Genomic DNA, 57671 nt, shown 5'->3' on the forward strand with positions numbered 1-57671 from the left:
CTTTCTGAAGGATTCATCAAACACTCGTCTGCCCATATAATCAAATTTAAAAGTTTCTTTCTAAATCTGACGACTAAATCCCTCTAGTCAAATGTAGCAACTCCAAAACACTCCGGGGGGGGTAAGAGCCTTAATGTTTAAATTCTGACTGAAACTGTGATAGCCAATTCTGGCTATTGCTGACAAAATCCTTCATAAGGATACTTTTGCTTTGTGAAATGCGCTGTTTGCCAAGCGTATCATCTGCTTTTTTTTTTAAAAAAAATTACGTTGATCTAAATGGACCTGGTTTCAAAACCCACGCATTATCATTGCTTTTAAAGCGTATTGGTCTTTTTTCATATTATTAAAAGTCAATTAATTAGCATTTATTTGAGTGCTGGTTTACATCTTTTTTAGGTAATTAACGGACTGCTTTGTTTTTTGAAAACATAAATATTCCACATTTTCTTAAAGCTTATGGAGCCCAGGTAATTTCTAACCAAAAATCTTATACAATGAGAAAACAAAAAATCAAATCAGCTTCCATACTGATGCTGTTGATGCTGAACTTCATTTACGCGGGTTGCAGTAAGGATCAGCTAAAAAAGGAAACCGCAGCGCAAAAGATAGAAATTCTCCCCAAAGCCGCAGCTCCGGCAGTTGGATTCGCCGCATCCTTCGTACATCCGGGAATTCTCAACACAAAACAGAGCCTGGATATCATTGCCTCCCAGGCTAATGCAAATGATCAGGCGAGACTTTCCGCATACCAGAACGTACTGAATTATTGCAACCAGCATACACCAAGTAACAATTACAAAGCGAATGTGGGGGTAGCAGGAGGAGTGATTACCGCAGATGAAACAAGTTTTAAAGGCGATGCCTTACTTGCCTATACCCTTGCGCTTCGATGGGCAAAAACAGGAACCCCGTCTTACGCAAATACGGCCAAACAGATCCTCAATGGCTGGGCCAGCGCATTCAGAACAATTTATGTGCAAAGTGGAACCGAGGGCCGTCAGCCAGCACTGGAGGCAGCCTGGGCGGCGCCGACCTTTGCAGCGGCCGCGGAGATTTTAAAATATTATACGCCCGTCAATGGACAACCTGCATCCTGGAGTGCCTCTGAAAACACGCAGTTTGTCACGTTTTTGAATCGTTTAAAAAATCAATACATTAATAATATTCCGGGTTATAATATCAATAATAACTGGACCGTTTCCGCCGGGTATGCTAAAATGGCGATCGGGATTTTTATCGATGATCAGTCCGTATATCTCGAGGGTATGAATATTATCAAAAATGTATTGCCTATACTCATTGAGACTGATGGAGCGATGCCGAGGGAAATTTGCGGCGGGGGTCACAAAGACTGTGTGCATTTTCAATACGCGCTCACCGGATTTAGTTATGCCGCAAATCTCGCGGCCATACAGGGAGACATTTCTATATATACCGCATCTTCAAGCCGCTTATCGACGGGTTACAACTACCAGTACAAATTCTATAACAGTACATTACCCAATCCTCCCTCATGTGTAACTTGTTCAGTGGGCAGTAAAATCTGGCCGGGAATTGAAATTGCCAACAGACGGTACAATACAACCGAAACCAATTTCCTCCATACCAGATACAACCCCGATGCAGATGGCTTACCGGGTGGGGACATTAGCTTTTTAAGTTGGACGAACTACACCCATAACAACGTTTTTCCCTGAAAATAAACGCGTTGAGCATCAGGAGGATATTTTATGCATACCGCGGAAACTGTAAACTTCTCGGCGGTATGCAGATGTGCTTATTTCAATGCAATGAGAGCTGTGCTATTTTATAAGATTCTCAATTTCTTTACATAATTCATTCGCCGCTTCCTGGTCCGTTTGTCCCGGTCTGAAGCCAATCGATTTAGCGCGGATAATACCTTTTTTATCAATGAATATTTTAGTAGGTATACCTATTAAACCACTTTTGAGATAATATTTATTCATTTTACCATCTTCTGAGAATTCATCAAATAACACTTCAAAGTTATACCCATTCTCTTTAAGGAATTTTTCCGCCAGATTTTTGTAGTCAGCGCTGGTTTCCCTGGTATCTATAAAAAGAAATTGGACCTCTTTACTATCTTTATATGTTTCCATTGCCAGTTTGACGGCAGGAAATGATTGCCTGCACGGGATGCACCAGCTAGCCCAAAAATCAAGTATCACGACTTTACCTCTAAAATCTGTTAGTGATACTGACTTACCTGAAATGTCCTTCAAAGTGAAATCTGGTGCTGGTTTGTTGCTCGTGCTGTCTGGATCAGCTAAGGGCGCTCCAGGATCTTTTTTTTCCATTCTGGAAACTTGCGTCAATTTGGGCTTGATCGGTAATGGAAAGGAAGTAATGGGCAAGATAGTCGTAAATCCACAAAACAGAATTAATTTGATAGTTGTATTCATATTTATTGCTTTTGTTAAAATTCTTATATTCTTTAAAAGTTGCTGCTGGGTTTGGTAAATTTGATTTCCTAACCTCTCAAGTCGATTCTGATAACTTTTATAGTTTTAATCCAGACGCAGTTTTATTGATGATGTTGCACCTTTACTTCATCTGCGAGATCGTTCTTTCTGTAAGCATCTGTAAATCAGTTTGAAAATAATTCATTGGTTTGTGAAGCGCTTTCAGGAATGTAAGCTTTAGGTTTACTCTTTGCTATTTGTGATGTATTTAATTTTAATTGGATGCAACATTTTAATCAATTTTACATCTCTTTTTCAATAACTCAGATAAATGGGTTTCGACTGACCCCGTCTCAACAGAAATGAGGTCGGGGTAATGTCCTCTCGTCTGTATCTTAAAAATTGTAGGGGAGGGACAAGTAAACTAATTTTTTTACTGTGTTAGAATTTTAGATGTTTTCTGTATTTTTTCATCTTCATTTCAGCCTCATTGGCCAATTCATGCTGCGTCTTTAATTTAGCACCCTGTGCCCAGTCCCTAAGTTCAGATTTTACAAAGTATAGTCTTCTTCCGGGTTTGTTCGCTGGTATTTCTCTTCTACTCACCTTCGTGTAAATCGCGGGAACAGTCAGTTTTAAATACTGGGCAGCTTCCTGTACATTCATCAATTCTAAGTCTTTGCTTTCGCCAGGAGTAAGTTCTTCCAGTAAACTTTCTATACGTTCAATTTTTTGGTAAATCTCCTGCAAGAGTACGGGCATGTTTTCAAAACTAATATCTGCCATCATTGTCCGGTTTGTAATTCATTTCACAAGAATAATTCATTAAATAATTGACTTATCGTCCTCCCTTTAGGGATGCCATTCGTTAATTTTCTGCTAAATTGAACTTATTATTTCCCGGTGACTGAGATTTCAAAATTGCTTCCAAAATGATTCCATTATCAATATAAGATACTATTTATTTTAAAGCTTTATTTGCAATGAGTTTCTTATAATAAACTCTTGAAGAGGAGCAGCCGGTAGATGAATCAATGCACCTATCATACCACTTTTCAAATCTTTTCGAACAATTTCAAATCCGCTAATTAAAAAATGGCCTTAAAAAATATATGCTGAGATCATTGAATGTGGGTATTTCAGGTGTTGATAACTCGTTAATGTATTGCTAATATTTTTAGTATTTTTGTTAAAATATTTCTACGTTATGATTAGAGAACTTGAACTGCCAAAGAATGACTTATTGGAAACCCTGGATAACCCGGGCCGGGTATCAGGATTCATTTCACCCGCTGAAGATTATAAACAGCGCAGGTTGCATATCGCACAAAGAATTGTAAATGACCCGACAAATACTTTTTATTTCGAATCTGATGATGATCAGATGCGCTATTTTGGGATCAGGAAAGGCACGATCATCATCGTTGATAAATCAATTCCGGTGTCTTCAGGAATGTTAATCGTTTGTTGCGTAGACGGGGAGTGGCTGACCCGAAAACTCTTGATTAAAGCAGATCAGACTTTTCTCTGCATCAATGATGGCATGGAAGCATGTCTGACCATTACCGGGAAAAACCTGGATGTCTTTGGCGCAGTGACCTGGACCTGTCTACCTCATTCAAAGCAAAAAATCAATGTTCGCGCTGGCCGACTGCAATAACTTTTACGCCAGCTGTCACCGTCTGTTTGAGCCACAGTATAAGGGCATGCCCTTGGTGGTACTGAGCAATAATGACGGATGCGTAATTGCCAGAAGCAATGAAGCGAAGGCGTTGGGCATACCTATGGGAGCACCATATTACAAGATAAAAGCAGAAATCACTAAAAATCAGGTTGCTGTTTTCAGTTCTCACTACACCCTGTATGGAGATATCAGTGCAAGGGTAATGACCAATCTGGCCCGTTTTACGCCAAATGTTGAAGTATACAGCGTTGATGAGTGTTTTTTGGAGCTTTCTGGTTTTGCAGAATTAAAAACGTATGGTAAACTGATCCGGGATACTGTTATTAACAATACTGGAATTCCCATCAGTGTGGGCATTGCGCCAACAAAAGTGCTGGCCAAAGTGGCCAATAAAACTTCCAAAAAGCACGAAGGGGTGATGGTGCTGCAAACAGATGAAGAAATCACCGTAGCACTCGAGCATTATCCTGTAGAAGATCTTTGGGGTGTAGGCAGGCAATTTAGCCATAAATTAATCAAGGCTGGAATAGAAACAGCAGCCCAGTTCAGGCAGTTGCCCATAGACTGGGTACAGGCACAGATGACAATCGTGGGGGTAAGGCTTTGGCGGGAGCTGTGGGGAGAAAGCTGCATGCCGCTGAAAACTTCGCTCGATCCTAAAAAAGGAATGTGCACTTCCCGGGCGTTTGGAAAACTGACAACAGATTATAATGAGCTCAAAGAAGCCACAGCTGCTTATGCGGCCAGGCTCGGTACCAAACTCCGCAGGGAAGGTCTTTGTGCCACTGTACTTTCGGTGAGGCTGCTAACCAATAAATTTGTTTCTGAAACTGCTCAGGCGTATCCTTCCATAACCATACCACTTGAACATCCGGTAAATAATACCATTGATCTGGTGAATACAGCCTTATTCGGTTTGAAAAAAATTTACATGCGTGGCTACCTGTTTCAGAAAGTGGAGGTTACCGCAACCGGACTGGTTCCTGACAATGAAGTTCAGCTAAATATATTCAGCGACTTTAAAGGGGAAAAACATGATCAGGTATCCAAAGTATTGGATAAACTGAATATGCACTACGGTGCCGGAACACTAAAAATGGCGGGAGAAGGCCTGACCCAGAAATGGGCTATGAAACGGCAGTTCCTACGTCCATCCTACACCACTAGCTGGAAAGACATTATTAAAGTCAAATGATATGAAAGAACTTTTAGAATTGATAAAAAAATATCTGCTTAAAGAAGCTGGTAACTTGAACCAGATCAGTGACAAGCCACAATCTACAGTAAAAAAGACTAAAAAAACATAATGGTTTACAGCGTGTTATTTCTCTTAAAGTTCATATGTGTGCCAGATATACCTTAACAGCTGAAGAAAGAGAAATATTGAAGTCACATCCCCATCAGATCCAGGGGGAATGGATGCCAAATTATAACCTTGCCATTACCCAGAAAGGACTGGTGATTACAGCCGATGAGCCGGAGTTGATCCAGCAGATGGGCTTTGGCATCGTGCCCCACTTTGCTGACAGCCTTAAGCTTACCCGAGATACCTGGAACATCAAAAGTGAAACAGCAATGGAGAGTGCGCTGTGGAGACCACTGCTAAAATTCCATAAAACCTGTCTGGTGATAGCCGATGGCTTTTATGAATGGAAGGAACTTGGTAAAGGCGACAAGCAACCTTACCGCTTTACTGTTAAGGACAGAAAACTATTTTGCTTCGCAGGACTCTGGTCCCAATGGGAGGATCCGGAAACTCACGAGAAATTCCGTACATACGGAATACTGACCACCGAAGCCAATCCCCTGGTAGCGGAAATCCATTCAAAAAAAAGAATGCCAGTAATACTTTCGAAAGAAGAGGAAGAAATCTGGTTGAGTAAAACTTTACCCCTTGATACAAAAATGTCCATACTGGATGCATTCCCGGCCGAACTGATGAAACGAACAAAAGTAGGCAAAGGGGTAAATGCAGTCTCAACGCTAAAAAAACCTAATAATGATCCGGATTTGTTATTCCCGTTAAATAGTGATGAAGATATTTAAATTCATGTCTGAAGCTTCCATGTTCGCCAAACCTAGATTTTCTCTTTAGTAACGTGAGTGTAAACTAATAGAAAGCAATGTTTTATGATGAAGATATCTGTTTGCGTTGTGAATATCAATCCAGAGGTGGACGGCGATCAGGAATTCTTGCAAACAGTTAAATTTGTCCCTTAAAGCAGGATACAGGTCTTTGGATATCGCCCCATACGTTCCGCTGTTACAGCGATAGAGTCTATCAAAGCTGGTATGCGGTTTCCCTTTTACTCTGGGAAAGTACAAGAAAACTCTGAATTTTTCCGACCAGATGATTGGACGAAATATGCGCGCTTAAAAATTGATTATAAGATAACATATCCCTGGTAACGATCTTAAGCATGAAATCAAATTCACCGGTTACGTGGTAGCATTCCATCACTTCAGAAAAACCGGCCATCAGGTCCTTAAATTCAGCCAGGGCATCTTCCCCATGTACCTTAAGCTGAATGTGAGGAAAGGCTATGAAGATAGTCCTGATCTTTTGGACATCAACCAGCAAAACCTGCTTTTCAATCACGCCACTGGCCCTCATCTTTTTTAGCCGTTCAACTATATTTGATTTGCTTCTTTTTAATTTTCCGGCAAGTTCTTTATAAGTCAATTCTCCATCGGCCTGCAAAAGGTTTAAAAGGAGGATATCGGTTTGATCAAGATCGACTGCAATCATTTTGTTCTTAAATTTTTCGGGAGCGAAGGTATTGAAATTACAGGGTCAAACATATTTTTAACTAAATATTTTATATGCAACTCTCTGATAGTGTATTTATTACAATAACCATCTGTTGATTAGCTTTAGATCTGAAATTTAATTTCTTTCTGACTTCGATTGTTCTTTTATCTCAGAATCTTATTGGGTGACAGGTGCTGAAAAAAGTATTTATGACCTCTTCTACATTGATTTTTTTTTGCTAAAATATTCCTTTTGATTTTTGTGTCAAATATTTCACTCCGTTATGGAAAACGAAAAATCAAAGCAATACCAGATAAGTATCGGGCCGCTATCCAGGCATTACCTTGGAAATGATCATTATAGTAATCATGCTCATCAGATACAAAGTAAGCTGCAAGACATCGAAATTCTTTTATTGGAACTGCTAGCCCTGGATGAGCATTATCGAATCCTGATATACAACAAAACTCAGGATATGCAGTGCAATATCTTTTCCCTGTTCAGTGTTCCAGGCGACAGCCGCGCTGCTTTTCTGGATTCAGGGAGCAGATCCAATGCGGCGATTTTATCTGCAAGAAAATTTTTGGAGGTTGAAGTGATAGCCTCTTCCAGATAATCCGCCTATTCCTATGTTCCAAGCTGTGAATGGATTCCATATAACGTCTCGTTTATCCACCTTACTTCTACAAATGAAATGCAGGGAAACAGACTTACAAAATTTCCAAAAGTAGTCCTTCCCTTGTTCTGCGATGCTTCCGCTGATTTATTCTCTGCACTTTTTCCTTTAAGCGAATTTGCCATCACCTACGCAAACGGGGGAAATGACATCCTTCCTGAAGATTTGATGCTGCTCATTGTAAATAAAACATATCTGAATAAAGGGGGACTGGATTTGTTAAACAAAAAAAACCTGGTGCATCACAAAAATCATTATGCAGGGGTGAGTTTTATGTCTTTGTTCGTTTTCCATCATCATCTGTCGGCTTTGTCAAAGAAAGGAGGAATACTTGGGCAGGCAGCTGTAGTCGAACAACGTTCACAGATCCTCTACCGGGAAATTGAACGTAACACCCGGTTTTACGCCGTGGTAAATCCTAAAGACAGATCTCCTCTTTCGCCAAGGTTTTATGTAACGCAATCTGCTGATCGCTACAAGTTTGTGCTCGCGCTGGACCAACAAAATTCCCAGATCGTCGAATGGAGTGAGCATGGAGATTTTTTAGTTTCAACGCTGAGGTCTTCGGATGAGGAAATTTTACGACTGGTTGAAATTATGCAGCAGTTTGAACTTGAGTCTTCAAAGCCCGGCAATGATGTGCGATAGAATTACAGTCCTGATGAGCGCCCATGAATACCTGGCCTATATGTTATCCGCACTTTTTATCCTGGCCTTCATTTTAAATAAAATTGTCCTCAGGCGGCAGGAGCGGCGGCGAAACCAGGACAGTAACGGCGACTGGATTTGAATCCATAAAGAATTAATTTTTGAAGTTAAATAGTTCAGTTATGAGAAGAATTAAGGCCGGTGGATGCCGGCCGTTTTCTTATTTAAAGTTTGGATCATGTTCCGGCCATGCAGTCAACCAGTGCATTAGCAGTTTTTAATAAATGTTAATGCGATGCATGAGCAGCTGAGCAAACCATTAGCACCCTATCGAACACCAACCTTAAAATATTAAAAATGAAAATAGATATCCTTACAAAAGAAGATTTGGAAGAATTTAAAAAGGTAATTCTTACAGAAATAAAATTATTGCTAAAGCCTGAAATAAGTGCACAGAAAGAGTGGCTACGAAGCGTGGAAGTCAGGAAAATATTAAAAATCTCACCAGGAACGCTCCAAAACCTAAGGATTAACGGACACTTAGCTTATACCAAAGTTGGCAGTATATTTTATTACGCATATTCAGACATTCAAAAAATGCTAGAAAAACGAGGGAGGAATGGTTGATATCGTATTTAATTTAAGAAGTATGCTGTTGTTTTCGCAACGGTCAATTGATACCATGCCGAATCATATTAGCCTTTATGCCGCAATTCTCACATGCGCCCAGCAGCAACAGTGTTCGAATAGCATCAATGTCAGAAGGCGGGAATTAATGGCCCTTTCTTGTATAAAATCGAATGCAACCTACCACAAATGTATAAGCGAATTAATTGAATGGAACATGATTAAATATTTTCCATCATATCACCCAAGGTTGGGCAGTAAAATTATTTTGCTTGATTTTGAGGCTTAATGATAGGATAGACTTGCGCATTAATATCTAATAAAGTAAAACCGTTGTGATGTTATTATATATATGATAATTTTGCTGGTGTTTAGGCTAGAAGACTTAGAATCTTTGATTTGCTGAAAATATTTTGCTTTTCGTCTCAATCTGCGCCTTAGCTTCAGTCGGTGCTGAATTCAACATTGATATCACTGTTACTCACCTCCGTATAAATCGTGGCTACCGGAATTTTAAGGAATGCTGAAGCCTGATGGATGTTCATGATTTCATTTTCTGCGATAGAGGAATCTGGTTCGTTTTTTAGGAGCAATTCTATTCCGTTGATTTTTTCCAGGATTTCGCCCAGTACCGCCGGTATATCTTCGAAAGTGATTCTTTCCATGGTAAATGTATTAGTGTAAAAAAATTTAGCTTTGCCAGTAAAGTATGCAATATACCATAGACCCGTTCGTGTTTTACAGGGACTAATGTGTACTACTGAATTATGAAATATTTCAGAATATTATTTGCAGATAAGTGACAGATTCAGTCCAATAGACCAAAATCTGTCATTTAGTTTTTTGTAAACTTTAACGCCCACATATTTGATTGCTTAAGTAAGTTTTTTACTGGAAGTTTAATTAGTTAAGGAGATTCAAAAGCGGTGGATGCCGCTTTTGCCATTTCAACTGATTAGCAAATCCATCAAGTAAGATTTTCGCATCAGAATGGTTACTGCAATAACCTGACATGTGAATTAAAGGTGACCAGGAATGGTCACCTTTTTTTCGTTTCATGTGACATTACCCTTCCCACGAATAATTTATGTCCTCTTAATTGAGTTTAGGACTTCGATCGCTCAATTCAGTTTGTTGGGTTCTGGTTATAAGAAAAGCAGATATCTGATTACCTGAATCAAGAATAAACAGGGATTCTGAATATGAATAGAGAAATTACAACCATTAGCAAATTCATGACTTGCTAATGGTTTCATTTAGTCTTTTATAGTGACCGAAAGAAATATATCTCCCTGGTTTCTTCTGAACCTGCTGATTTTTAATTTCCCCTGACCGTCACTGCCTTCCAGGCAGTACACATACTTTGCATCCAGATTAAATACAATTGCAGATGCCTGCAGACCTTTTTTCTCCTCGAAATCAAAAAATGCGATATCCCCAATTTTAATGTGGTTTTCTGAAGATGGGCCAATGAGTTTATTTTTTTTAAGATAATCCAGTAGCTCCTGATGGGATTTTCCATAAAGCTGGCTGGTGTTCAGTTTTTTGAAACACTGATTAATGAGTTCAACGCTCCAGTAAAACTTGATTCTGCTGAAATCTTTTGCATCCAGTGTGTCCTTGTTCATTAAAATTTTTCCATTGGCTAAACGCTGGTATAAGCTGTTTCTGCCGGAATAATAGGAAATGGCTCGGCGCAATGCCGCAGTTCCTGCATTTGGCTTAAAGGTCATCGCTTTAAGATCAGCAAGGGTGCCATTAAACTGATTGGCATCGACCGTTTTAGCCGATTTGTCCTTTGACTCTGAGAGTATACCATCAAACTTTTCCCTGGTAGAGAATTGCCAGAATTTCCAGTTGAGCCATGGTTGGGGGAATGCTGGCCTGGTAGCGGTGCCGTTTGGCTGGCCCAGCCATAAATAATACCTGGAGGGATCAGCCTTGAATAACTGCGCTGCTACGTTTTTGGAGGCATATATGATCGGTTTCATACCGTAGTTGATATTCACCCGATCTAAATAGGTATTAATATTTGCCAGCGTAGGTTCATCAATACTGGTGTTCTCCAGTGCAAAGAGGTTGAGCACCGGTGGCAAATCCCCGGCCGATATGACTACGCGCCTGATAAAATTATCTGCCTGCAAGATAGGATCCGTTTTTGTGGAAAAGTAATGGTAAGCCCCTGCAATAAATTTCTTGTTGCGCAGAATTGTCCAGTTGGTATTGAAGCCAGAATCAACCATGTTTTGGCCTTCAGTTGCCTTTATCATCATGAATGAAATGCCGTACTGCCTAACTTTTGTCTGATCATAAATGGTTTCTTTATTGCTGATGTCGATGCCGACTGCTTTTCCCTGAGCACGGATGGTATCAAAATAAGCTGACGCGTTCAGCAAAGGACCGGTGTAAGCGGCGGTATCGTTTATGTTTGTGCCCACTGCGATTTGCTGGACAGCCTGGTTTTTACCAGTCAGGTATATGATGTATCCGGTGATGAGTAGGACAGTGACAATAAGAACGAGTTTTATAGTGTTTGCCTTTGTGGATGCCTGCGGCTTTTCATGCTCTGTTAAAGCAGTAGCTTCGATAATTTCAGGAGCTCTTACTGGTTTTTTATTTGTTTTATGCTCCTGGATGCTCAATACATTATGTAAGGCATCCAAATTATCAGCGGCTTTTTGATAATGCGGGTCATTATCCAGTGCCTTATGGAAATAGGCCATTTTTTTGTCCAAAAACGGTTCTTTAAGCCCAACCTGATTAAAGGCGATTGCTGCCATTCTTTTATTGCCTGCTTCATCAGCGTCAATGGCATAATTTTTCCAGCTCTCTTGCGGCACTTTTTCATAAAAATTGATTTCGCCTTTCTGCGTATGGAAGTTTCCAAAGGAATCTTTAATGACCATATCCGGGTTGAGGTCCTCAATCAGCCTGGCAATATTGATAAATGGTGCTTTATATTCGGTATCGGAAGATTTATTATCCTGGGTGAACAGGTTTTCCCCGGCAGAAATAGCGGTCACGTAAGGCAAAAATGTATCCCTGAAATAAATGTCCCTGAATACAATATCTACAAATTCACTATCCAAATTTGAATCCAGATTGGAAATGCAATGCGCAAAATATTCATTGAACCTGGTCACCCATTGCGAAAATTTCTCGCCACTGGTATCCACCCTGGAAAGCACAGGAAGGATTTTAGCTGTCCTTCCTTTAAATTTGAGGTACTCAGAATCCTTTATTTTCTCAATGATGGAAGCACATCCATCAAAATTTTGCATCGTTGCGGCAATTACCATTACATTCAAGTCAGGCAGCTGGATGTTGCAGATGCCTGAATAATCACTGATGCCGGTTCTACTATCGATAAGGATGTAATCATATCCTAGTTTTTGCATCTCGGTTTTCAGCAGTTCCACGAAACTCGCACCATCCATAGTCTGGTAAAATTCCATCCAGTCAAAGTTGCCCGAGCGGTAGCTGAAATTATCATTATAATTGCCCGCCGGCATCAGGTCAATCAATCCAGCCTCCGGAGCGTCCCATGAACCCTGCATGGGAATCATGTCAGCCCGGACCGGATAACGAAGGGAAGTACTGGTGATATTTGTGGACAGTGTGGAATCTTCATTTTTATCCTTTTCCAGGACTTTGGGAAGGTCGCGCTCGTAGGTTTCCTTTGGTAGTATTTTTAGAGAATTGATGGTTTTTACATAATCTTCTAACAATTCAAGCGTACCAAGTGAGTTTGATGATGCTTCTTTCTTGTCAAAGAAATAATGCAAGCCTGGCGCCTCGAAATCCCAGTCCCATACCAGAACTTTTTTGCCCCGCTGAAAGCAAAGGTATTGGGCAACATTAGCGCAAAGCTGGGTCCTGCCCACGCCACCTTTATAGGAATAAAACGATACTATCATAATTTGCTTATTAAAATCCGGGGTTAAATTTTGGTGTCACGCCCTGATCACTTAAAAGTTGAAATTGGGTTGGATTAATTTTTTCAAGGCGTCTGATGATTTCGGTTTCCAGGCTGATGTTCACCGAGATATCAAAAAAGAAATTAGGAGAGAGCACCAGGTTAGTGCCCAATAGACGAAAGATCTTTTTTCTCAGCTCATAAAGGAATGATTTTAAATCATTTGCCAGAAAAGTGCAGACCGGAATAAAAAGGGTATTCGCTGAATGCCTGTCCAGATACCTGACCGTTTCAATATTCTCCTCGTCCATTGACATTAAATCAATAATGATCAGGTTGTATTCCGAGCCACTGGTCAGCTGGGTAAGTTTTTGGTTATCGATCACCCCGTGGATATAATCGATCGTAAACAGCCGCCCGCTCGAACGTATGGACTGCAAAAAATCTTCTATTTTGACCGCGTCCCTGCTAAAAGGTAACCAGTCACAGGGTGATGGGCCATGAAGCGGGGATTGAAGGAGGCTAAACAGATTGCCTAAAACCGTTTGAGCGGTCTGCAATGATCCCGAAATTACGTATACGGTAATGGTATTGGGATTTGCAGATCGCGAAGTGCTAATCTGGACTGTTTTAGTTCTGTCTATCCGGGCGGCTTTTAATTCCTCAATCCTTTTTCGTGCCTTATCCATCTGCCCTTCACAATCTCTAATTTCTATATTTAACCGGTCAATTTCATAAACAGTAGCTCCAGGTATGTGGTTCATGAGGTTTCGAAGCTTAACATTTAGGTTATCGAGCAGTATGTAATAAGTTTCTATGGTTTCATCCATATCATTGATCTATTTGATATTTAATTCAAGTTTTTTCCCTCTACCAACTTGGGACATTCAAAGGCTACAGTTTATCAAGGCCAATTTTTTCCAGCTGCATCTTAAACTGGTATTTTAAGTCATAGATGTCATTGTAGCTGGTCGGGAAGTGGCCTAACTTTCTTAATTTATCTTTGAAGGAATCCAGACTTGTATCATCCTGGTTGCGCACAGATGCTTCTATGTTTTTGAAATAAGTATAAGTAATGGGCTTTCCTGTGGTTTTAAAAGTTTCCAGCGCAAGGTCGAATTCTTCCTCCGTATAGCGCCCTGTTTTGGTGTGGAAAAGGCTGACAAAAATGTCGCATTGCCTGATGGCTTTATTGTATTCATCTTGCAGGCGTGTCGACGAGACCGCATCCAGGAAATCTTCCCAAACCGTGAGCCGTAGAAAGATACCTTTACTAACCAGGTTATTGTTTTCTCGGTTTATAAAAATCTCAAACTGGTCCCGGTCTGCCTTAAGTTCAGCCGAAGAGGCTAAGAACAGGCGTACCACTTTGATGTTCTCATCCGGGTCACTGAGTTCAGGTACCTGAGTTTTAACCACATCTGCAATTTTGGTATCAATTTCGACCAGCCTTTCTTCGAGTTCGGCTATTCTCAGCTTGTATTGGCCGGACTGCAGTTCACCCACTTCGATCAGGTGGGCATAGAGTTTTCTGATGTTGTTCTGAAGGGTTGTTTTGGTCAGCTGGAGTGTCTCCAGCATGAAGTTGTCTATCTCGCCATTCATGTCTAAAGTAATTTTAAAGGTAAAAGGCATTGACCAGTGCACTACCCACTTCATCCTTTATAATGTCCGAGTGGCCGCCAATGATGTTGTCGCTTAAAAGGTTATATGTTTTTCCGGCCTGGAAATGATTGGTTTCTGCCGCTTGCTTTAAAGCAATGCTGTTGCTGATGCCTGGCGTTTTCTGCGCGCCGTTGCCGCCAAGGCCGCCATAAAGCGAATCTTTATCGCCAATGTCGCTTGCTTGCTGCCCGCCCAGCCTGGAGGCGAGGGCATAAGCAAGTCCTACCGCCCGGTCGGCGCGGGTGTGTGTGATGAGCAAGGCCCCGCTAACTTTGTTTTCGGTGAGCACAGAACGGAAAAATCCATCATTTTGCTCATCATATTTGCTGGCAAAAGCATAGTGTGAGAAAGCTGCCTGAATCAGGGCCAGCGTTTTGGCTTTGATTTGTTCAGGACCGGAAAGGGCAGAAGTCACCAGTCTGGCACCGAAACTATGGCCCACCAGATGGAAATTAATGGCTGGGGAGATCTTCTTGATTTCCGACAGCTTTAAGTTTAGTGCAGCGCCGATTTCTCCTGCACGGTTTTTCATCTTGTAATAGGTTGCCAGGTTCATCAGGTTCGCTACGCCCTGCTTTAACCCGCTAAAAAGACCCATCGCCTGACCTGCTTGAGTGGCTGGATCTGCTATGGAAGCCGCTCCGCCATCGGTGCTTTGGGTTTCCAGATAAGGAATACTCCCGTCCTGAAGAAAGGTTTTAACATCATCTTCCTTTAGAGATTCGAAGGGAGAGTTTTCCTGCTCCGGACGGGTAATTTTTAAAAGTTTTGAAAATTCCCGCGCCAGGATATCTTCATCCCCGTTTTGTTGAATGGCGAGGAGGATCTTTTCAAAAGTTTCAGTTTCGGCAGGTTCATCGAATACATCCTGAATTCCGGCCCAGCTTAAAGCGAGCTGCTGCGTTTCCTGCTCGTCTAAATCACCCATGCTTGCAGCATTGCCTGGAATGAGCTCCCGGTCGGTGAACTGTTTGGAAGGCCAGAAAACATTCAGGCTGGCAAAGCGCTTGCCGTCCTTTCCTTTAGCATTGATGGCTTTGGAGATTTTTTCCAGTAAGCCCTCATAGAGTTTGCGTGCATCTTCAATGTTATTGTTCCAGCCGTGAGAGAGCACGATCAGGTCTGTGTAGTCATTGGCCTTTAAGGCATTGATAAAAGCTTTGAACTGTTCGGGGTCAACCTCCCGGGCCGCTTTATTAAAGTGAATTTCGTATGTATCCATGATTAGTATTGAGTGGTTTATACCGATTGTATTGCCCGCATTAAATCCACCAGACCTTTGCCCTGGAAGTAAGGGTCGCGTCTGAGGTCTGTTGCAGTAGAGCAAAAAATGTGTTTTAGTTTTTCTGGCTGGCCGATGTATTCCCGTCTGACTGATAAGAAGGCTGCAATGGCGCCCGAAACATGAGGGGCTGCCATACTTGTTCCACTTTCTTCCAGGTAGTAGGCTTCATTTGCGCCAGCTGCATTCGTGCCGAATGCCTTTTTCTTGCCGCCTGCGGCGCAGGAGATAATTTTTTCTCCCGGGGCAATGATATCAGGCTTAGGCCTGCCGTCGCCCGTTGGGCCTTTCGAAGAAAAATAAGAAACGCCGTAAGTATGCGGGGACTCGCGGTGGGTTGCCCCCACAGTGATGGCCAGTTCTGCATTTCCCGGATCATTAATGCTCAGGGGCATGCCTGAGGCCATTCTCCCGTTGAATTTTGTATCGCTGAATCCATAACCGGTATTACCTGCGGCAACCACGACCACAACGCCGGACTTAACCAGGCGGTCGACTTCCACGCATACCGGACTCTGCCCACAGGCAAACCATTCTGGGTCGAAAGGATAACCAAGGCTTAAGTTAACCCCGTGTATTTTGAGTTCGCGTCCGTAATTATTGATTTCCTGGATGTGCGCGATAGCGGCAATGAGTGAACTGGTTTGTCCCTTACCACGGCTGTCCAGGACCTTAATACTTACAATTTTGCATTTAGGGGCCATGCCTGAGATTTTGTCTATCGCCACATTTTTAAAGTTCGATTCACCGATCTCATTTTTACTGCGCACCAGAATCACCGGCTGTATGGGGTCCTCTGGCTTAAGTTTCTGCATTTCCCCCGCAATTATTCCGGCAACGTGCGTACCGTGCCCGAATTCATCTTCTTCGGCTGAACCTGACTCGGTGAAATTTTTATGGTAATCGCTATGGCGGTTTTTATGCTCTAAAAAGTGAGGGTGGGAGAAATCAACCCCTGAATCTACGACCGCCCAGGTGATTTCCTCACCTGATGCGGAGAAGGAGGTTCTGGCAGCATCGGCCTTTATTGTCCGGACTGATTTAATCATCTGGCTGCCCATTTTAAAATCGGGCCATATTTTATAAATGGCTGGATTTCCTTTGCGGTCCATGACTATGATGCCCCTGATGATCTCCGGACTTAGTTTAGCGAATACATACTGCCTGGTCAGACGGTTTTTCTCCTTGTTTATCGAGATCTGTTTACGTGTACTTTCTTCAGTTAGGTTGTTGCTTTTTGAATAATCCAGGATCAGGTTTACCACTTTTTCTCCTGCAAGCACAATTCCTTCGGCGTAATTAAGGTTCAAATCAATAATGATGGAAATGGGTTTATTGGGGCTTGAATCCATAAGGTCAAGCAAGGGCTTTGCAATAATGGTTTTTTCCAGTACCCTGGGGTCGAACTTATATTCTTCCCCAGGTAAATCATTTTCGGCTACCATTTTAGCTAAACTGGATCAGGTTATCTGAAGGTGCCAGGTATTCAAGAGTGCCCTTATCTTTCACCTCTTTGACGCGTTCAAATGTTTCAGTTGCTGATAAACCGATCCCGTTATCTGCATTTTCGAATGCCGTGTACTTGCCGTTTTCATAGATTAACCTGATCGCTTTAAAACCAAATACCAGCATTTTGTCCCCACTGTATACCGTTTTTGATGAAGCGCTGCTCTCTGAGCTGACGTCAACTTTCCCGCCAACGATTTCTTTAATCACCGGAACTTCCACTTTTAAACTGCTGTTGTTTTTTGAGGTAGCCTCTACGCTGATCTTATTACTTTTTAATACTGAAGTGATGATGTAAATGTCGTCTGATTCGAGTAATTCACTAATTTGTCTGGAAAGTGGGTTGATGTCTGCATCATTCAAATACATGTCAAGCTTAATGATGTCCACGTTTTCGGATTTGACATCTTCAAAGGTAAAAGCGATGGTTTTGGCATTGCTGTAAGCCGCATCAATCCCTAAGTTTCCACCCATAGCACTGATGATGCCCCCTAAAATGCTCATGGCAACGCCAGCACTTAAGTCACTGGTTTTCTGTCCAGAGACATTGGCCGTATCTGCTTCAGGGTTTACAGCAGGTAATGCAGCATTGGGGCCAGAAACCAGCACGGTATCAATATTGCCTAAATACTCCAGGACCCCTTTCTTTTTTGTTAGGATTTGTAAAGGGGCGATGTCAGTCCTTGGAAGGCGGACAACGTTATAGCCTTTAGATTTAAGATAGCTTACAGATTGATCATTACATTTCATGATGTTTATTTTTTTTAGAGGTTAATAATTATTTGGCCTATGTTTAGCGTTCTATTGAAAGCCTAATGGCATTTGGTTGTTTTTTTACGGGTTGCCCCTCAGAGTTTTATTGATGATTTTTTATCAATAGGATTATCCTTTTGGAGTTTAAACTATTCTTTTTTTGGTGCTGGGTTAACAGGCAGGTTTAGTCCGCACAGAAATATTTATTTGCTTAGGATTATTAGATGCTGGGCTGAGCTGGGAGTTTTTAACCACAAGCACACCTTTTTTCATCTTTTATATTTTTTTGATGCTGGGTTTACCCGCTGGTATTGCCTGCACCTAAGAATTATTTCTACTAGTTACTTGAAATCTCTTCGAAATTCAGATAGGGTACTTTGATAGAAAGCACCGCCTGTCTATTCAGGTTCAGCTCCTCGCGGGCGGGTGTTGGAATGGCTTCATGTTAATTTAGATTTTGAGGGTTAAATTTTGAGTATCTGAGTGGATATTTGAGCGTATCAGCAGGGACTTAATTTTCGTTTGGATGATACAATCTTAAACAATTTAGCTGCTTTAAAAAATACTATATATTGAGTATTTTTTAAGTTTACAGGTTTGTATATGTTTGATTATAAGTGTGTAATTAATTTTATTCAGCTAAACGGTCTTAGCCTGCTAAGCATACAAAAGGATATAGCTCGATTTATGTGATTAAGATTTAATGATTGATAGGGTGGTATGTGGGAGAATTGTATATACAATTAATTAAAGCATATGCAACGCTACAATTTTTATCGTGTCTATTCTGTGTTTTTATTGCTAAATGATTCAGGCAACACTGTTTTGTTCTTAAGAAAAAAAATATGAAAAGTAGATTATTGACCCTGATTGGTATTTGTTTGTTTTTAAATGCGTTCTCCCAGAAGGATAATAGCGCCGTTGACCAGATCATAAGCCGGGAGATGAATGAGCGTAAAATTCCTGGTCTACAGGTAGCCATCGTTAAGGCTGGTAAACTGGTTTTTAAAAAAAGTTATGGTCTGGCCAATGTGCAGGATAGTGTCAAAGTCGATGATCAGTCCATTTTTGCAATCAATTCCTGCACGAAGGTTTTTACAGCGGTAGCCATCATGCAATTGGTAGAATCCGGGAAAGTGGAGCTTTCCGCACCAATAAGCCGTTATCTTGATGTTTTGCCGCCCCAATGGCCCCAGGTGACCATCAACCAGATGCTGACCCATACTTCGGGTTTTCCGGATCTTTTGAAAGTGCTGGATCCGTTAACGGGGGGCGTCGGCGCGCTTAAATCTGAAAGTGCGGTCTGGGAGAAAGTGAAAAGCCTGCCGATGGATTTTAGCCCCCGGTGAGAAGTTTAGTTATAACCAGACCAATGGCTATCTGCTTGGAAAGCTCATCGATAAAATCTCTGGCCAGCCATTTGCCGAAAATTTCCAGTTGAACCAATTTAACCCTGCCAGGATGCGGGGCACCATATTCGGGGATTCCAGAGATGTTATTGCGCATTTTTCAACAGACGATTAGTGCCTAAAATAAGAGATGGCCAAAATGTACTTTTATCAAGAAAAGCAATAGATAAACTTTACAAAACCTTTGAAAGAGAAGGCAGGATTTGATTCAGTTGCTATCTTCTTAAATTCTAAACGATATTAATTATATAAATTAAAAACCATGTCTAAAGTAAAGGTTCGCAAACGGCTACTGAAGGATAATAGGCACTCCCTATATTTGGACTACTACCCGCCTTTGAGGCATCCTAAAACTGGGAAATTGATAAGAAGGGAAAATCTTAAACTTTATATTTATGATAAGCCAAAGAATGATTATCATAAAAAGCATAACAAAGAAACTTTGCTTTTGGCAGAACATGTTAGATGTAATCGTCAACTGGATGTTCAGAATAGGAGGTTTGGTTTTCTATCAGATGATGCACGGGATGCGGATTTTATTGAGTTCTTTAAAGAATTAAATAGAAAGAAACAGACTTCACTGTCCGATCAGGCGGCAATGTCTGTAAAATACTTTCAAGCTTTTGCCGGAGAAACGTTTAAATTCAGTGATTTGGATGAGTTTTTTTGTGAGGATTATAAATCTTTTTTGTTAAGTGGTCCTGGGATAAGTAGGAGGGGACGCCCAATAAGCCGCAACACTGCCGTGAGCTATTTTGCAAAGTTTAGAACGGCTTTGAAAGAAGTTTATAGAAGGAATTTGATTACGGAAGATTTATATTCTAAAATTGACGCTGTTGATCCCAAAGAAACACATCGGGAGCGACTCGAAATAGAGGAACTTCAATTATTGGTGAAAACTCCCGCAAAGTCAGATTTAATGAAACGTGCTTGCCTGTTTTCAGCTTTAACTGGGCTTAGGTTCTCCGATGTTCAGACACTTAGTTGGAATGAGGTGAGAGGCTATAAAGGAAAATATAGCCTCCAGTATTTTCAGGAGAAAACAGAAGGTGCCGAAACATTACCAATTTCCGATCAGGCTGTAGAGCTTATGGGGGTGAAGAAAAAAGGTTCAGACTTGGTCTTCTACGGTTTAATTTATCATCAGTTTAAGGAATTTTTAAAAAAATGGCTTACTGCTGCCGGAATTAAAAAAAATATTACATTTCATAGTTTTCGGCATACTTACGCAACTTTACAAATAGAATTGGGTACTGATATATATACCGTTTCTAAAATGCTGGGACATAAAAGTATAAAAACTACAGAAATTTATGCAAAGGTCGTTGATAGGAAAAAAATTGAAGCCACTAGAAAGATTAACCTAGAATTATGAGACTATTATAGTTGAGTCAACTTAATTGTGCTAGTTGATTGCAACATGTATCTGCATGCAGCTATTTTTTAGCTACCGAAATGTTTTCTATATCCTTTCATTTTTATTTGAGCCTCTTTCAGCATCTCATTTTGAGTTTTAAGTTTGGATGCCCTTATCCATTCCATTAGATTTGATTTAGAGAAATATAACCTTCGTCCAGGCTTACTGACCGGAATCTCCCTACGGGAAACTTTGGTATATAGTGCTGGTACCGATGTTTTAAGAAATGCAGCAGCCTCATGAATATTCAGTAATTCCTGTTCATCAGACTCCAAGAGATGAAGTTTGGATACCATCACTTCTAATCGTTCGATTTTTTTTAAAATTTCCATTAGTACCTCTGGCATCTCTTCAAAACTTATCTTATCCATAATCTTTTATCTTGAAGCACGTTTGTTCAAATTCATGGTTTTTTCAAAAGGTTCATCAGTATCCGATGGTAATAACGTTTAATTTTATATGCCATTTCAAAAATCCTTTCGAAAAAATAAAAACAGAATCTTTAGGCTAATAATATTTCACCTTTTACTATTATTGCTGCTTATTAGTCAATAGGGGGATTTTCGGCATATCTTACGCGGTGATTCCGTGGCAAAAATTAAACTTATTTTCACGCATCGATCATTTTAAACAAAAACATCTTCTGCTGGTCAAACAAAACATCTTGACTTTGAGCGTCTCTCATAAAAAACTTAAATATTCAATATTACAGGGGATTAAAGCCATTGTCGGCCTCTTAATTGTGACTTTTTGCTATTTACTATTGTGGTAAATGTGGATCATCCTTTTTAAATTTTTACAGTATTCCTGGGTACTGTTGTGAATTAGTCTCTGGATATAGCAAGTTTTCAAAGAACTACAAGGCATAAAGAAAAGGATATAGATTGCTATACAATAAACATTTATTCTAATTCTCTTAGCGTGGAGATTTCGCTAAGACTGATCAACTTATTTCGGAATTTAGGGTCAGTGTGTTTCGTTCTAGACTGACCACCCCAAAAGACTAAAAAATAATATGTTAGTGATAAGATGTATTTTTTCTTAGAGTGGTCAATCTGACACGGAATGATTTGCTCAAGATAGCCAAAATCTCCACAAACAGCCATGGGAATGAGAATTAGCAAAAACCCGCATTTTAATTAAGTTTAACATGCTTTGCAAAAGTGCCGTTAAATGACTATTTAGCGTGGGATTAGAATTTTCTTATTCTCTTTTAGGTTGCCAACAATCATACTAATCTTTCTGATGAGGGAATAATTATTGACCTACAGCTGTTGCCTCACCACTCATTTTATTGTCGTGCATGATAACTACAAAGCGGGAGAGCTTATATTATGTTCTCCCGCCTATAAAAACATTATTTAAAATTTACGCCGTTTAAAATTTCATTTAGATTGTTCTTTGCTGCGATTTCATCACTTGCTTTATAAAAAAGCATTCCATTGACGTATGACGAAAAGTCACTATTTAAAACGTAAAACATATAATAGCTATTTTGACTATCTGTCCTATTCCGGGATACTAGCGCATCGAAACCATTAACCTTAGTAACGTAAATTTCATAATATTGGTCATTGGGATTGTAACGTCTCTTTCGATTCTCCATTTCCAACTTTCTTTCAGCAATAAACTTTGAATCATTATTTAGCGGATGACTTGAGATATTAAAGCTCTGTCCCTTTAGTTGATAATTACCCTTACTCAAAGTTGAAACATCGACAGTACCATCTGAAGGTCTTGAAGCAATTTTTTGGCTAGTTGGTGCTTTTGTTATTAACGAGGGAAGTGTGATTCTTGCATCTTTAGAGTTTAATCTTATCTGGCTCATAGCAGAAAAACTGATACAAACCATGGCAAATGTTATAATTGTTTTCATATAATTTTAATTAGTTGGGCATGGGTTAGATGTCATTGGAGCAGTAGTATCTCCGGTTTGTTGAGCAGCTACTAAATAAGTAAATTCGTTATTGGATGTGTTTTTTTTGAACAAATTTATAGCATTGCCTAGTTTCGCCTTCAGTGCATACTCTGTAGCAGTGGCCTCACTTGCTCCGGGGTGGTCATATAGGTACCTATCTGCCGTCGCATTATATGAATCCCCAAAACTTTGTTCTTTGCCCACAAACTTGGTTTCGTATATCCTGCGAAGGATATTAAGCCTCCTATTACTGGCAAATTCTTATTAGTTGAAGAATTGATATTCGATACTGCAGCAATTGCTAATAGAATGCAGCCACTAGACCAAGTTTCAGATGAAAATCTTACGCTAATAAGGGGTATATACCAAACTAAAAAAGAGAGAATGATATAGCACATGTGTAGATTTGGCTTAATCCTATCTTTTTTTTTTTGAATAAAAATATAAATAGCTATGAAAGAAAATGCCCCACTAATCAGTCTTGAAATGAAAGCAGGAGCAAATGTTTCATAAAATCCCAAACTATTGGTTATCTTCAAAATCTGTAAAAAGATTGTTGGTTGGATGGTAGAGCGCATTGCCCGGCTATATTCCCAACTTACATCATCTGTCAAACCTAGCCGATCCTGTGCGAAACCAATAATTTGATAATGTTCATCATAGTGGTAATATTCGTAGTTATTATAAGCAGCCAAAAAGTATATGCATAAGATAGTACAATATATTAATGGCAGGTAATACTTCTTGAAAGATAGCTTCTCGATTTTGGTAGTTTGCATGACCTTAAGTTGGATAAACTAGAGTATATTGACCCCGTCTCGCCAATTTTCTAACAAAGGAGAATCGGTTCTAAAGCAACAGGTTATGTTCCATTTGTTTTTGGTGAGATGGGTTAATGGGTCTCGGTTGTCTACGTTATTTTAAAAACCTAAAACAACTCTTATTCATATTTGCCAAGTTTTGTGTTCTAAATTCTTTGTACAACCCGTTGCCATTTTTCTGAAAAGTAAGCTTTTCGCATAACTCTCTATTATTTAAATCATAAATGATTGGTCCAAGTGCCTGTAAGAATGCGCTTAAGTTTTCAAGGTAATCCTCAAAGAGGAAAGTTAATTGTGATAAAACTATTAACTAATTTCAAAATGAATGCGTGAAATTAAAGATTTCAATTTATGAAAATTTGGTGGAAAGCAGATTTCAATTTTGAAACCCTGAAGAATTGAAAAAAGAATGAAAAAGTCTGTTGGCATAAAGAAATGCAACTGCACGCTATACTTATCTCCTTACTTAAAAAGTTTTTAGAAACCACGCCATCTGAACTCCTTTATTACTATTAGGCAACTTTAAGAATTCGTTGGAGCGGGCTTAATTAGCGTATATAATTTGTACAGGTAGCCAAATAACAGTTGCAATTAATACCGCATTTGGGGTATTGATTGCAACTGTTATTTAACTGAAATTTATGTTTTGTTTAACGCCAATCTCTATGAAGCCTCTCACTAAACTAATAAATCCATGTCTATTTATAATGATTGTAATATTATTAATCTTCAATTCATGCAAGAAAAGGCAGCCCTTAGAAACTGAACCAGAGATTCCGAAAATAGAGTCAGAAAATACGCTTAATAAAAATGCCATTTTCCTGGGTGTCAAATCTGTTAAATCTGTAGCGGAAAACACTATAACCATAGATAAAAGCAATGTTGCAAAGATACCGGAAGTTGGAAGCATAATATTATCAGGCAGCTTGGATGGTATCGTAGAAAGTTTTTTAAGGAAGGTTGTTAGTATTGAAGATAAATCCGGAGAATTCATTTGTCATACTGAACCTGCGGCTTTAAATGAAGCATTTGAAACAATCAATGTAAAAGCGAAGTATGAACAATCCTTCACCCAAATACTCACCCCCGGTATCAAGTCAGCTGGCATTGGTAAACTGAGTGTAAGTAATAAACCAGGGATTATTAGTGATGTGAACTTTGTAATCCCATTCATAAAAGATACCAAATTATTTCCAGGTTTAGAAATCAGCGGAAATATTGCAGTCAATATAACTGATATTAATTTTGAATACATAAAATCCAAAAACTCCCCATTACCGGACAAAGTGCTTATTCAAGTAAATATTAATACAAAAGGCAGCAGTTTGGAAATCACCAATAGCAACGAAACTGCCGTTACACTTATGGATGAGGTAGATTTGATTACGCCGATTACTCTAAAGCCATTTATTATTAATCTTCCAATACCGAGTCCATTGGGGATAATAATTTTTCCGGTACCAATGAAACATAGCCTTTCATTCAAAAGGGGCAAGTGGACTATTTCGGGTAAAGCAAAATTGAACGTTGCAATCGAAGCGTCTGCAACAGTTGGTGCAAAATATGAAAGTGGCAGTTGGAAAAATATTTCTGTATTCCAGATAAACACTACTACTCTTCCTCTTAACCCAGCATTTTTTCTTCCACACATGGAATTGAATGCTAACTTTGAGTTATTCAAACCCGTTTATGAAATGTCCCCATTTGGCACAGATAAGTTGAAAGCATCTTTTTCGCTACCTAACTCCCTCGACTTTAAGACCAGTCTAATGGAAACGCCAAATTATAGTTTAAAATATAATTTTGGGATCTCAGGAGCTGTTGAGACCAAGTTTTGGACTAGTGAAGAACTTGCTTTCGGTGTTAATGCAAACTTAATTGAGCCAATGATATTATTACAGGGAAACTGGGTAATAAAAATTGATAAATCAGAAATATATAGTGGCAATAATCAAGTTGGGGCAGCAAATACAAAACTTGCGCAGCCATTGAAAATTATTGTTAAAGATGATTTAGGCAGGCCGTTGCCAGACATACCGGTTGAATGGAAAGTGACTAAGGGAAATGGTACATTAATTTTTGATGCGAAGACAAATAAATCTGGACAGGCCGAAGCCTACTGGACTATCGGGACTACAGACGTACAAGAGGTGGAAGCTGTTGTAAAGGATAAAGAAGGAAACTTGGTTAAAGGTGCTCCACTGAAATTCACTTGCCAAAAATCCTGCGATTTGGCAGGGACTTATCTTGTAGAGGTATATAATAAATGTTATCCCAGATCGGATGGCAGTCCTGCTCCTGCCGGTTCTCATACCTTAACATTAAAGGGTGGGCAGTGGACAACCGTGGATGCAAAAGGGGTAGTATTCACGGGATCATATTCGCTTGCGTCTACGTGTGGCTTTTCTTACCACAATGGAGTATGTAATACCACTATTTATCCAAATAATCCATCTCAATTATATGATTGCAATGGTTGCCTTCTATTTAAATACACCAAGCAATAAATATTGAATTTAGCAATAAAATACTATATCAATCCTTCAGTGATACACTTGGTGATAAGTTGACATACGTTCTTACTTTTTGATTTGTGGAAAATATTTTTCCGATGGGTTCTGACTGTTTCAACAGAAATAAACAATTTTTCAGCAATTTGTTTGCTTGTTAATCCAGTTGACAGAAGCCTAATTACATCAAGTTCTCTTTCGGAAAATAATGGCTCAGATACTTTCGATATAGGAATATTATCCTCTAAATCAATGTTCAGAAATGAAGGCTCTCCGAACATTCCGATCGCAGAAACCTGATAGTTATTATCTGAGGTGAGATGGCTGATGTTGGTGTGTATGTTTAATGATTTCGCGCCTCTTCCGAACTCATCTGTTGTTAGGAGAATTGCCTGATGATTAAACAGTTGGTAAGTCCCATCAACAGTTTTGAGCCTGAAACAATACGACATTTTATATTTTTTGTATCTATCAATGCCAAGTATATTGTAAAACAAATCCATCATTTTAGCTTCTGCCATAGCCACAAAAGACATGTCATCCGGATGAATCTGGTCTAAAATATCCTGAAATTTGGTAACTGCTGGTTCTAGCCCGTGTATGTCCTTTACACTTGGGCTTATATACTTGATCTCCCTATCAAAAAAATCAATAACATAAAAATAGAAAGGTCCATTACTGAAAATTGAGGTTATTATTTCATCCAGGTTGACATTTTCAAGACCACCTTGGGTCTTGGTGATAAACTGACTCGAATTATCCCAGACAGAATGCAATAATGTGGTATTTGGTTTCAAAACTTTATTGATGAAGAGAAGTAAATTATTAATATTTTTTCTTACCAATCAGGTAGTCCACCCAAGTATTGGGAACATGTAATTGATATATTGTTTTTGTTATTTAATATTGGTTTTTAGTTTTATGATATCAAATTCGCATTCTCAAACCAAACTGAAATGTACAATAAAAAAAATACCTGTAAATACTTAATATTAAGTATTTGTAAGTGATGAAAATCCTTCAATAAAAAAATGAATTTTGTGAAAAAAGCTTTCTGTTTGGATAAATCAGAGTACATTGACCCCGCCTCACCAGAAATAAATTTGCTGTAAAGTTCTGCATGTCTGAGTTTTAGATAATCGGCGAAAAGGGGTCAAATGGATTGGTTTATGCAAGTAGGCTTTAATCGCTTTTGGTATAGTTGATTCTTTTTCAAATAACCTGGCTTCAATAAATTTTTCGGCTTCCAGTTTCCTTTTAATTGCGCTCATTTCTCTTATCGTTTATGCTGGATTTACTTAGTAAATCTGAAATTTTCGGCCAGATATTCTCTGATGCCACTTTATAACCTTCAGCTAATGGATGCACACCATCCGGCATATTTAGCAATTTGTTTCCGGCCACGCCTTTTAAAAAGTCTGGAATAAATGCAATTTCAAATTCGACTGCTAAATCAGAAAATAGATTTGCATAAGCAGCAGCGTAACCAAGTGGAATCCAGGATGGAAGGGATAAACCAAGTAGCAGTATTGTAATATCAGGATTATACGATTGTACTTTTTTAATAATCTCCCTTATATTACTTGTTATTTCTGATGGGGGATATGCCCTTAAAAAATCATTAGCGCCGAGTTCGATAATAAATAAATCGATTGCTCCATTAAGTGTTTTTTCGAGTCTGTTCTTCGCAGAGCGTGTAGTGTCTCCACTAATACCGGCATTAATAACAGTGAATGGCAATCCAGCTTTTAGGATTTTTTGGTTAATTAATGCCGGTAAAGATTCGATATTTGGTGTTCTAAGCCCATAGCCTGCGCTTAAACTATCTCCAAAGAAAATAACTTTCTTCATTAAAGAAATTTGTTTTGGTAAGATACATCAAATGATAACTGCATATTAATCTTAGCTATTTCCGCCAGCGTTTCCAGCTAAATCTCCGCTTACATCTTCCTCATCATCAATTTCTCCGGTTAAACCGCGTTGTACATCGTTGTCTTCTTTTTGTTCTTGTTCGTTAGGACTTTTTCTCTCCTGAGATTTATCATCCTGTTTTTCTTGTTCTTTTGGGTCTGTATTCATGATAAATGTTTATTTGAGAACACTTTGTTTTATGAATGGTTTTGAAGCTTTTTTAAGGGTGTTTAATAAACCGAATAATTATAACGTAATGATTCCATAAAACGTTGATGTCGCTCGGAGTAATCAAGTCATTTCGGCTTTTAATAACAATGCGCTTCGGTCTAACCTGACCATCTCAATAGATTGATAGTTATGATGCTAAAAGTCCACTTTGGATTTTTTTAACTAGTCAATCCACCAGGGTATCGGTTGGGTACTAAAGCCGAAATGTCAAGTCAGTTAACCATCAAAAATATTATTATCCATTTCCTGAGTGCCACTCACCTCGCTTTCCGTTTAGCTGTAATTTTTTGCCTATAGCCTTCGGCATTAATTTTTCTCTGTCCTTTCTTAATTTCATCAACCTACCAAGCTCATCGTACTCTGTCATCTTGGTGTCTAGTTCTGCCATTCTCTTCAAATCAGCTATAAATTTATTGCTAATTTGAACCATTGCCGACCCAATCTCGTGTTAACGGAATAGTAAAGAATGAGTTTTTTCAAAAAAAAATATATCGTGATCATAATGAAGCTAATAAGAGCATTGAAATCATCATCGAAAACTACAATGAAAAAAGACCGCATGGCAGTCTGGACTATCTTACGCCTAGCAAAGCACATGACATGAGCGGGGAAATAAAAAAACGTTGGAAGCATTATCCTTACAAGAAAAAGGATATAGAAAAAGATCAAACGGAGACTGTTTGACTCAAACGAACAAAAATAAATAGGCTTTTCTTTTAATAATAAATTACGAATTGTACACTTGTAAAGTAATATCAGAATTACGAGAAATGAATGTAAACTTATTCCAGTATTACCACCTAGAAAATGTAAACTTATTCTAGTATTATATTTCAAAAACGACAAGTAAATTCAGGACGGTACAATCTGATTGAAATCTGTCCGTGGTGCAGCAAACTGGGGAATATGTCCTACACAGTCTTTAACCGAAAGATTAAAAAGGTCACGGAAAATTGCCGATCACTTATAAGGGTTGACGAGAGACCGGATGCCGGGATTGTCTGGGTTTGTGCACTTCCCAAAATTCAGACCATTTAAAAGTAGAATTCTAGACCGAGTTGATGATTTTGAGCCCCTCCCTAAAAACTAGCCAGATGAAACTAGAGAATTGGGCGTTATATTCAATGTTTCAATGAACTCATTCGGAGTGAAACCATCTAAGGAGCTATGTGGCCTGAAAGAGTTATATTCCTCACGCCATAGTTTGATTTTCTCTTTAGCATCATCCATCGATAGGAACCAGTTGGTATTTAAACATTCATCTCTGAAGCTTCCGTTAAAAGACTCAATATATGCATTATCTGTGGGTTTTCCTGGCCTTGAAAAATCTAATATCACTTGGTTATCATAAGCCCATTTATCCAATGCTTTTGAAATAAACTCACTGCCGTTGTCAACTCTTATTTTCTTAGGAATGATTCCTACTTTATTACGAATGGACTCTAAAACATCTACTACCTGATTGCCTTTTATTCCCTGATCCACATAAATTTCCATACATTTTCTGCTGTAGTTATCGACTATATTTAAGGTGCGGAATTTTTTGCCATCAAAGAGCTGGTCGGCTACAAAATCCATACTCCAGCATTCGTGTAAACTGGAGGCGGCTTCTCGATCCAGACGATGCGAACCAGCTCGGTTACGTCTTGGGCGTTTGCTTCTAAGATTAAGATTTTCAAGCTTATATAGTCGATGAACCCTTTTGTGATTAACTTTCCATCCCTCTCTTCTCAACAATGTTAAAATACGCCACATGCCGTAGCGTACCCTAGTTTCTGCAATTTCTTTGATTCTTAATGTGAGCATTCGATTATCCCTAGGTGTTGCCTGGTACAAAAAGGTAGTTCTTTTTTGTTCAACCACCCTGCATGCACGCCTTTGCGAAATGCGAAAGTCCTGGATTAAGCTTTTGGCCAGCTCCCTCAACTGAGCTGGCCTTAAAGCTTTTTTTTCAGTACCTCCTGTAGCATATGCTTATCTAAACTTAGATCTGCAACTAGCTTTTTTAGTAGTGAATTTTCCTCTTCCAATTGCCGTAACTTCCTTAGCTCAGTAACCCCTAAGCCACCATATTTTTTCTTCCAATTGTAGAAGGTAGCTTCACTAACGCCCATTTTTCTACATACTTCATTAACCGCTATTCCAGTTTCCGATTGTTTGATCGCGAACACGATCTGTGCTTCGCTGAACTTACTCTTTTTCATCGCAATTATTTATTTTAAGTTATTAATAATTGCCCGATTTTTCTACTTTAAAATGGCCACGTTTTTCGGGGGGACGTCAATTTGACATTTAGTGAAGGAACTATAGAATTTGATGCCAGAGGACGAGACTTATTCCAAAAAAGCTTTTTGGGAATAGCTTTTCATGGATATGATAACCAGACTTATGAATCTGTGTATTTCCGGCCATTTAATTTTAATTCTTCTGACTCTGTCCGTAAGATACATGCTGTTCAATACGCATTTGAACCTGAATTTGGTTTCCAGCAGCTTAGGGAAACACAAAAGGATAAATTCGAATCCGCTGTTATTCCGGTAGGTATAGATCCTACAGGTTGGTTTCATGTAAAAGTTGAGGTTAACAAAGACAAAGTAAAAGTTTTCATTAACGGATTCAAGCAAAGCTGTTTAGAGGTCAAAACTCTGAATCAGTTCCCGTTAGGGAAAAAAATAGGCATCTGGGTTGGTAACGATTCTAACGGTGATTTTGCAGATCTTAAAGTAACACAAAATTAGACGATCAAAATTTTAAACCTGAAGCTGAAAATTTTGCCATCGTCATGGGAAACGTGGTTGTAAGTCACAACGGCAGCCATTTGGTCATTACCGGAAATGTTATCGTCGGTCCTGATGGCAAACATTCCGGTATTCAGGAAAACATTTTGACCAGTTCCGATCAAACGCATAAGATTTTGCCAATCCTATCTGAGGTTAAAGAAAATCCTCCTTCCAAATCTTTTTTTACTTCAGAAAAAGTGAGCGGTACAGCTTTCAGTCGCCTGCTTGAACGTGTGCTTGGAGACGCCATATCGAAAGAAGCCCCGGGGCGTTATCAAGCTGGAAATAACACCAGCCGTTTAAAATAGAACATCCTTTTTTTGCTTAAGCGCTTTAATCAAATCTGTTTCAGGATAGCAGGTATTAAAAATAATATTTACCTCAGCACCAGTTTTTTACCATGTTCGCTATTGCAGATGCGAATGCTAAAATTATATTTGCGCCATGACCGTCACCGTACTGCCAATTTTTGAGACCGAATTCAAGCCACAGAAATCCTTGGCCAAGATTATGAATGAGCGTTTAGAGAGAATAGCAAAAGAGCTTCAAACGCAGCATTTAAAATCCCTTTACGGACGCGGCTTTTCTACTGACGACCTGATTATCTACCTTAGTTACAATCCCAAATATAAAATTCGCTATTGCATAGTCAATGACGTACCTGCAGATATCCAGTATTTCGTAGCCGAATTATGCGGCCGTTTAGGCTTTATACTGTGGAAAAGAATATTGGTCGAATATAGCACATAGGTTTGCGTAAAAAATACAAAGGCGTCATACACATAGTCAATAGCGTCCCAGCTTATTTGTAAACTTTGGAGTAAATACAGGGGGAGCACTGTTACAGCTAAGGATATCCAGTGTAAAGCGTTAAAGTACGTCGCCTGTTTTTCACTAAGGAAACGTTATATCTCTTTGCAGAAATATTTAATTTGTGGTTGAAGGAAAGGAAGCGAGTTATTCCTTTGTAACATCCCTGGAAGAATAGAAATTTCTGACCGTGTTTTATTATATTTGAATAGACCAAATATAAGTTTCAGAACAGCAACACTTTTCTGATCCTTACCGAACAATCCAGTATTGCCTTATGACACAACGCTCGCTTTATTTTGAAAGTAATCCATTCAGGCTTTGCGTGATATTTGTTATCGGTTTACTTTTCCTCATAAATCCCTTTTCAGTATCAGCCCAATCCGATAGCCTTAAAAAAGTACTCATTGAGGTATTGCAGAATAAAGTGAGTTTCGATGTTAAAAAAAGGCAATCCATTGGCAGATTAAAGCAGAGACTTAAAAGAAATTACCACGATATTAATTTACGCTACCAGGGTTATCTGGATCTTTTTAATGCCTATAAATCTTATATACATGATTCGGCATATATTTATTCCAGTAAGGCAGCTGATTGCGCCTACCAGATGAAAGACAAGCAAAAAATAAACTATTCCAAAGTTAACCTGGGCTTTGTTCTGATCTCTTCAGGTATGTTTAAAGAAGGCCTTGATACTTTGCATAGTGTAAATCCTAATTTTCTGAATTCCCGTCAGCAATTCGAATATTATTTTCTGATGGCAAGAAGCAACTTCGATCTCACGGATTATAATAAAATCCACGATTTCAGCGAACATTATAAATCAAAAGGCTTAAAGTACTGCGATACCATTATAAACAGCTTTCACAAAAACTCTTACGAATATTTATCAGGTAAGGGTTTAAAACTACTTCGCAGTAAACAATACCAGGCGGCAATCGCGCCTTACGAACAGATGCTCAGCATGAAATCCAGTTATCAGGACAGTGCCATCAATTACAGCTGCCTGAGTTATCTGTATTTCAGCGTAAAGAAACCGGATTTAGGTTTGACCTATTTGTTTAAATCTGCAATCATAGACAATACCCATTCTATAAAAGAGTCGTTAGCACTGGTTAACCTGGCCAAATATCTGTATGGAAAGGGGAGTGTAAAAGAAGCTTTTAATTACATTCATAACGCCATTGAGGATAATAATTTCTATGGTGCAAAGCAGCGAAAGGTTGAAATTAGTAACATACTCCCGATCATTGAAAAAGACAAAATAAATGATATCGAGAAGCAAAAACGCTCACTTTTAATCTATGCCTCAATCATCACGGGACTTATCATGCTCCTCATTTATTTCGCAAGCAAGACTTTCAAGCAATTAAAGAAAATTAGAATTGCAGATAAGCTTATCATCGAAAAAAATCAAGATTTAAATAAGGCTAATGATGAGTTGCTTAAAATAAACACTTCACTTGATGTAGCCAACCGCTCCCTCACCAGGACAAACCGTAAGCTTGATGAGGTTAATTTGATAAAAGAAGAATATATCGGACATTTCTTTAATATCAATGCCGATTACATAGAGAAACTTGAAAGACTTAAAAGAAGCCTGGAGAAAATTGTGCACTTAAAGCAATACCAGGAATTGCAGCATGTCATCACTCGGTTGAATACCAGCACAGAGAGGGAACATTTTTTTCAGCGTTTTGATGAGGTTTTTTTGAATCTTTTTCCTGATTTTATCCAGGAATTCAATGCCCTGTTCTCAGACGAGGATAGAACTCATCCTAGTGCAGGACAGTTGTTGAATAAAGAACTCAGGATTTTTGCACTAATCCGGCTTGGCATAGATGAAAATGAAACCATTGCCAAAATCCTTAATTATTCAGTGAATACCATATACACCTATAAGACCAAGGTGAAGAATAGATCTCTTGTGGCAAATGAGGCCTTTAAGGAAAAAATTATGAGCATCCGAACGGTGAAAAGCGAATTCCCTTTGGAAGGTTAATGCCCATCCCAATCATTCCTCTCTCATTAAGGTTTTGGCCTTGCCTTGACTACTGAGGAAATTCAGAAGCTTCAGTCATAGTTCCTACAAGAGCGTGTACATTTTATTTCTCCTCTCACGCTTGCAAAATTGCCAATAAACCGTGCTTCTAGCAGTCAAAAGTTGCTATTGTTCTGTGATTTACATCCAATATATCTATATATTTCTATAGTATAATTAAATATAATATCCTGATAATCAATATTTTGTATTGATTTTAGTGTTTTTATTTTTAATATTCACCCTTTCTCGTCTTGCGATTGCTTTTAAACTCCTCTTACTTTGATTTGTGATCACTGGAAGCCATTTCAGTCTCCAACTAACCAAATACTAATCAAAAATTATGATGAGAAAAAATTACTTTTTTTATTCTTTTAAGTATGGACTTTTCCTGCTATTCCTATTCACTTTTAGTCTAACTTTTGCTCAGCAATCGGTCTTTAACGGACGAATAGTTGATGAGAATAATGACCCTTTGGCTGGGGCGACCATTCAGGTCAAAGGAACGAGTCAGCGAACGACGACCAATTCGAAAGGAGAATTTCAACTTTCCTTAAATCAGAACGCACTTACGGTTCAGGTAAATTACATGGGCTATGATGCCGCCGAGCGCACTCTGGTTGGCGGTAAAACAGTTGTCATTCAGCTTAGACCAGATGCCAAATCATTATCAGACGTTGTCGTAGTGGGTTATGGCACAGCCAAAAAATCGGATGTTACAGGTGCGGTTGCAAGCATTAACAGCAAAGATTTTAACCAGGGTGCTATTACCAGTCCTTTGCAGCAGATCGCTGGAAAAGCAGCAGGCGTGGTCATCACACAAACCGGTAGTGAGCCGGGGAGTGCCCCAAATATCAAAATCAGGGGCATCACTTCAATCCAGGGTAATAATAACCCATTGGTCGTTATTGATGGTGTGCAGGGAGATGTCGGGTTTTTAAATCAGATCCCACCAACAGAGATCCAGAGTATTGAGGTGCTTAAAGATGCTTCTGCAACTGCTATTTATGGTTCGCGTGGTGCATCCGGTGTGTTAATTGTAACGATGAAAAAGAGCAGGAATGGTACCTCTATTGAGTACAATGCGAATTCATCTGTTGATGTGGTGACCAGGCAGCTGGAAATGCTTTCGGCAGCGGAATGGATTCAGCAGGCGGCAGCCCGCGGTATCCCGGCATCATCGAATTTTGGGGCGGAAACGGATTGGTTTGGTCTTTTGACTCGTAATGGTACGACGCAAAACCATACACTTACCCTTGGCGGAAGTAGCGACAATTTCTCTTACCGGGCCTCACTTGGCATGGTATTACAAAATGGTATTGTCATCAATTCCGACAATCAGCGCTTTATTGGCCGCATTGAAGCCACCCAGAAAGCATTGGACAATAAACTCTCCATTACAATGACCTTAAATGGCACTAATGCACAGAACAATGGAAGTCCTGGCTCCATTGGAAGGGCAGCTTTTACCTCCAATCTTATTTCCAATGCCTATATATCCCGGCCAACGGATCCAGTGTATAAGGCAGATGGAAGTTACTTTACCGACCCGAATTTATTTCAGCCACTAAATGTTTTAGCCGCTGCAAACAGTATCATCAGCGAATCTGAAAATAACCGCTTGCTCGGTTCTATGCGCATCAATTATAAAATAATCAGCGGACTATCTGCTGAGGTATTTGGTAGTTGGCAGAAAACAAATGGAACATCCGGAAATTACACACCTGCAATTTCAACAGTTGCGGCAGCGATAGACCAGAAAGGTTATGCAAGTGTAAATAACAATAATTCAGATTACAAGCTAATGGATTTCCAGTTAAATTATAGTAAAGACTTTGGAGACCATCATTTTGATGCCGCTGCGGTTTACGAATGGCAGGCGCAGATGGATTCGGGCAGCGGAAGTGCAGCCAGAGGCTTCGTTAACGATTTGGCAACTTATAACAACTTAGGTTTAGGAGATTTCTCAAAAGTTCAGGCTGGTGATTATTCATCTTACCGCAATCAGAGAAGAACGGTCTCGGTATTGGGCCGGGTTAATTATTCCTATAAAGACAGGTATCTCCTGACAGCCAATTTTAGAAGGGACGGGGCGACAGTATTCGGTGCAAACCATAAATGGGGAAATTTTCCTTCGGCATCCTTAGCTTGGAAAATCGACCAGGAACCGTTCATGAAAAATCAGAATATTTTCACTGTATTGAAGTTAAGAGGAGGTTTTGGGATTACCGGAAACCAGCAGCCACTGAATGTGTTGCAATCGCTACAGATTGTACAAGGTTCAGGAACAGTATATTTTGCCGGAAATGTGCAAACCAACTTCAGGGTTACCCAGAATGCAAATTCAGATTTGGAGTGGGAACAGAAAAAATCAACCAACATCGGTCTTGATTTGGCATTATTAAAAGGCAGGTTAAATGGAAGCTTTGATATTTATAAAAATGTTACCGATAAGCTATTATATGGATATACCGTTCCTCAACCACCTTTTCCAACAGGCTCAATTCAGGCCAATGTCGGCAGTATTCAGGGTAGAGGTGTGGAGATGGCGTTGAATTATGATCTTATCAGTAACGCCTCAACCAGATTAACGCTTGGTGGAAACGTAACGCTAATGGACTCTAAGGTGCTTAACTTGAGCGGTTCTCTGAACGGGGTTCCGCTGATTACTAACAATGTCCCTTATGGTGGACAGAATGCATACTTAGTTGTCGGTCAAGCTATAGGTTCTTTTTATATCTTACAGCACGGAGGGGTGAGTGCGAATGGCACGCAAATCATTGTCGATCAGGATAAAAATGGAAGAATTGATGCAGGTGCAACTAGCCCTGATAGAATTTTTGCAGGACAGAGTCAACCTAAATATACTTTCGCATTTACGCCGAGCTTTAGCTACAAAAACTTCGATGCATCGGTATTGGTCCGCGGATCCGGCGGCAATAAATTGTTCAATGCACTTCGTTCTAACCTGAGTTTTTTAGAAAACCTTGGTAAATCCAATCTGTTGCGTAGCGCTATTAATGATAACCTTTTCACCTCGGCTTATCCGCTGGCATCCGACTATTGGCTGGAGGATGGAAAATTTATCCGACTGGAAAATGTAAATCTGGGTTACCGTATTCCGACAACAAAATCAAAACACATCAGTGCTGTACGTTTCTCGCTTACTGGACAAAACTTATTGTTAATTACCAAGTATTCCGGCATTGACCCTGAAGAGACCGGTGGCGACAATGGGATTTATCCAAGGGTTAGAAATATTGCTGTTGGTCTAAACATCATTTTAAAATAGAATACCATGAAAAAAATAATAATCACCACTATAATCGCTGCAGGTTTGATGGCAAATAGCTGCACAAAAGTTGATGAAAATGTATACGATAAATATACTGCCGGTCAGTTCTTCGCAGATCCTAAAGGACCTGATATTGCGCTAGCCAGCGTATATGCCCGAATGCCCCAGTTCGGCGGCGGGGACAACGGCTATTATGATACAAATAATATGTGCACCGATGAGCAGGTTGTCCCACATAGAGTAAGCGGAGACTGGGGACCAGAGAATGCCTGGTTATACACCCGGGCCTGGACGCCTGCTCTGGGTCAGATAAACAACACTTGGAATGCCTGCTACAACTCGATATACCTGGCCAACCTTGCCGTTGAACAGCTGGAAAAAGCTAACGCACCGGCAGCAAAGCTTGCCGAGGTCAAAATATTGCGTGCATGGTTTTATTACCTGCTTATCGATGATTTCGGAGATGTGCCTTTTTATACAGATAACAACATTACGACCGCTCAGCTGAAAACCCAGACCAGAACGCAGATTTTTAACTGGATAGTTGGAGAAATTACAGCGAATGCAGATATTTTGCCCGAAACTAAAGGAGGCATTTTTTACGGCCGCTTCAATAAATGGGCAGCCTATACTTTTCTGGCCAAAATGTACCTCAATGCTGGGGTTTACACTGGAACGGCTAAATGGGCTGAATGTCTGGCGGCCTGTACAAAAGTGGCATCCGGTGGTTATTCCCTTCATCCAGGGACAGCAAATGCTTCGAGTCCATTGGGTAACAGATACTTCGAGTTATTCGGAGACACCTGCCCGGATGATGAAACTATATTGGCCATCTGGTTAAAAAGAAACGTTATCGGAAATAATGTTTTAGCGCTCAGGAGTGTGAATGGACCGAATGGCGTAGCAATGTTCGGTTTTGCAGGATGGAATGGTACAATAGTACCAGAGGAAACCTATAATAAATATGCTTCAAATGATATTAGAATAAAACAGTTTTTAATTGGCCCCCAACCGGGAGGGGTTACCTATACACCAAAAGTTACCTCATTGATTAATCCTGGTGCCGGCATTACTGAAGGCGTCAGAGGGGTAAAATTCTACCCTGTAGCCCCAAATGATGGAAGCGGCAGTTCAAATGATTTTCCGATCTACAGGTATGCAGACGTATTACTTATGATTGCTGAATGCCATGTTCGTTTGGGTAATGCAGCAGCTGCAAAACCTTTCATCGATCAAGTTCGGATTAGGGCCGGCATTGGCGCCTTGGCCTCAAACCCTACATTGGAGAATATTTATGATGAGCGGGGTTTTGAATTGAATTGGGAAGGTCACCGCAGGCAGGATATGATTCGGTTTGGAACTTTCACCCTGGGGCACGGACTGGTTCCAGCGGTAGATGCACACTGGCAACTGTTTCCAATACCTACGGCAGCTATGAATGCAAATCCAAATTTAAAGCAAAATCCAGGATATTAATGACCATTAAAAATAACCAGAAAGAGTCTTAAGGCACTTTCTGGTTAAATAAAACTTAAACAGGGAACATGAATAAAAAACGATTGATACAATTTCTTGCAGTATTTTACACGCTGACATTACCCTTACTAAGTTTCGCTCAGGACAAGGCCTACCCGGCTCAATATGGCAAACCTTTTAAAGGCGTTTCAGATAGGGCGGACGTCATGCTTTATCAGGTCAATACCCGCGCTTTTAGCGAAAGCGGCAATTTCGCAGGCGTTACTGCCAGGCTTGATAAGATAAAAGATTTGGGGATTAACGTAATTTACCTTATGCCTATATATCCCGTTGGTAAGCTTAAAGGTGCCAATTCACCTTATGCCACCATGAATTATGATGAGGTCGGAAAAGAATTTGGAACGCTGCAAGATTTGAGAAACTTAGTTGATGGTGCCCATAAAAGAAACATCGCGGTGATGCTGGACATCGTAGCCAATCACACCTCTTGGGATCACCCATGGATTGAAAAGCCAGGTTATTACCTTCGCGACAGTACCGGAAACATTAAATATCCGGAAACCTGGCGGGATGTGGCCCAACTGGATTTCCGCAACCAGGAACTTCGCCAATCTCTGATTCATTCCATGAAATCATGGGTTTATAAAGCCAATATTGATGGCTTCCGCTGTGATTATGCAGATGGCCCTCCACTTGATTTCTGGAAGCAGGTGAACGATAGCCTGAAGACTATAAAAACGCATAAACTTTTAATGTTAGCTGAAGGAAGCAGCCCTAAATACCTGAGCGCTGGCTTCGATTATTTTTTTGGATTCAATTACTTTGGAAACCTTAAAAGCATTTTCGCCAAAAATAAATCTGTTAAGTCAATTGATGTTCTCAACGAACGTGATTACAGAGGTGCACAACCAGGGCAGGCGGTCGTACGCTACCTTACGAATCATGATGTAAACGGGTCAGACGGAACCCCCCTTGATTTATTCGGCGGAAAACACGGCTCCATGGCCGCTTTTGTGGTCACCGCTTACATGAAAGGCATCCCAATGATTTACAATGGACAGGAAATTGGAACACCCTTTCGACTGACTTTTCCTTTTACAGGCAAGCGCATTGATTGGTCGCTCGAAAAAGCTAACCAGGATGTGCTTGCAGATTACAAAAAAGTAGTGTCTTTCTGGAATAAAAGTAAAACTGTCCGCACAGGTACACTCGTTTCCTACAGCAGCGACGATGTTTGTGTTTTTACCAAAACCCTGAATGGACAAAGCGTTCTGGTTGTTTCCAACTTAAGAAATAAGCCTTTAGAATATAGCGTTCCTGGTTCAATAACGGGAAATTGGAAAGATGCTTTCAGCGGCTCTAAGACTAATTTGACAGAAAGTCTGAAGCTGGAGCCTTATCAGTATATGGTACTTCAGAAATAATGCCTGATCCTAATCAATAATCTCAATCACAATGTATAAGAAGATAATAAAACTATTGGTGTTGGCCGTTTTTTTAAGCGCAACACAAGCTTTTGCTAAAATATCAATTAACAGGATAGAACCGCAAAACTGGTGGACAGGCATGAGAAAATCCGAGTTCCAGATTCTGGTTTATGGACCAGGCATTGGCAGTACCAAAGTGAGCCTGAATTATCCAGGGGTAACTTTAAAACAGGCTGTAAAGGTCGAAAATCCCAATTACATATTCCTTTACATTAACGTTGCTAAAAATGCAAAATCCGGAACCGTTCCCATTACTTTTTCAGATGGTAAAGAAAAGTTTATCTACAGCTATCCTTTAAAATCCCGTCTGGATAACAGCGGTGCTTTAGGATTTAATGCTTCAGATGTATTGTATTTGATAACACCTGATAGGTTTGCGAATGGAAATAAGGCGAATGATAACTGGGATAGCGTATCGGTAAACAGAAAGAGCCCGAATGCGCGTCATGGAGGTGACTACCAGGGGGTAAGGCAGAAACTGGATTATTTGAAAGACTTGGGTATCACAACAGTATGGCTAAACCCTATCCAGGAAAATAAAATGAGGGGAGGCTCTTACCATGGATATGCCATAACTGATTTCTATCAGTCTGATCCGCGTTTTGGAGGAAATGAAGAGTTTAGAGCGCTAACCAAAGCCACTCATGATAAGGGAATGAAGATGGTGATGGATATGGTACTCAATCATTGCGGAAGCTCACATTGGTGGATGAAGGACTTGCCATCAAAAGACTGGATAAACAATGATGGCGTTTTTCTTCAGACCAATCACGCAACCGTTTCTGTAATGGATGTTCATGCCTCAGAGAGCGAACGCAATACATTTCTTAATGGATGGTTTACCCGGGGAATGCCTGACCTGAACCAAAAAAATCCACATCTGGCAACGTATCTGATTCAGAATAGTATCTGGTGGATAGAGTATGCCCGCATTGATGGCATCAGACAGGACACCTATTCTTATATGGATTTTGATTTCCTGGCGAGATGGAATAAGGAAGTATATGATGAATATCCCTCATTTAATATCGTTGGAGAAACCTGGTATAATAAAAAAACTTCGCCGGCATGGTGGCAGGCAAATTCTATATTAAGCAAGAAAAATCCTAATTTGAAAACCCCGATGGACTTCTCACTCACTTTCGCTATGCAGAAGGCATTCGACGGAGAAACCGATAATGGTTATTTAGGAGATATCTTTGAAGATGTAGCGCAGGATTTCGTATACGCAGACCCTTATAATGTCTTGACCTTTCTAGATAACCATGATCTTGGGCGTTTTAGCAGGAAAGAAGATAAAGATTTAAAGAGATATAAGCAGGGACTGGCATTTTTACTTACCATGCGAGGCATTCCCCAGATTTATTACGGTACAGAAGTATTAATGATTGGTACTAAAGAAGATGGCGATGGCCGTTTGCGTGTGGATTTTCCAGGCGGATGGCCTGAGGATAACAAAGATGAATTTACCAGAGACGGCAGAAGTGAAAAGCAGAATGAAGCCTGGGATTATCTGCAGAGACTTCTTCAGTGGAGAAAGACCAGTGAAGCGGTAACGAAGGGTAAAATGATCCACTATGCACCAAAGGACGGGATATATGTCTATGGACGAATAAAGGACAGCCACCGGGTAATGGTCATTTTAAACAGTTCCTTAAAAGACCAGGAAGTGAAAATGGATAGATTTCGCGATGTTATCAAAGACTTCACTTCAGGAAAAGACATTATAACCGGCAAAGAATTTTCATTCAATCAGGCTATATCCATACCTACAAAAGGACAGTTTATTTTGGAGCTGAACAAATGATACAAGGATTTATCGTCTTATAAATAATTATGTTAACTCAATAATATATTGTGGGAGATTCGAAGCTACCCATAAATTTGGTTATGATCATGGGGTTTGCCGGATGGCTGCCCCTTATCATTTTAAATTCCAGTTTAATGAATATTCAAATTGAACAGCAGTTAAATAACTGGGGAAGAGTTATCTTTATCAGTAGTGAATCGGGCATTAATATTACTGTGAATATGATGGAGACACAGGTCAGGTAAGCGTGGCGGAGGATGCCTTTTATCTATATGAAACCGTTTTTTTCTCTTTTCGATAGTTTCAGCTTTTCAAATGGTAGCTGAAACCGTTCTCATCAAGGAGATGTATAATTTTCTGGTATGTTTTCTCATTGCATGGCGAATTACATTCGATTTTTTGTGAAGAGATCATTACCAATCAACATTCAAGTGGCTAAGGGTGTTTTTGCAGCTATGCCCACTTAACTTTTAATCTTTCTGGCATCCGGGCGGGCTATCCGCTCATACGCTTGCAAGGCCTTACCCTCCGGGCCGGTATCCGCTGCTATCCCTGATGCGGCTGGTTCTGTAAATCAGCTATTCTTTATTTTTCTGGCGAAACGGACAAAAAAGGCTGCGAATCTCGCATGCCCCGCTTGCTGCGTACGCATAATGTTTCCGCTCCGCGGAACCACCCTCCGGGACTTATAGTACTCCGCCGCTAAGGGGCACTGCGGATGCTCCGGCTTTCTTTTTTTCCGTTTTTTCTTTTGAAAAATTTCTTGGAGGGCGGTCGGAAAGGAAACATAAATCAAATTATTTACTTAAAAACCGTAAAGATGGAAATTACAGGAAGATTGACCGCTGATGCAGTGGTGAAAAATGTCAAAGAAGACAAAAAAGTGGTAAACTTTACCATAGCACTGAACGACAGCTACCGTTCGGGGGACGAACGTAAAGAGATTACCACGTTCATTGAATGCGCCTATTGGAGAAATGAGGGGATAACTGAGTTTTTAAAGAAAGGGAATTTAGTACAGGTCTACGGGCGTATCGGAGTGAACGCCTATATGTCGGGCAACAATGAGCCGAAAGCCTCGATTACTTTCCATGTTTCGGAAATCAAACTTTTCGGCGGTGGTAGCCAAAATGCTCCCGCAACTAAAAAGGTGGAAACCGCAAAAGCCGTACAGGAAACAGCAAAGGACGGCATCGAGGACATTGAGGGCGATCTGCCTTTCTAAGCATTCATCAGTAATCATTCATTTTAAAAAAAAATCATCATGGCACATAACTTAAATTATAATAGCAGTACAGGCAAACACAGTTTTTTCTCGGTTAAGGAAAAAGCATGGCACGGATTGGGCACAATCGTGCAGGATTACCCCACATCAGCAGAAGCGATGAAATTCGCGGGACTGGATTACACCGTCGAAAAAAGACCACTCTTTACCCTGGACGGCTCGCAGATGCAGATTGAAAAGGAACTGCAGGGGGAGGGCATCGGCTTGAACCCGCAAAAGGATATTGCCGTGCCGAATTACGCCGCAACCGTGCGCACGGACAATGACGTGGTTTTGGGTGTGGTCGGCAAGGATTACCATGTCGTGCAGAATGTGGATGCGTTCACCTTTTTTGACAGTATCGTTGGCGGTGGGGATGGCATCCGGTATGAAACCGCAGGCGCACTCGGAAAGGGTGAACGCATATTCATTACCGCCAAGCTGCCCGATTATATCCGTGTCGGAAAAGTTGACCTTATTGAGCAGTATTTGTTTCTGACTACTTCGCATGACGGCTTCGGCAGTATTACAGCCGCCTTTACGCCCGTGCGCATCGTGTGCAACAACACACTCAACGCCGCCATGAAAACAGCACGCAATGCCATACGCATCCGCCATTCTTCGGGCGCATCGGACAGGCTCTCACAGGCGCATACCCTTATGGGCATATCCTCGAAACTTGGTGAGCAGCTTGGCGAAATCTTCAACCATTGGAGCAAAATCCGCATCAGCGATCCCGAGGTTAAAAAACTAATCCAGCTTGCGATGGCGCCAAACAGGGAGGTGCTCGCAAAACTCGAACAGGGCATAGAGGATGAAGCATCCGCCTGTTATCGTAATATCGTAGAGGACGTCTACAGCTATGCGATGGGCAATCCCTCCCAAACTTTAGACACCACAAAGGGAACGGTTTTCGGTGCTTACAATGCCGTAACGGGATATTTTCAGAACGTGCGCAAATTCAAGGATAATGATGCCAAGTTCCGCTCCATTACTGAGGGCACAGCAAGGCAGCGGGCGCAGACCGCATTTGACCTTTGCTCAAATTTCTCAAAAACCAGCCAGATCATATTGTCCAAAAATTAAACCATCGGGGCAGGCCCACCCTGCCCCTAAAAAAATAAACACCATGAGCATTCTATCTGAAATCTCCGAGCGCAAGGCTGTTTTGGAAACCGCCAAAATCCTCCGCCATTTTGAAAGGTTTGATCTGCTTCTGCTCTCCGCACCCGATGCCCAGGATTTACGCAGGGCAGAGAACCTGTTAAAGGGCATCATCCAAAACAATGGTTATGCCATCCGCTACAGCAAGAAACGTGGCACGGCAATTTTAAAACTTAAACCCTAATCACATGAAAACCAATTTTTTTAGGATGCTCTACCGTCTCAGTCCCAAAGGGGAATGGAGGATAAGCATCGCGAGCAAGGAAACACAGATGGTGCTTTCGATCCGCCTGTCAGATGATGACCTTGGCAAGAATATCCCGCCAATGTTGCTGTCGGGAACGCCCGAAGAACTTGACGAGGGTTTTTATGACAGCATGGAAAAGCCCGTCGAACTCACAACCTCGCTGTTCCTCAACCTTGCCGAATATAACCAAAGCCTCGCAAAGGCGCAGGCGGCAATCAGGGAAAAAGCAGGGGCGAAGCCTGCAAAGAGCGCAGATAACACCTCCACCAGTGAAAATAAGAAATCAGCTTTCGAGGATGCAATAAAAAAGGTGCAGGAAATGAGTGCCAACTGCAAATATGCCGATGCGCTCGCCATTCTGCCCCTCACGGAAGATTATCCCGATAAGACAGGCGAACTTGAAAAACTCAGAATCGAACTCGAAAGAAAGAACACACAGCTTAGTTTACTTTAAATCACAAACCCATGTTATCCGCCAGTATTTTAAAAAGGGTTTTTCTGCACAAGGTGCAGGAAAACGAAATTCCACTATCAGACCCCAATACCGCCCTGTCACCCGGGGAGGTCATGAATTTTTATTCGGGGACATATCCATCACTCACCACCGCGAGGGTAGAGGGTCCCGAAATCGTAAACGACAGCATCCAGTACCGCTTCATCACCACCCTCGGCACTAAAGGTTAAACCCATGAAAAACAAAGCAAAATGTATAGCCACCAAACCACACGCCAACCATTGGCATCTGCACCAGTCGCTCGGCAGTTTCGTCCGCTCGCTAGACCGCAGAAAGGATGCATCGGAAACGCTTGCCCAAGACCCAATATCAAAAGCCATGCCCTCGCCCTTAGCGTTCCAAAACCTGCTTTTTTAAGAAAGGCGCATCCGCCAAAAACAGGCAGACCTCATGCGGAACTTAAAAGATACCGAAAGGTGGAAAATGGGTTTTCCGCTTCCCTTTCCAACCTATGCACGCTCTATGGATTGGCTCAACCTAAGTTGGAGGGACTGTTCCCGATGAATATCCAAAAGGCTTTTTCCTCCCTCAGCGCGGAACTGGAAGAAAAGGACAGGGACTTAAAGCTTCGCATCATGCAGGATGAAAACGGCAGGGTGAGCCTTGCCACCCTAAAAACGTTCAATACCAAAACCACGCTGTATTATTTGCCGCTTGATAAGCTTTGGGAACTGATGAAGAAACGGGATCGCAAACCCGAATCCGCACTCCTGCTGTCCATGCTGTCCTACCTCTATCAGGTTGCAGGCGTTCCCCATTACTGCGAAAATTACGCCTACCTTGGTGAAATCTATGAAATGGTTGCAGACTGGGAAGCCGGGCAATCTGAAGAGGGTGACCAGGAAGATGAAAATTACCGCAAGGCTCTTGAACAGCATTATTCGCTCCTGTATTCCGCAGGGGGGATTCTCCTTTCACTAATGGCGGACGGCAAAAACCTACACCGTTTTTCGGGCAGGGTTCGCCGCTTCCGCCCGAGGGATGAAACGGGAGAATTCCTGCATGCCTGCGCAAGGGGACTGCTGAAACTTTACCTAAAATTTCCACGCCGTTCCATCATGGATCGCATGGCAGAGCCTGTCCGCGAAGATACGGACGACAGGGTGGTACGTGCTGACCAGTACATCAGTTTTTACTGGAGTGGTAACGACTGCATCATTGAGAACGTAATGGAATACGTCAACTGCGAACTTAATGAACTCTGCGAAATGGAAGAACCCCAAAGCATCCAGTATTTTGATACGCCGCAGTCTAGGGAAAACCATAACTTTTCCTTTGAAGAAACGTTTTTCTGCCTGCTTAATGACCTCACCGATATTTTAAACGACCTGCAATGAAAGACATCACCCAACTTTTTGCCGAAAGCTATCTGCCCGTAAAGGCATTGCTTTTCTACTGCTCCAATGTGGACAGTTCCTGTTATGTCGAAAGCCATGACCTTGATGCGCAGGGCAGGGCAACAAACGTGCATCCGCTTAATTTTAGGGAATGCGCCGAACTCGCCGAAAAACTCCGTGCGGGCGAAAATAAAAAAGATATTTTCCTCCACCATAAAAGCCTTTTGCCCGAAAGCCTGCTTTGGTATGCTCCGCAAACCGGAGGCGGCGCAATGTGGCATACCCCGAAAATGAAAGCCAGTCTTTTCTTTTCATCCTACCTCGCCATACCCGACGGGCAGGCATCCCTGCCACCATTGCTCTGGAAAGCATCAAAAGAAGCACTGCAGGTTTGGGCATTGCAGGGGGAGGGCAGACCGCAGGCAGATACGCCGCTTTTCCATGCTCCCTTTTTTAACCTCTATGGCGATGCCCGTGTCTGCATGGGCAATGTCCGCATTCTTTTGCCCAAGGACTGTTGCCTAATAGAGTTCATCAGCCTTTGGGAAAAATATTTCTTCGCCAGTCATTTCTCGCATCTTTTGGTCGATACCTCGCCCGTGAAAATGAACATTGTTCAGTTGTGGCAGGATTTGATAAATACGGGAAAGGACTTCCCGATAAACCAGCTTAAAAAATCACCGCTAAAACTTAAAAACCTGTTGCCATGAAAACCATAAAAGAAAAAATACACATCGTTGCGCCTTATCTGCTTAATTGGAAAAACCAGAGAAGATTGACCCCGTCTCACCGGAAATAAATTTGTTATAAATAATTGGTTGCCATCTTGTTATCGAATTGGCGGAAAGGGGTCAAATTAATTGGTTTGTCCAAGAAGTCACGATAGTGTGCTAAAGCTCTTAATAAAGATTTCACATATAAACACACCCATCACAACGTATTATGTGATGAAAGGCTTCAGGAATAAATAGGTCATCAGTATTGGCCTAATCGAATCTTGTGATCGTCACTAAATATTGAAGTCTATTGGGGAACTAAGAATGTATATTTGTATAGCTGCTGGTGTATAAAGGGAATTTAAAGTGTCTAGAATCTCACAGTTGGTCAGGAGTGCCTGTTTAAGTCTGGGAAAATTAATGGCAGCTTGATAGGATTTTTAAGCTTGAGGATATCCAGGCTCTTACAGTCGCGATTTGAGCATTTACTCGCAAATTGTATACTTTCATACTTAGATTCTAGTGATCACAATGACCTATATCCAAATAGGTAATATAGTTCCTGTTTAATATTATTTATTAAATTAAAAGTCTTGCAAATTTTTATGCAAAATTGATTTAATCTGGTCGGAATTTCACTGAAATGGTAGTAAAAAATATGCTTTTTGATCCGCAGAAAAATGATTCAAATATGTATCAAAATTTATATTTTCTAATACACTGACTAATAGTGTCTTAGTGAAACGTTTATGATTTAAATATGCGGTTTTTTACCGGTTTTTTATCGCTATTTTCCAGCACAGAAATTCAATATGTTTGACTATCAGATAGTTACAATGTTTTTTCTTGTTTCGTATATGCTCATTTATTTTTATAAATCATTGATTTACAATGATTTATACTTAATATATCGGAAAGTAAACCACAAAGCGTTACTTTACAAGTAGCATTGTTTTATGAGAAGGTAGTCATCATTATTTTAAATTTTATAATGACAAATTTCGCTTACAAATCTGTATTATAATTTTATGGTAAAAACGAACTTAATTGATAATTTCCAATGCTCTATTTCGTACTAAATCAAAATCTAGAGGATTAATAATAGATGCATCTACATTTTGAGGAAGGTTTAGAAACTTAGATTTCGATAAATCACTCATTATAATAATAGGAATATCTGCAAGGGCGAGATCAGGCCATGGAATTTTTAACATAACACCATTATTAGATAAGGAAAATTCCATATTCATAATAATTAAGCTGGGATTTATCCAAGAAACGGTCTCTCTAAATTTTGAAACATTATACAGTAATGTTACTTCAAAACCTACTTCCAATAATAAATCAATCAATTCTACATTTGGCAAATAATCAATTACGAATAATATGCTGTTTTTCATTACATTGATATTTATATAATACAATTTTAACTAATAAATAATACAAATTGATCTGATTTTTTGTTTTTTTTTTGATTAATTGTTTGATGAACTATTTCAAAAATCGCTAATCAGCAGTCTACATTTTTAAATAGTGTGTAAATCATTATTATCTTGATAAGAATTATGATATTTTAATTTGGATAACGAACCAGATTTAGTCATTAAGGCCACATAGCACAATTTGTTATATTATATCACAGTTTTTCTTATTACTAGAATTTTTCAAGTTTAAATAAAATACCATCCAACTATAAACTCTAATCAATAAATTCTAATTATTTTATAAAGCTGTTTATAAGCAAGGCATTGTTATATTTTATTTTTGAAAATGTAACAATGCCTTTATCAATGTAAAAAAATAAGAATGTTTAATAATTTGCAGAGATTGTAGAATCAGCGAATTAGGGAGTTATTAAACTATAAATGAATGAAAGCTATAGTCTATCTAAACAAAAAATATAACTAAATAAATGGGCGAAAGAAGCTTGACAAAAAAAACTCATTATCCAATTCTTGATGGATTACGTGGTGTAGCCGCAATTATTATTGTTACTTTTCATCTTACAGAACCATTAGCTACAGGGCATTTAGATAACCTGGTTAATCATGGTTATCTAGCAGTCGATTTCTTTTTTTTACTTTCTGGTTTTGTAATGGGTTATGCTTATGATGATAGGTGGAACAAGATGACTGTTGGTGATTTTTTAAAACGTAGAATTATACGCTTGCAACCCATGGTTATTTTAGGGATGACACTGGGTGCTATAGGCTTCTATTTTACCGATTCTACAATTTGGCCACTCATTCATACAATTCCGGTTTGGAAATTGCTGCTTGTAATGCTTATAGGCTACACAATTTTACCAGTTCCCTTATCTTTAGATATTAGGGGATGGGAAGAAATGCACCCCTTAAATAGTGTGGGTTGGTCTTTGTTCTTTGAATATATTGCAAACATTTTGTATGCTATCGGCATACGTAAGTTTTCTAATAAAGCTTTGAGTGTTTTTGTACTTCTTGCTGCGGTTACATTAGCGCATTTGGCTATCACTAGTACCAATGGCGATGTAGCAGGTGGCTGGACATTAAATTGGGAGCAAGGGCGAATTGGTATTACCCGAACAATATTTCCTTTTTTTGCGGGACTACTTCTGTCTAGAGTTGCTAAACCAGCCAATATTAAAAATGCATTTTTATGGTCTAGTTTACTATTAACGATTATACTTTACATGCCAAGGATTGGTGGAGATTACCTTTGGATGAATGGTATTTACGAATCCATAAGCATTATACTTATTTTTCCTCTAATTGTTTATATCGGAGCAAGTGGTACCTTAAAAACTACTGTTGGGAATAAGGTGTGTAAATTTTTAGGCGATATTTCATATCCGCTTTATTTGGTTCACTATCCTATTGTTTATTTTTATGTAGCATGGATCAGTAACAATAAAGGTATTACACTTGCCGAAGCCTGGCCTAATGCTTTAGTTATTTTATTTGGTTCTATTATTTTAGCATACGTAACTTTAAAATGTTATGATGAACCTGTGCGTAAATGGCTTAGAAAGAAATGGGGGTGATGGAATGGAAAGTGGGAAATGGAAATTGGAAAATGGGAAATGAGGAGTGGAGCAAAGATAAAGCAACAATGACCAGTATTCATTGACCAAATAAGGCAATTATACAATTAACCGATTAAACAATTGAGCAACTAACCAGCTAAACAACCAATGAACACCATAAAAACATTTAAAGAAAGTATTGAGGCGGATGCGATACCGAAGGGCATATCCCTTCAGCTTAAGGCATTATGGTATGATGGAAAAGGGGATTGGGAAAAGGCACACGCACTCGTCGATCAATTAACAGACTCATCATCTGCACTAATTCATGCCTACTTACATCGTAAAGAAGGTGATATTTGGAATGCTGATTATTGGTATAGCCGAGCAAAATCTGCTCGTCCGAATGTTACTTTAAATGAAGAATGGGAAATTTTAGTTGAACAATTCTTAAAAGATTAAATGCTCTGAAGTGTAGAACCATTTTCGTTGACCATCAAAATATGATTAACCCCGCATTTTAAGGCGAAGTTATTTTTCTGATGTCCGACAGGGAAATCAAAAGCGATGGGGTAGTTGTATTCCTTAACTTTTTCTAGAACAATATCGTAAATGGTTTTTCCAAATTCTTCACCGGCATCATCTGGTTTTACTTTAAACCCACCAATAATTAATCCTTTTAAATTTTTCAATTTGTTGCTGCGTTTTAAATTCCAAAGCATCCTATCAATACTATAAAGATATTCTCCGGTATCTTCTATAAAAAGAATTTTGCCCTTTGTATCTAAGTCAGAATCGCTTCCAGCTAAGGTTTCAATAATACTTAAATTTCCACCAACTAGAATTCCATCGGCACTGCCTGTTCTGTTATTTAAATTAGCCGGTGCATTGTAATTAGTTTGGATTCCAGTTAAGGCATTTCTAATTGATAAAATGGTCTCAATTTGAATGGGTTCTGCCTTTGCCCAATCATCAGGGAAACTATTACACATTTTAGAATGAATGGAGGCGACACCGTAATTCTTTGTTAAATGGCAATGTAGAACCGTAATATCGCTAAAACCTATTATCCACTTTGGATATCTTTTAAAGGATGAAAAGTCAAGTTTATCTATAATTCTAACAAAACCATAACCTCCACGAGCGCACATAATGGCTTTGATATTAGTATCATCCAACATTTTTTGAAAATCATTAAGCCTTTCCTCATCTGTGCCTCCATAAGTAAAATCACGTTTTCCAATACTATCGCCAATCTTAATAGTAAAGCCCCAACTTTGCATTTGTATAACGGAAGGTTGAATTTTATCAAGCGTTATGTGACCTGCCGGACTTGTAATACCAATCGTGTCGCCTTGCTTTAGATATGGTGGTATTTTAAAAGATGAAACATCGCTCTCAATTGATTTTGCCAAACTTTTAAAAGCAGGAATTACTGTTGTAGCAGCTAGAAACGAAGTAAGGAAATATTTTCTGTTCATCTAAATTATTTGTTAGGTTTTGTTAAGAGCGAATATATGATTTTAAAAATACTGCATAAGAGAAAAGGGATTTATATCCATAAATCCCTTTTTTAAACCAAACAAATTAATCTGTAAAAGATTAGTATAATGTGAATTATATAGATAAACCAAGATTGAATTAAAATGTTTTGATATTTTAAAATAAAATATTTGAGTGGGATGATCTAATATGAAAACTGTTAACAGAAGAGTTGTTAAAGACATATAAAAGTTAAGGCTATCCATCGCGGATAGCCTTTGCTAACAACAAAACAAATATAAGATAACCAAATCTTACCTGATTGAGCAGAATCAGGGTAAGTGCATATGAGAAACACTTTGCGGCCTAGTAATGGATTCGAACCATTGTGCTAAAGTTTATGAAACTCCGACCTTCCATTCGGTCAACTGGCCTTTTTTTATTAAACAGGTTTTAAATTCAAAAAATCTTTCAATTCTATCATTTCTTCCATTATTAAAGTATATTCATCATCATTATTTATAAATTTAACTTCCGAATATTTTACATTCTGCATTAAATTTGCAGAATCTATTGTAGATGGATATTGAAAATAGGTTGACATAATTATTAAACATTTTCTGTTATTGGTTAATATTCGACAAATATATCAATTACTATATAATATCTATAGATTTAGTAGTGTTTATTTTAATTTTTCAATTAACTTATTTACTATCAACTAATTAATTTTTAATTTTATGTTTTATTCTTGAAGGTTCAAGTTAAATAGTAGATTAAAATGCTCAATGGCCGGTTGAAAATTGGATGTTTTTGATTGGATTTCATCATCCTATTTCAAAGCTTACATTCAGTTTATTAAAAGCTAATTATTTTGAGGATATTTGCATTTTAAATACTAAATACGATTAAGGGTGTCATTAGATAAATTAAAACTTAGTAAACCACTTGTTGCGGCCATGACGGAAGCGGGATTTTTAACTCCAAAGGAAATCCAGATTAAAACCATGTCGCGTATATTGGGTGGTCAAGATGTTATAGCAGTAGGACCAGAGGGTGCCGGAAAAACAACAACTTATGTTTTAGCAACTTTAATGAAGCTGAAATATGCTTTTGAGGAAGCACCACGAGCTTTGATTTTAGTTCCTGATACAGAACATGTAGATTATGTATTAGAGCAATTTAAATTATTGAATCGTAATAACACTTTCAGGATTTTAGGCATAGATAGCCGTGGTGCTGTAGAAACCCAAATGAATGAAATTACGGATGGATGTGATATTATTGTTGCTGTTCCGGATAGAGCAAGAGCCTTGTATTTAAAACTGGCATTAAATACCAACAAGATTCAATTATTCATTGTAGATAATGCCGAATTAATCGTGAAAAAAGGCTTGCAGCTTCCGGTTGTAGAACTTGCAAATAGCGCTTACAAATCTCAACACATAGTTTTTACAGAAGTTCTTCATGAGAAGCTGAATCATATGATTTCACCTTTCATGAAAGATTCTTCTTTTACAATTGAAGTTGATGAAATAGGTGAAAAGCAAGCTGAGGTTTATCCACAAATGCTTTATCAGGTTCCAAACTTCAGAACAAAGCTTAATCTTTTAACTTTATTACTTAATGATTCTGAATTTTTTGATAAGGTTGTCGTTTTCGTAAATACTCGCTTAACAGCCCAAACGGTTTATAAAAACTTCAATAATCCTAATAAAGGAGAAATTAGTATTTATCGCTCGCTATTTTTTGATGATGATGGTTTTGACGATATCGAGGATTTTAAACTAAATCCATCAGCGAGGGTTTTAATAGTTGCAAACGAGAATCTTGGGGATTTAGATATCCAAGGCATTCCGTTTATACTTCATTTCGAATTACCTGAGCAAAAGGAAACTTTAATTCAACGTATTGTAAAACATGGAGATGATGAAGTGGTTGCCATAACTTTTTCTACTGATATTGAGCTGATTGAGGTAAAGAAAATCGAACAAGCCATTGGCCAAAGAATGGATATTATCGATTTGCCCGAAGATTTGAAAGTGGTTGATGTATCTACCGTTAAGTCCAAGAAAAAGAAAAAAGATGAGGAGGAAGATACTTCAGAGCGTGGTGCTGCATTTCATGAGAAGAAAGCGAGTAATGTAAAAAACTATAACTATAGCGCCGGTACTAAAGCTAAAATGACCTATAAGAATAAAAAAGGTTTATCTTGATTGATTTCTGGTTTGTTTATAATTTGCAACAATTTCTAATCAGGCCAGTTTTTACTTCTTATTTAAGATAATCACATATTTAAATCAATTAATAAGTTATGATAGAGAACAGCTACGCTAGTAAAGGCCAGATTAAGCATTTTGTAATGTTTTGGCTAAAACCACAGCTTACAAAAGCAGAGGTATTAGATTTTGCAAACTTTTTCGAAAGTTTAAAAACAATAAAATATATTAAAACTTTAAACTATGGTTTGGCCGCAAATACACCAACCAGACCTGTTACTGATAATTCTTTTACATATTCGCTAACCATAACTTTCCATAATATCGAAGATCATAATGCTTATCAGGATGATAAAACTCACTTAGATGCTGTAGAAAAGTTTTCTAAAAACTGGTATAGAGTTGTGGTGCACGATACAATCGTTTCTGCCAACTACGGATAAAAAATATCGATTAAACAAAAAATCCTCGTCAAATTTGGCGAGGATTTTTTATTGCGAAAAGAAAAAGTGATTAAATCAACTTTCCCAACGCTTCTTTAATTCTTCTAAGTGCTTCTACCAAACTCTCATCTGATGCTGCGTAAGATAATCGGATGTAGTTATTGTTACCGAAAGAATCGCCACCAACCGTTGCAACATGACCAACATTAAGTAAGTAGAGCGCTAAATCTGATGAATCCTTAATCACATTTCCATCAGCATCTTTTTTACCGAAGAAAGAACTTATTTCAGGGAAGAAATAAAATGCACCATCAGGTAAGTTGGTTTTAACACCAGGTATCTCATTTAGTAAGTTGTAAACAAGTTCACGGCGACGAAGAAAGGCTTCTTTCATTTTTAAAACACTTTCTAAGCCCTGTTCATAAGCCACAATTCCTGCTCTTTGAGCAATAGAACAAGTTCCAGAAGTAGTTTGTCCTTGTAATTTATCGTTAGCAGCAGCAATTTCTTTATTTGCAGCGATATAGCCTAATCTCCAGCCTGTCATTGCGAATGCTTTAGAAAAACCATTTACGATAATTACTCTGTCCTTAATACTTTCAAATTGAGCGATTGACTCATGTTTATCCACAAAATTGATGTGCTCATAAATTTCATCCGATAGGATATAAATATTAGGATGTTTTTCAAAAACCTTAACCAATGCCTCAAGTTCTGCTTTGCTATAAACCGAGCCAGTTGGGTTACATGGCGATGAAAACATGAAAAGTTTGGATTTCGGAGTAATAGCAGCTTCTAATTGTGCTGGCGTAATCTTAAAATTACTTTCTAAATCAGTATCAATAAAAACAGATTCGCCTTCGGCAAGTGTTACCATTTCCGAATAACTTACCCAGTAAGGTGTTGGAATAATAACTTGATCGCCCGGGTTGATTAAAGTTAAAATAACATTTGATAAAGACTGCTTTGCACCTGTCGAAACTACGATTTGCGAAACATCGTAATCTAAATTATTTTCAGTTTTAAGCTTATTCACAATCGCCTGGCGTAAATCAGGATATCCCGGTACTGGAGAATAGCGGGTGTAGTTTTCATCTAACGCTGTTTTGGCAGCATTTTTAACGTGGTCTGGCGTATTAAAATCGGGTTCGCCAACACTTAAACTGATTACATTAATGCCTTTAGCTGCAAGTTCGCGGCCAAGCTTAGTCATTTTAAGGGTTGCAGATTCTGATAAGCTATTGATTCTATTTGATAAGATGCTCATGGTTAATTACTTTGTGCGCAAATATATAAACCAAATATTATTCTGCACTAAAAAACGAGTTTTTTTATTAATTAATTTTTCTATTAACCGTACTTTTGAAAAAAAATCTTCGTGACGGTTAAAAAGAAAGCTATCATTATATCATTGGTGGTGAGCGTTGTACTAATGCTTGCCAAGTTTGTTGCATATTTTATAACGAGCTCCAATTCTATCTTAACAGATGCTGCAGAAAGCATTGTAAACGTAATTGCAGGAAGTTTTGCATTTTACAGTATTTACTTAAGTACGCAACCGCGTGATGAAAATCATCCATACGGACATGGTAAAGTGGAGTTCTTTTCAGCGTTTGTTGAAGGTGTTTTAATTCTAATTGCGGGTGTGATCATCATCTTTAAATCATCATATAACTTAGTTTATCCACATCCAGTAGGTCAACTCTTGCAGGGTACCTTAATCATCGGAATAGCTGGTTTAATTAACATGATAGTAGGTTTGTATCTAATTAAAGTAGGAAAAGCAGAACATTCAATCACATTGCAGGCAGATGGAAAGCATTTGTTAACAGATACTTACACGAGCATCGCAATTGTCGTTGGCTTAATACTAATTCAGCTGACAAATATAATTTGGTTAGATAGCTTGCTTTCTATTTTGGTAGGCTTTTATATCATTTACTCTGGTTATAAACTCACCCGTGGTTCAGTTGGCGGTTTAATGGATGAAAGTGATTTTACCTTGGTTGAGGAAGTTGTAGAGGTATTACAAAAAAACAGGCATAATCCATGGATTGATGTACATAACCTGCGTACCCAACAATACGGGCCAGAATTTCACATTGACTGTCATGTTACTTTGCCGTATTATTTTGATTTGAACCAGGTGCATAGGGAGATTTCGCAAATTGATGAGCTGATAAATAAGAGTGGTGTTAGAAAAGCAGAACTTTTTATCCATGCAGACCCATGTTTGCCAGAATGTTGCAATTATTGCCACATGAGCGAATGCCCTGTTAGGAAGGAAGCTTTTAATAAGGAAATTACCTGGACACCTGAAATTGTTGTCAGAAATAAAAAGCATTTCGAAAATGAGCTACTTTAATGTTAGGGTTTATGGTTTATTGGTTAACCATAAAAATGAGGTTTTAATTAGTGATGAAGAAGAACATGGATTTCGTTTTAGCAAGTTTCCAGGTGGTGGTTTGGAATTTGGCGAGGGGTTAATTGATGGGTTGAAACGAGAATTTATGGAAGAATGCAATGCCGAGATTGACGTCATTTCTCATTTCTATACAACTGATTTCTTCGAAAAATCATCTTTTAACGATAGCCAGGTTATCAGTATTTATTACTTGGTAAAGGAAAAAGCACCATTAGAACTTGCATTTAAAACCAGGATTTATGATTTTGATGCAGAAGGAGAAATTTTGCAATCATTTAGATGGGTAAATATCCAAAAGCTGAATATTGATGATATAACATTCAGGACTGATAAAACAGTTGCCCAGTTATTAAAAGAAAAGTTTAATAAATAAAAAAGAGGTTAACCTTTTGATTAACCTCTCTTTATTTACGTATTTGGCTCAAGGTAGCCCTTTAATGCTTCATTTAGGAAATATGTCCAGCCTCCTTTAAAACTTTCCTTAGTAAAATCTTTACCATTTTCTTCAAAGGTTTCTAAACCCGTATGTGTTAAGCTTAGTCTGGTTTTATCTCCATTATCAAATAGCTCCCAGGTAATTTCTGAATTGCCCGGATAATTATCATACTTCCAGGTATAGGCTAATTTTTTACCATCTTCAACCTGGGTAACTTCACATAAATGTAAGTAATGCGGTCCTTCTTCCGGACCACCAACAAAATCGAACTTAAAGCCAACTTTAGCTTTAAAATCTTCTATTTGAAAATACCATTTTTTGATTTCATCAATGTTAGTTAATGCTTCCCAAACTTTTGCAGCCGGAACATCATATACTCTTTCTACAACTAAAGCTTTCTTATCCATGATAATAAATTTTGATTTCGCTTATTAAAATAAGCAACCTTAAAGCTGTTTTGTTTTAAAAAATATGAAACGGAATTAGCCTAAAGGCATTTTGCTAATGTCCATATAAAGTATATTCCAATGCTGTCCATCTAAATCAACAAAGCCACAACCATACATCCA

At 39.2% G+C, this 57671-nt stretch carries 56 protein-coding genes and 1 tRNA gene (1 of these 57 running past the window's edge); 32 read left to right on the plus strand and 25 right to left on the minus strand.

The genetic code is table 11. The features are described 5' to 3' along the window. Positions 1-497: 497 nt before the first annotated feature. Complete coding sequence (locus QWY86_RS15965) at positions 498-1700, plus strand: alginate lyase family protein (protein ID WP_290243440.1); 1203 nt, start codon at positions 498-500, stop codon at positions 1698-1700. Between the two features lie 105 nt (positions 1701-1805). Here the strand turns inward: QWY86_RS15965 and QWY86_RS15970 are convergent, their stop codons facing one another. Both QWY86_RS15970 and QWY86_RS15975 read right to left on the minus strand, forming a co-directional pair. Then, positions 1806-2426 carry a TlpA family protein disulfide reductase gene (locus tag QWY86_RS15970; protein ID WP_290243441.1) on the minus strand — a complete coding sequence of 207 codons (621 nt, stop codon included), beginning with the start codon at positions 2424-2426 and terminating at the stop codon, positions 1806-1808. A 441-nt stretch (positions 2427-2867) separates the two neighbouring features. After that, positions 2868-3215 (minus strand): helix-turn-helix domain-containing protein, encoded by a 348-nt coding sequence (locus QWY86_RS15975; protein ID WP_290243442.1) that lies wholly within the window; start codon positions 3213-3215, stop codon positions 2868-2870. A 418-nt stretch (positions 3216-3633) separates the two neighbouring features. Here QWY86_RS15975 and QWY86_RS15980 point away from each other — a divergent pair, with 418 nt between their 5' ends. From QWY86_RS15980 to QWY86_RS15990, 3 genes are all read left to right on the plus strand, one after another. Next, positions 3634-4086, plus strand: a complete 453-nt coding sequence (locus QWY86_RS15980) for a S24 family peptidase (protein ID WP_290243443.1) — start codon at positions 3634-3636, stop codon at positions 4084-4086. Continuing rightward, positions 4061-5305 (plus strand): Y-family DNA polymerase, encoded by a 1245-nt coding sequence (locus QWY86_RS15985; protein ID WP_290243444.1) that lies wholly within the window; start codon positions 4061-4063, stop codon positions 5303-5305. Before QWY86_RS15980 ends, QWY86_RS15985 begins: the two co-directional genes overlap by 26 nt. Positions 5306-5451: 146 nt before the next feature. Beyond that, complete coding sequence (locus QWY86_RS15990) at positions 5452-6156, plus strand: SOS response-associated peptidase (RefSeq protein ID WP_290243447.1); 705 nt, start codon at positions 5452-5454, stop codon at positions 6154-6156. A gap of 235 nt (positions 6157-6391) precedes the next feature. On the opposite strand, the gene QWY86_RS15995 is transcribed toward QWY86_RS15990, so the two are convergent. Beyond that, positions 6392-6859 (minus strand): Lrp/AsnC family transcriptional regulator, encoded by a 468-nt coding sequence (locus QWY86_RS15995; protein ID WP_290243449.1) that lies wholly within the window; start codon positions 6857-6859, stop codon positions 6392-6394. A 286-nt stretch (positions 6860-7145) separates the two neighbouring features. On the opposite strand from QWY86_RS15995, the gene QWY86_RS16000 reads away from it, so the two are divergent. The 3 genes from QWY86_RS16000 (at position 7146) to QWY86_RS16010 (ending at position 8813) form a co-directional block, all read left to right on the plus strand. Next, on the plus strand, positions 7146-7478 hold the full coding sequence (locus tag QWY86_RS16000; RefSeq protein ID WP_290243451.1) for a hypothetical protein: 333 nt from the start codon (positions 7146-7148) through the stop codon (positions 7476-7478). A 78-nt stretch (positions 7479-7556) separates the two neighbouring features. After that, positions 7557-8186: a PLP-dependent aminotransferase family protein gene (locus tag QWY86_RS16005; protein WP_290243453.1), complete on the plus strand. Its 630-nt coding sequence runs from the start codon at positions 7557-7559 to the stop codon at positions 8184-8186. A 357-nt stretch (positions 8187-8543) separates the two neighbouring features. Continuing rightward, positions 8544-8813 (plus strand): helix-turn-helix domain-containing protein, encoded by a 270-nt coding sequence (locus QWY86_RS16010; RefSeq protein WP_290243455.1) that lies wholly within the window; start codon positions 8544-8546, stop codon positions 8811-8813. 443 nt (positions 8814-9256) lie between these two features. Here the strand turns inward: QWY86_RS16010 and QWY86_RS16015 are convergent, their stop codons facing one another. The 7 genes from QWY86_RS16015 to QWY86_RS16045 form a co-directional block, all read right to left on the minus strand. Further along, the gene (locus QWY86_RS16015) at positions 9257-9478 is read right to left on the minus strand and encodes a hypothetical protein (RefSeq protein ID WP_290243457.1); all 222 of its coding nucleotides are present in this window, start codon (positions 9476-9478) and stop codon (positions 9257-9259) included. Between the two features lie 591 nt (positions 9479-10069). Continuing rightward, a complete protein-coding gene (locus QWY86_RS16020) occupies positions 10070-12730 on the minus strand; it encodes a KGGVGR-motif variant AAA ATPase (protein WP_290243458.1) in 2661 nt (886 codons plus the stop codon). Positions 12731-12740: 10 nt separating this feature from the next. Continuing rightward, positions 12741-13559 carry a hypothetical protein gene (locus QWY86_RS16025; RefSeq protein WP_290243459.1) on the minus strand — a complete coding sequence of 273 codons (819 nt, stop codon included), beginning with the start codon at positions 13557-13559 and terminating at the stop codon, positions 12741-12743. A gap of 64 nt (positions 13560-13623) precedes the next feature. Further along, a complete protein-coding gene (locus tag QWY86_RS16030; RefSeq protein WP_290243460.1) occupies positions 13624-14334 on the minus strand; it encodes a DUF4062 domain-containing protein in 711 nt (236 codons plus the stop codon). 13 nt (positions 14335-14347) lie between these two features. Then, entirely contained in the window at positions 14348-15616 is a 1269-nt protein-coding gene (locus QWY86_RS16035; protein ID WP_290243461.1) for an alpha/beta fold hydrolase, read from the minus strand. Positions 15617-15633: 17 nt separating this feature from the next. Continuing rightward, positions 15634-17121, minus strand: a complete 1488-nt coding sequence (locus QWY86_RS16040) for a S8 family peptidase (protein ID WP_290243463.1) — start codon at positions 17119-17121, stop codon at positions 15634-15636. A gap of 1 nt (position 17122) precedes the next feature. Then, complete coding sequence (locus QWY86_RS16045) at positions 17123-17932, minus strand: gasdermin (RefSeq protein WP_290243464.1); 810 nt, start codon at positions 17930-17932, stop codon at positions 17123-17125. 848 nt (positions 17933-18780) lie between these two features. Between QWY86_RS16045 and QWY86_RS16050 the strand changes: the two genes are divergently transcribed. The 3 genes from QWY86_RS16050 to QWY86_RS16060 all read left to right on the plus strand — a co-directional run bounded on the left by QWY86_RS16050 (position 18781) and on the right by QWY86_RS16060 (position 20719). After that, positions 18781-19284 carry a serine hydrolase domain-containing protein gene (locus QWY86_RS16050; RefSeq protein WP_290243466.1) on the plus strand — a complete coding sequence of 168 codons (504 nt, stop codon included), beginning with the start codon at positions 18781-18783 and terminating at the stop codon, positions 19282-19284. Between the two features lie 46 nt (positions 19285-19330). Beyond that, entirely contained in the window at positions 19331-19459 is a 129-nt protein-coding gene (locus QWY86_RS20155; RefSeq protein WP_353958926.1) for a hypothetical protein, read from the plus strand. 147 nt (positions 19460-19606) lie between these two features. After that, entirely contained in the window at positions 19607-20719 is a 1113-nt protein-coding gene (locus QWY86_RS16060) for a site-specific integrase (protein ID WP_290243470.1), read from the plus strand. 68 nt (positions 20720-20787) lie between these two features. Here QWY86_RS16060 and QWY86_RS16065 read toward each other — a convergent pair whose 3' ends face one another. The 3 genes from QWY86_RS16065 to QWY86_RS16075 form a co-directional block, all read right to left on the minus strand. Next, a complete protein-coding gene (locus QWY86_RS16065; protein ID WP_290243473.1) occupies positions 20788-21132 on the minus strand; it encodes a helix-turn-helix domain-containing protein in 345 nt (114 codons plus the stop codon). A 986-nt stretch (positions 21133-22118) separates the two neighbouring features. Beyond that, entirely contained in the window at positions 22119-22637 is a 519-nt protein-coding gene (locus QWY86_RS16070; protein WP_290243475.1) for a hypothetical protein, read from the minus strand. Positions 22638-22777: 140 nt separating this feature from the next. Then, the gene (locus QWY86_RS16075) at positions 22778-23458 is read right to left on the minus strand and encodes a hypothetical protein (protein ID WP_290243476.1); all 681 of its coding nucleotides are present in this window, start codon (positions 23456-23458) and stop codon (positions 22778-22780) included. Between the two features lie 749 nt (positions 23459-24207). Here QWY86_RS16075 and QWY86_RS16080 point away from each other — a divergent pair. Continuing rightward, a complete protein-coding gene (locus QWY86_RS16080; protein ID WP_290243478.1) occupies positions 24208-26007 on the plus strand; it encodes an Ig-like domain-containing protein in 1800 nt (599 codons plus the stop codon). Between the two features lie 23 nt (positions 26008-26030). On the opposite strand, the gene QWY86_RS16085 is transcribed toward QWY86_RS16080, so the two are convergent. The 4 genes from QWY86_RS16085 to QWY86_RS16100 form a co-directional block, all read right to left on the minus strand. Then, a complete protein-coding gene (locus tag QWY86_RS16085) occupies positions 26031-26807 on the minus strand; it encodes a LuxR C-terminal-related transcriptional regulator (protein WP_290243480.1) in 777 nt (258 codons plus the stop codon). A 460-nt stretch (positions 26808-27267) separates the two neighbouring features. Continuing rightward, positions 27268-27861 carry an arylesterase gene (locus tag QWY86_RS16090; RefSeq protein ID WP_290243481.1) on the minus strand — a complete coding sequence of 198 codons (594 nt, stop codon included), beginning with the start codon at positions 27859-27861 and terminating at the stop codon, positions 27268-27270. Between the two features lie 51 nt (positions 27862-27912). Beyond that, positions 27913-28089, minus strand: coding sequence for a hypothetical protein (locus QWY86_RS16095; protein WP_290243482.1), 177 nt, complete (start codon positions 28087-28089; stop codon positions 27913-27915). A gap of 298 nt (positions 28090-28387) precedes the next feature. Then, the gene (locus QWY86_RS16100; protein WP_290243485.1) at positions 28388-28540 is read right to left on the minus strand and encodes a hypothetical protein; all 153 of its coding nucleotides are present in this window, start codon (positions 28538-28540) and stop codon (positions 28388-28390) included. Positions 28541-28581: 41 nt separating this feature from the next. Here QWY86_RS16100 and QWY86_RS16105 point away from each other — a divergent pair, with 41 nt between their 5' ends. Further along, the gene (locus QWY86_RS16105) at positions 28582-28836 is read left to right on the plus strand and encodes an integrase core domain-containing protein (protein ID WP_290243486.1); all 255 of its coding nucleotides are present in this window, start codon (positions 28582-28584) and stop codon (positions 28834-28836) included. A 402-nt stretch (positions 28837-29238) separates the two neighbouring features. Here the strand turns inward: QWY86_RS16105 and QWY86_RS16110 are convergent. After that, a protein-coding gene (locus QWY86_RS16110) for an IS3 family transposase (protein ID WP_290243487.1) occupies positions 29239-30356 on the minus strand; the annotation gives its coding sequence in 2 pieces (ribosomal slippage) (positions 29239-30104 and positions 30104-30356; 1119 coding nt in all). A gap of 81 nt (positions 30357-30437) precedes the next feature. Here QWY86_RS16110 and QWY86_RS16115 point away from each other — a divergent pair. The 14 genes from QWY86_RS16115 (at position 30438) to QWY86_RS16180 (ending at position 47087) form a co-directional block, all read left to right on the plus strand. Further along, on the plus strand, positions 30438-30890 hold the full coding sequence (locus QWY86_RS16115; RefSeq protein ID WP_290243488.1) for a hypothetical protein: 453 nt from the start codon (positions 30438-30440) through the stop codon (positions 30888-30890). A 44-nt stretch (positions 30891-30934) separates the two neighbouring features. Next, entirely contained in the window at positions 30935-31240 is a 306-nt protein-coding gene (locus QWY86_RS16120) for a hypothetical protein (protein WP_290243490.1), read from the plus strand. Between the two features lie 779 nt (positions 31241-32019). Next, a complete protein-coding gene (gene susR / locus QWY86_RS16125) occupies positions 32020-33744 on the plus strand; it encodes a SusR family glycan utilization regulator (protein ID WP_290243491.1) in 1725 nt (574 codons plus the stop codon). A gap of 382 nt (positions 33745-34126) precedes the next feature. Further along, a complete protein-coding gene (locus QWY86_RS16130; RefSeq protein WP_290243492.1) occupies positions 34127-37075 on the plus strand; it encodes a SusC/RagA family TonB-linked outer membrane protein in 2949 nt (982 codons plus the stop codon). Positions 37076-37081: 6 nt separating this feature from the next. Continuing rightward, a complete protein-coding gene (locus QWY86_RS16135) occupies positions 37082-38554 on the plus strand; it encodes a RagB/SusD family nutrient uptake outer membrane protein (protein WP_290243493.1) in 1473 nt (490 codons plus the stop codon). A 68-nt stretch (positions 38555-38622) separates the two neighbouring features. After that, positions 38623-39978: an alpha-amylase family glycosyl hydrolase gene (locus QWY86_RS16140; protein WP_290243495.1), complete on the plus strand. Its 1356-nt coding sequence runs from the start codon at positions 38623-38625 to the stop codon at positions 39976-39978. 31 nt (positions 39979-40009) lie between these two features. Further along, the gene (locus QWY86_RS16145) at positions 40010-41848 is read left to right on the plus strand and encodes a glycoside hydrolase family 13 protein (protein ID WP_290243497.1); all 1839 of its coding nucleotides are present in this window, start codon (positions 40010-40012) and stop codon (positions 41846-41848) included. Between the two features lie 823 nt (positions 41849-42671). Then, complete coding sequence (locus QWY86_RS16150) at positions 42672-43076, plus strand: single-stranded DNA-binding protein (protein WP_290243499.1); 405 nt, start codon at positions 42672-42674, stop codon at positions 43074-43076. Positions 43077-43115: 39 nt separating this feature from the next. Further along, positions 43116-44201, plus strand: coding sequence for a DUF932 domain-containing protein (locus QWY86_RS16155; protein ID WP_290243500.1), 1086 nt, complete (start codon positions 43116-43118; stop codon positions 44199-44201). A gap of 43 nt (positions 44202-44244) precedes the next feature. After that, positions 44245-44463 carry a hypothetical protein gene (locus QWY86_RS16160; protein WP_290243502.1) on the plus strand — a complete coding sequence of 73 codons (219 nt, stop codon included), beginning with the start codon at positions 44245-44247 and terminating at the stop codon, positions 44461-44463. A gap of 4 nt (positions 44464-44467) precedes the next feature. Next, complete coding sequence (locus QWY86_RS16165; RefSeq protein WP_290243503.1) at positions 44468-44980, plus strand: PRTRC system protein E; 513 nt, start codon at positions 44468-44470, stop codon at positions 44978-44980. An 11-nt stretch (positions 44981-44991) separates the two neighbouring features. Beyond that, positions 44992-45210, plus strand: a complete 219-nt coding sequence (locus QWY86_RS16170) for a PRTRC system protein C (RefSeq protein WP_290243504.1) — start codon at positions 44992-44994, stop codon at positions 45208-45210. A 21-nt stretch (positions 45211-45231) separates the two neighbouring features. Further along, entirely contained in the window at positions 45232-46377 is a 1146-nt protein-coding gene (locus QWY86_RS16175; RefSeq protein WP_290243506.1) for a hypothetical protein, read from the plus strand. Then, positions 46374-47087, plus strand: coding sequence for a PRTRC system protein B (locus QWY86_RS16180; protein ID WP_290243509.1), 714 nt, complete (start codon positions 46374-46376; stop codon positions 47085-47087). Before QWY86_RS16175 ends, QWY86_RS16180 begins: the two co-directional genes overlap by 4 nt. A 1049-nt stretch (positions 47088-48136) precedes the next feature. Here QWY86_RS16180 and QWY86_RS16185 read toward each other — a convergent pair. Next, entirely contained in the window at positions 48137-48493 is a 357-nt protein-coding gene (locus QWY86_RS16185; protein ID WP_290243510.1) for a hypothetical protein, read from the minus strand. Positions 48494-49005: 512 nt separating this feature from the next. Between QWY86_RS16185 and QWY86_RS16190 the strand changes: the two genes are divergently transcribed. Both QWY86_RS16190 and QWY86_RS16195 read left to right on the plus strand, forming a co-directional pair. Further along, positions 49006-50115, plus strand: a complete 1110-nt coding sequence (locus QWY86_RS16190; RefSeq protein ID WP_290243511.1) for an acyltransferase family protein — start codon at positions 49006-49008, stop codon at positions 50113-50115. Positions 50116-50265: 150 nt separating this feature from the next. After that, entirely contained in the window at positions 50266-50559 is a 294-nt protein-coding gene (locus tag QWY86_RS16195; RefSeq protein ID WP_290243512.1) for a hypothetical protein, read from the plus strand. On the opposite strand, the gene QWY86_RS16200 is transcribed toward QWY86_RS16195, so the two are convergent. The 3 genes from QWY86_RS16200 to QWY86_RS16210 all read right to left on the minus strand — a co-directional run bounded on the left by QWY86_RS16200 (position 50556) and on the right by QWY86_RS16210 (position 52183). Then, a complete protein-coding gene (locus QWY86_RS16200; protein WP_290243514.1) occupies positions 50556-51578 on the minus strand; it encodes a S66 peptidase family protein in 1023 nt (340 codons plus the stop codon). The two genes, QWY86_RS16195 and QWY86_RS16200, sit on opposite strands and share 4 nt — an antisense overlap. 363 nt (positions 51579-51941) lie before the next feature. Further along, positions 51942-52013: transfer RNA gene (locus QWY86_RS16205), tRNA-Met, on the minus strand. Positions 52014-52021: 8 nt separating this feature from the next. After that, entirely contained in the window at positions 52022-52183 is a 162-nt protein-coding gene (locus QWY86_RS16210; protein ID WP_290243516.1) for a hypothetical protein, read from the minus strand. Positions 52184-52493: 310 nt separating this feature from the next. On the opposite strand from QWY86_RS16210, the gene QWY86_RS16215 reads away from it, so the two are divergent. Beyond that, positions 52494-53795, plus strand: a complete 1302-nt coding sequence (locus QWY86_RS16215; RefSeq protein ID WP_290243518.1) for a DEAD/DEAH box helicase — start codon at positions 52494-52496, stop codon at positions 53793-53795. 98 nt (positions 53796-53893) lie between these two features. After that, entirely contained in the window at positions 53894-54241 is a 348-nt protein-coding gene (locus QWY86_RS16220; protein ID WP_290243519.1) for a Dabb family protein, read from the plus strand. A 70-nt stretch (positions 54242-54311) separates the two neighbouring features. Here the strand turns inward: QWY86_RS16220 and QWY86_RS16225 are convergent, their stop codons facing one another. Next, complete coding sequence (locus QWY86_RS16225; protein WP_290243521.1) at positions 54312-55508, minus strand: pyridoxal phosphate-dependent aminotransferase; 1197 nt, start codon at positions 55506-55508, stop codon at positions 54312-54314. Positions 55509-55619: 111 nt separating this feature from the next. On the opposite strand from QWY86_RS16225, the gene QWY86_RS16230 reads away from it, so the two are divergent. Together QWY86_RS16230 and QWY86_RS16235 are read left to right on the plus strand one after the other, a co-directional pair. Continuing rightward, positions 55620-56606, plus strand: a complete 987-nt coding sequence (locus tag QWY86_RS16230; RefSeq protein WP_290243522.1) for a cation diffusion facilitator family transporter — start codon at positions 55620-55622, stop codon at positions 56604-56606. Further along, the gene (locus tag QWY86_RS16235) at positions 56593-57039 is read left to right on the plus strand and encodes an NUDIX domain-containing protein (RefSeq protein ID WP_290243525.1); all 447 of its coding nucleotides are present in this window, start codon (positions 56593-56595) and stop codon (positions 57037-57039) included. Before QWY86_RS16230 ends, QWY86_RS16235 begins: the two co-directional genes overlap by 14 nt. A 35-nt stretch (positions 57040-57074) precedes the next feature. On the opposite strand, the gene QWY86_RS16240 is transcribed toward QWY86_RS16235, so the two are convergent. Together QWY86_RS16240 and QWY86_RS16245 are read right to left on the minus strand one after the other, a co-directional pair. Further along, positions 57075-57509, minus strand: coding sequence for an SRPBCC family protein (locus QWY86_RS16240; protein WP_290243526.1), 435 nt, complete (start codon positions 57507-57509; stop codon positions 57075-57077). Between the two features lie 75 nt (positions 57510-57584). Continuing rightward, on the minus strand, positions 57585-57671 hold the final stretch of the coding sequence (locus QWY86_RS16245; protein WP_290243528.1) for a VOC family protein. It continues 330 nt past the right edge of the window; 87 of the gene's 417 nt are visible here — the last part of the coding sequence; its start codon lies beyond the right edge, outside the window — the gene reads right to left on this strand; it ends in the stop codon at positions 57585-57587.

Source organism: Pedobacter aquatilis (assembly GCF_030409415.1).
GTDB lineage: Bacteria > Bacteroidota > Bacteroidia > Sphingobacteriales > Sphingobacteriaceae > Pedobacter > Pedobacter aquatilis.

Coding starts and splice junctions, on each gene's coding strand:
- QWY86_RS15965 (WP_290243440.1), top strand. CDS start 498: ATGAGAAAACAAAAAATCAAATCAGCTTCCATACTGATGCTGTTGATG.
- QWY86_RS15970 (WP_290243441.1), bottom strand. CDS start 2,426: ATGAATACAACTATCAAATTAATTCTGTTTTGTGGATTTACGACTATC.
- QWY86_RS15975 (WP_290243442.1), bottom strand. CDS start 3,215: ATGATGGCAGATATTAGTTTTGAAAACATGCCCGTACTCTTGCAGGAG.
- QWY86_RS15980 (WP_290243443.1), top strand. CDS start 3,634: ATGATTAGAGAACTTGAACTGCCAAAGAATGACTTATTGGAAACCCTG.
- QWY86_RS15985 (WP_290243444.1), top strand. CDS start 4,061: ATGTTCGCGCTGGCCGACTGCAATAACTTTTACGCCAGCTGTCACCGT.
- QWY86_RS15990 (WP_290243447.1), top strand. CDS start 5,452: ATGTGTGCCAGATATACCTTAACAGCTGAAGAAAGAGAAATATTGAAG.
- QWY86_RS15995 (WP_290243449.1), bottom strand. CDS start 6,859: ATGATTGCAGTCGATCTTGATCAAACCGATATCCTCCTTTTAAACCTT.
- QWY86_RS16000 (WP_290243451.1), top strand. CDS start 7,146: ATGGAAAACGAAAAATCAAAGCAATACCAGATAAGTATCGGGCCGCTA.
- QWY86_RS16005 (WP_290243453.1), top strand. CDS start 7,557: ATGCAGGGAAACAGACTTACAAAATTTCCAAAAGTAGTCCTTCCCTTG.
- QWY86_RS16010 (WP_290243455.1), top strand. CDS start 8,544: ATGAAAATAGATATCCTTACAAAAGAAGATTTGGAAGAATTTAAAAAG.
- QWY86_RS16015 (WP_290243457.1), bottom strand. CDS start 9,478: ATGGAAAGAATCACTTTCGAAGATATACCGGCGGTACTGGGCGAAATC.
- QWY86_RS16020 (WP_290243458.1), bottom strand. CDS start 12,730: ATGATAGTATCGTTTTATTCCTATAAAGGTGGCGTGGGCAGGACCCAG.
- QWY86_RS16025 (WP_290243459.1), bottom strand. CDS start 13,559: ATGGATGAAACCATAGAAACTTATTACATACTGCTCGATAACCTAAAT.
- QWY86_RS16030 (WP_290243460.1), bottom strand. CDS start 14,334: ATGAATGGCGAGATAGACAACTTCATGCTGGAGACACTCCAGCTGACC.
- QWY86_RS16035 (WP_290243461.1), bottom strand. CDS start 15,616: ATGGATACATACGAAATTCACTTTAATAAAGCGGCCCGGGAGGTTGAC.
- QWY86_RS16040 (WP_290243463.1), bottom strand. CDS start 17,121: ATGGTAGCCGAAAATGATTTACCTGGGGAAGAATATAAGTTCGACCCC.
- QWY86_RS16045 (WP_290243464.1), bottom strand. CDS start 17,932: ATGAAATGTAATGATCAATCTGTAAGCTATCTTAAATCTAAAGGCTAT.
- QWY86_RS16050 (WP_290243466.1), top strand. CDS start 18,781: ATGAAAAGTAGATTATTGACCCTGATTGGTATTTGTTTGTTTTTAAAT.
- QWY86_RS16060 (WP_290243470.1), top strand. CDS start 19,607: ATGTCTAAAGTAAAGGTTCGCAAACGGCTACTGAAGGATAATAGGCAC.
- QWY86_RS16065 (WP_290243473.1), bottom strand. CDS start 21,132: ATGGATAAGATAAGTTTTGAAGAGATGCCAGAGGTACTAATGGAAATT.
- QWY86_RS16070 (WP_290243475.1), bottom strand. CDS start 22,637: ATGAAAACAATTATAACATTTGCCATGGTTTGTATCAGTTTTTCTGCT.
- QWY86_RS16075 (WP_290243476.1), bottom strand. CDS start 23,458: ATGCAAACTACCAAAATCGAGAAGCTATCTTTCAAGAAGTATTACCTG.
- QWY86_RS16080 (WP_290243478.1), top strand. CDS start 24,208: ATGATTGTAATATTATTAATCTTCAATTCATGCAAGAAAAGGCAGCCC.
- QWY86_RS16090 (WP_290243481.1), bottom strand. CDS start 27,861: ATGAAGAAAGTTATTTTCTTTGGAGATAGTTTAAGCGCAGGCTATGGG.
- QWY86_RS16095 (WP_290243482.1), bottom strand. CDS start 28,089: ATGAATACAGACCCAAAAGAACAAGAAAAACAGGATGATAAATCTCAG.
- QWY86_RS16100 (WP_290243485.1), bottom strand. CDS start 28,540: ATGGCAGAACTAGACACCAAGATGACAGAGTACGATGAGCTTGGTAGG.
- QWY86_RS16120 (WP_290243490.1), top strand. CDS start 30,935: ATGGGAAACGTGGTTGTAAGTCACAACGGCAGCCATTTGGTCATTACC.
- susR (WP_290243491.1), top strand. CDS start 32,020: ATGACACAACGCTCGCTTTATTTTGAAAGTAATCCATTCAGGCTTTGC.
- QWY86_RS16130 (WP_290243492.1), top strand. CDS start 34,127: ATGATGAGAAAAAATTACTTTTTTTATTCTTTTAAGTATGGACTTTTC.
- QWY86_RS16135 (WP_290243493.1), top strand. CDS start 37,082: ATGAAAAAAATAATAATCACCACTATAATCGCTGCAGGTTTGATGGCA.
- QWY86_RS16140 (WP_290243495.1), top strand. CDS start 38,623: ATGAATAAAAAACGATTGATACAATTTCTTGCAGTATTTTACACGCTG.
- QWY86_RS16145 (WP_290243497.1), top strand. CDS start 40,010: ATGTATAAGAAGATAATAAAACTATTGGTGTTGGCCGTTTTTTTAAGC.
- QWY86_RS16150 (WP_290243499.1), top strand. CDS start 42,672: ATGGAAATTACAGGAAGATTGACCGCTGATGCAGTGGTGAAAAATGTC.
- QWY86_RS16155 (WP_290243500.1), top strand. CDS start 43,116: ATGGCACATAACTTAAATTATAATAGCAGTACAGGCAAACACAGTTTT.
- QWY86_RS16160 (WP_290243502.1), top strand. CDS start 44,245: ATGAGCATTCTATCTGAAATCTCCGAGCGCAAGGCTGTTTTGGAAACC.
- QWY86_RS16165 (WP_290243503.1), top strand. CDS start 44,468: ATGAAAACCAATTTTTTTAGGATGCTCTACCGTCTCAGTCCCAAAGGG.
- QWY86_RS16170 (WP_290243504.1), top strand. CDS start 44,992: ATGTTATCCGCCAGTATTTTAAAAAGGGTTTTTCTGCACAAGGTGCAG.
- QWY86_RS16175 (WP_290243506.1), top strand. CDS start 45,232: ATGTATAGCCACCAAACCACACGCCAACCATTGGCATCTGCACCAGTC.
- QWY86_RS16180 (WP_290243509.1), top strand. CDS start 46,374: ATGAAAGACATCACCCAACTTTTTGCCGAAAGCTATCTGCCCGTAAAG.
- QWY86_RS16185 (WP_290243510.1), bottom strand. CDS start 48,493: ATGAAAAACAGCATATTATTCGTAATTGATTATTTGCCAAATGTAGAA.
- QWY86_RS16190 (WP_290243511.1), top strand. CDS start 49,006: ATGGGCGAAAGAAGCTTGACAAAAAAAACTCATTATCCAATTCTTGAT.
- QWY86_RS16195 (WP_290243512.1), top strand. CDS start 50,266: ATGAACACCATAAAAACATTTAAAGAAAGTATTGAGGCGGATGCGATA.
- QWY86_RS16200 (WP_290243514.1), bottom strand. CDS start 51,578: ATGAACAGAAAATATTTCCTTACTTCGTTTCTAGCTGCTACAACAGTA.
- QWY86_RS16210 (WP_290243516.1), bottom strand. CDS start 52,183: ATGTCAACCTATTTTCAATATCCATCTACAATAGATTCTGCAAATTTA.
- QWY86_RS16220 (WP_290243519.1), top strand. CDS start 53,894: ATGATAGAGAACAGCTACGCTAGTAAAGGCCAGATTAAGCATTTTGTA.
- QWY86_RS16225 (WP_290243521.1), bottom strand. CDS start 55,508: ATGAGCATCTTATCAAATAGAATCAATAGCTTATCAGAATCTGCAACC.
- QWY86_RS16235 (WP_290243525.1), top strand. CDS start 56,593: ATGAGCTACTTTAATGTTAGGGTTTATGGTTTATTGGTTAACCATAAA.
- QWY86_RS16240 (WP_290243526.1), bottom strand. CDS start 57,509: ATGGATAAGAAAGCTTTAGTTGTAGAAAGAGTATATGATGTTCCGGCT.